At 74.3% G+C, this 56,038-nt stretch carries 53 protein-coding genes and 1 pseudogene (1 of these 54 running past the window's edge); 35 read left to right on the top strand and 19 right to left on the bottom strand.

The genetic code is table 11. The features are described from left to right. A protein-coding gene (locus ABZ783_RS09780; protein ID WP_357435817.1) for a S8 family serine peptidase crosses the window boundary here: on the bottom strand, positions 1-1,212 show its 5' portion. Its footprint begins 315 nt before the window's first position; 1,212 of the gene's 1,527 nt are visible here — the first part of the coding sequence; the start codon lies at positions 1,210-1,212; its stop codon lies beyond the left edge, outside the window. A gap of 336 nt (positions 1,213-1,548) precedes the next feature. On the opposite strand from ABZ783_RS09780, the pseudogene ABZ783_RS09775 reads away from it, so the two are divergent. Beyond that, positions 1,549-2,259: pseudogene (locus ABZ783_RS09775) on the top strand (BTAD domain-containing putative transcriptional regulator); the annotation flags it as partial. A gap of 215 nt (positions 2,260-2,474) precedes the next feature. On the opposite strand, the gene ABZ783_RS09770 reads toward ABZ783_RS09775, so the two are convergent. Both ABZ783_RS09770 and ABZ783_RS09765 read right to left on the bottom strand, forming a co-directional pair. Beyond that, a complete protein-coding gene (locus ABZ783_RS09770) occupies positions 2,475-4,163 on the bottom strand; it encodes a vanadium-dependent haloperoxidase (RefSeq protein ID WP_357435815.1) in 1,689 nt (562 codons plus the stop codon). A gap of 180 nt (positions 4,164-4,343) precedes the next feature. Beyond that, positions 4,344-5,099, bottom strand: coding sequence for a histidine phosphatase family protein (locus ABZ783_RS09765; protein ID WP_357435813.1), 756 nt, complete (start codon positions 5,097-5,099; stop codon positions 4,344-4,346). 135 nt (positions 5,100-5,234) lie between these two features. On the opposite strand from ABZ783_RS09765, the gene ABZ783_RS09760 reads away from it, so the two are divergent. The 3 genes from ABZ783_RS09760 to ABZ783_RS09750 all read left to right on the top strand — a co-directional run bounded on the left by ABZ783_RS09760 (position 5,235) and on the right by ABZ783_RS09750 (position 7,002). Further along, positions 5,235-5,477, top strand: a complete 243-nt coding sequence (locus ABZ783_RS09760) for a hypothetical protein (protein WP_357435812.1) — start codon at positions 5,235-5,237, stop codon at positions 5,475-5,477. A 166-nt stretch (positions 5,478-5,643) separates the two neighbouring features. Continuing rightward, on the top strand, positions 5,644-5,970 hold the full coding sequence (locus tag ABZ783_RS09755; RefSeq protein ID WP_357435811.1) for a hypothetical protein: 327 nt from the start codon (positions 5,644-5,646) through the stop codon (positions 5,968-5,970). Positions 5,971-6,027: 57 nt separating this feature from the next. Next, the gene (locus ABZ783_RS09750) at positions 6,028-7,002 is read left to right on the top strand and encodes a DNA primase small subunit domain-containing protein (RefSeq protein ID WP_357435810.1); all 975 of its coding nucleotides are present in this window, start codon (positions 6,028-6,030) and stop codon (positions 7,000-7,002) included. Between the two features lie 3 nt (positions 7,003-7,005). Here the strand turns inward: ABZ783_RS09750 and ABZ783_RS09745 are convergent, their stop codons facing one another. Next, positions 7,006-7,512, bottom strand: coding sequence for an Lrp/AsnC family transcriptional regulator (locus tag ABZ783_RS09745; RefSeq protein ID WP_357435808.1), 507 nt, complete (start codon positions 7,510-7,512; stop codon positions 7,006-7,008). Positions 7,513-7,584: 72 nt separating this feature from the next. Between ABZ783_RS09745 and pdhA the strand changes: the two genes are divergently transcribed. The 5 genes from pdhA to ABZ783_RS09720 all read left to right on the top strand — a co-directional run bounded on the left by pdhA (position 7,585) and on the right by ABZ783_RS09720 (position 14,432). After that, positions 7,585-8,790, top strand: coding sequence for a pyruvate dehydrogenase (acetyl-transferring) E1 component subunit alpha (gene pdhA, locus ABZ783_RS09740; protein WP_357435977.1), 1,206 nt, complete (start codon positions 7,585-7,587; stop codon positions 8,788-8,790). Next, the gene (locus ABZ783_RS09735; protein ID WP_357435807.1) at positions 8,790-9,794 is read left to right on the top strand and encodes an alpha-ketoacid dehydrogenase subunit beta; all 1,005 of its coding nucleotides are present in this window, start codon (positions 8,790-8,792) and stop codon (positions 9,792-9,794) included. The genes pdhA and ABZ783_RS09735 overlap by 1 nt, the downstream gene beginning before the upstream one ends. A 73-nt stretch (positions 9,795-9,867) precedes the next feature. Then, positions 9,868-11,244, top strand: a complete 1,377-nt coding sequence (locus tag ABZ783_RS09730; protein WP_357435805.1) for a dihydrolipoamide acetyltransferase family protein — start codon at positions 9,868-9,870, stop codon at positions 11,242-11,244. A gap of 108 nt (positions 11,245-11,352) precedes the next feature. Next, complete coding sequence (locus ABZ783_RS09725; protein ID WP_357435804.1) at positions 11,353-13,032, top strand: right-handed parallel beta-helix repeat-containing protein; 1,680 nt, start codon at positions 11,353-11,355, stop codon at positions 13,030-13,032. Between the two features lie 137 nt (positions 13,033-13,169). Then, positions 13,170-14,432, top strand: a complete 1,263-nt coding sequence (locus ABZ783_RS09720; RefSeq protein WP_357435802.1) for an Ig-like domain-containing protein — start codon at positions 13,170-13,172, stop codon at positions 14,430-14,432. A gap of 72 nt (positions 14,433-14,504) precedes the next feature. On the opposite strand, the gene ABZ783_RS09715 is transcribed toward ABZ783_RS09720, so the two are convergent. Further along, positions 14,505-15,521 carry an SMP-30/gluconolactonase/LRE family protein gene (locus tag ABZ783_RS09715; protein WP_357435801.1) on the bottom strand — a complete coding sequence of 339 codons (1,017 nt, stop codon included), beginning with the start codon at positions 15,519-15,521 and terminating at the stop codon, positions 14,505-14,507. A 231-nt stretch (positions 15,522-15,752) separates the two neighbouring features. Between ABZ783_RS09715 and ABZ783_RS09710 the strand changes: the two genes are divergently transcribed. Further along, the gene (locus ABZ783_RS09710; protein WP_357435799.1) at positions 15,753-16,103 is read left to right on the top strand and encodes an STAS domain-containing protein; all 351 of its coding nucleotides are present in this window, start codon (positions 15,753-15,755) and stop codon (positions 16,101-16,103) included. A 90-nt stretch (positions 16,104-16,193) separates the two neighbouring features. On the opposite strand, the gene ABZ783_RS09705 is transcribed toward ABZ783_RS09710, so the two are convergent. Further along, positions 16,194-16,562, bottom strand: coding sequence for an FKBP-type peptidyl-prolyl cis-trans isomerase (locus tag ABZ783_RS09705; RefSeq protein WP_357435798.1), 369 nt, complete (start codon positions 16,560-16,562; stop codon positions 16,194-16,196). Between the two features lie 142 nt (positions 16,563-16,704). Further along, complete coding sequence (locus tag ABZ783_RS09700) at positions 16,705-17,289, bottom strand: DoxX family protein (protein ID WP_357435796.1); 585 nt, start codon at positions 17,287-17,289, stop codon at positions 16,705-16,707. A gap of 218 nt (positions 17,290-17,507) precedes the next feature. Here ABZ783_RS09700 and ABZ783_RS09695 point away from each other — a divergent pair, with 218 nt between their 5' ends. Together ABZ783_RS09695 and ABZ783_RS09690 are read left to right on the top strand one after the other, a co-directional pair. Then, complete coding sequence (locus ABZ783_RS09695) at positions 17,508-17,852, top strand: CBS domain-containing protein (protein ID WP_357435795.1); 345 nt, start codon at positions 17,508-17,510, stop codon at positions 17,850-17,852. Continuing rightward, positions 17,842-18,204: a BON domain-containing protein gene (locus tag ABZ783_RS09690; RefSeq protein WP_357435793.1), complete on the top strand. Its 363-nt coding sequence runs from the start codon at positions 17,842-17,844 to the stop codon at positions 18,202-18,204. Before ABZ783_RS09695 ends, ABZ783_RS09690 begins: the two co-directional genes overlap by 11 nt. Before the next feature lie 47 nt (positions 18,205-18,251). On the opposite strand, the gene ABZ783_RS09685 is transcribed toward ABZ783_RS09690, so the two are convergent. From ABZ783_RS09685 to ABZ783_RS09665, 5 genes are all read right to left on the bottom strand, one after another. After that, positions 18,252-18,968, bottom strand: a complete 717-nt coding sequence (locus ABZ783_RS09685) for a helical backbone metal receptor (RefSeq protein WP_357435792.1) — start codon at positions 18,966-18,968, stop codon at positions 18,252-18,254. A gap of 114 nt (positions 18,969-19,082) precedes the next feature. Next, the gene (locus ABZ783_RS09680; RefSeq protein WP_357435790.1) at positions 19,083-19,634 is read right to left on the bottom strand and encodes a hypothetical protein; all 552 of its coding nucleotides are present in this window, start codon (positions 19,632-19,634) and stop codon (positions 19,083-19,085) included. Continuing rightward, positions 19,631-20,149, bottom strand: a complete 519-nt coding sequence (locus ABZ783_RS09675) for a hypothetical protein (RefSeq protein ID WP_357435789.1) — start codon at positions 20,147-20,149, stop codon at positions 19,631-19,633. The genes ABZ783_RS09680 and ABZ783_RS09675 overlap by 4 nt, the downstream gene beginning before the upstream one ends. A 1-nt stretch (position 20,150) precedes the next feature. Next, entirely contained in the window at positions 20,151-20,534 is a 384-nt protein-coding gene (locus ABZ783_RS09670; protein ID WP_357435787.1) for an Asp23/Gls24 family envelope stress response protein, read from the bottom strand. A 13-nt stretch (positions 20,535-20,547) separates the two neighbouring features. Further along, the gene (locus ABZ783_RS09665; RefSeq protein WP_073833396.1) at positions 20,548-20,736 is read right to left on the bottom strand and encodes a hypothetical protein; all 189 of its coding nucleotides are present in this window, start codon (positions 20,734-20,736) and stop codon (positions 20,548-20,550) included. A gap of 210 nt (positions 20,737-20,946) precedes the next feature. Here ABZ783_RS09665 and ABZ783_RS09660 point away from each other — a divergent pair, with 210 nt between their 5' ends. Next, entirely contained in the window at positions 20,947-21,816 is an 870-nt protein-coding gene (locus ABZ783_RS09660; protein ID WP_357435785.1) for a hypothetical protein, read from the top strand. A gap of 150 nt (positions 21,817-21,966) precedes the next feature. Here the strand turns inward: ABZ783_RS09660 and ABZ783_RS09655 are convergent, their stop codons facing one another. Together ABZ783_RS09655 and ABZ783_RS09650 are read right to left on the bottom strand one after the other, a co-directional pair. Continuing rightward, positions 21,967-23,214, bottom strand: coding sequence for an MFS transporter (locus ABZ783_RS09655; protein ID WP_357435783.1), 1,248 nt, complete (start codon positions 23,212-23,214; stop codon positions 21,967-21,969). Positions 23,215-23,454: 240 nt separating this feature from the next. Next, entirely contained in the window at positions 23,455-23,802 is a 348-nt protein-coding gene (locus tag ABZ783_RS09650) for an Lsr2 family protein (protein WP_357435780.1), read from the bottom strand. A gap of 246 nt (positions 23,803-24,048) precedes the next feature. Here ABZ783_RS09650 and lon point away from each other — a divergent pair, with 246 nt between their 5' ends. Further along, positions 24,049-26,385 (top strand): endopeptidase La, encoded by a 2,337-nt coding sequence (lon, locus tag ABZ783_RS09645; protein WP_357435778.1) that lies wholly within the window; start codon positions 24,049-24,051, stop codon positions 26,383-26,385. 57 nt (positions 26,386-26,442) lie between these two features. Here lon and ABZ783_RS09640 read toward each other — a convergent pair whose 3' ends face one another. Both ABZ783_RS09640 and ABZ783_RS09635 read right to left on the bottom strand, forming a co-directional pair. Next, positions 26,443-28,242, bottom strand: a complete 1,800-nt coding sequence (locus ABZ783_RS09640) for a DEAD/DEAH box helicase (RefSeq protein ID WP_357435776.1) — start codon at positions 28,240-28,242, stop codon at positions 26,443-26,445. Positions 28,243-28,302: 60 nt separating this feature from the next. After that, positions 28,303-29,136 (bottom strand): hypothetical protein, encoded by an 834-nt coding sequence (locus ABZ783_RS09635; protein ID WP_357435774.1) that lies wholly within the window; start codon positions 29,134-29,136, stop codon positions 28,303-28,305. 133 nt (positions 29,137-29,269) lie between these two features. Here ABZ783_RS09635 and ABZ783_RS09630 point away from each other — a divergent pair, with 133 nt between their 5' ends. Further along, positions 29,270-30,412: a histidine kinase gene (locus ABZ783_RS09630; RefSeq protein WP_357435772.1), complete on the top strand. Its 1,143-nt coding sequence runs from the start codon at positions 29,270-29,272 to the stop codon at positions 30,410-30,412. Next, positions 30,409-31,014, top strand: a complete 606-nt coding sequence (locus ABZ783_RS09625; RefSeq protein WP_357435770.1) for a response regulator transcription factor — start codon at positions 30,409-30,411, stop codon at positions 31,012-31,014. The genes ABZ783_RS09630 and ABZ783_RS09625 overlap by 4 nt, the downstream gene beginning before the upstream one ends. 5 nt (positions 31,015-31,019) lie before the next feature. On the opposite strand, the gene ABZ783_RS09620 is transcribed toward ABZ783_RS09625, so the two are convergent. Further along, on the bottom strand, positions 31,020-31,448 hold the full coding sequence (locus ABZ783_RS09620) for a nucleoside deaminase (protein ID WP_357435768.1): 429 nt from the start codon (positions 31,446-31,448) through the stop codon (positions 31,020-31,022). Positions 31,449-31,505: 57 nt separating this feature from the next. Here ABZ783_RS09620 and ABZ783_RS09615 point away from each other — a divergent pair, with 57 nt between their 5' ends. Continuing rightward, positions 31,506-32,039: a 2'-5' RNA ligase family protein gene (locus ABZ783_RS09615; protein WP_357435766.1), complete on the top strand. Its 534-nt coding sequence runs from the start codon at positions 31,506-31,508 to the stop codon at positions 32,037-32,039. Positions 32,040-32,084: 45 nt separating this feature from the next. On the opposite strand, the gene ABZ783_RS09610 is transcribed toward ABZ783_RS09615, so the two are convergent. Further along, positions 32,085-34,292, bottom strand: coding sequence for a family 43 glycosylhydrolase (locus tag ABZ783_RS09610; protein ID WP_357435764.1), 2,208 nt, complete (start codon positions 34,290-34,292; stop codon positions 32,085-32,087). 128 nt (positions 34,293-34,420) lie between these two features. On the opposite strand from ABZ783_RS09610, the gene ABZ783_RS09605 reads away from it, so the two are divergent. The 11 genes from ABZ783_RS09605 (at position 34,421) to ABZ783_RS09555 (ending at position 46,890) form a co-directional block, all read left to right on the top strand. Beyond that, a complete protein-coding gene (locus tag ABZ783_RS09605; RefSeq protein ID WP_357435761.1) occupies positions 34,421-35,167 on the top strand; it encodes a helix-turn-helix domain-containing protein in 747 nt (248 codons plus the stop codon). Between the two features lie 116 nt (positions 35,168-35,283). Further along, positions 35,284-36,069, top strand: coding sequence for an isocitrate lyase/phosphoenolpyruvate mutase family protein (locus tag ABZ783_RS09600; RefSeq protein ID WP_357435759.1), 786 nt, complete (start codon positions 35,284-35,286; stop codon positions 36,067-36,069). A 128-nt stretch (positions 36,070-36,197) separates the two neighbouring features. Further along, the gene (locus ABZ783_RS09595; protein WP_357435757.1) at positions 36,198-37,256 is read left to right on the top strand and encodes a hypothetical protein; all 1,059 of its coding nucleotides are present in this window, start codon (positions 36,198-36,200) and stop codon (positions 37,254-37,256) included. Between the two features lie 7 nt (positions 37,257-37,263). Then, positions 37,264-38,877 (top strand): asparagine synthase-related protein, encoded by a 1,614-nt coding sequence (locus ABZ783_RS09590; RefSeq protein WP_357435755.1) that lies wholly within the window; start codon positions 37,264-37,266, stop codon positions 38,875-38,877. Between the two features lie 97 nt (positions 38,878-38,974). Continuing rightward, positions 38,975-39,445: a DUF1203 domain-containing protein gene (locus ABZ783_RS09585; protein ID WP_357435754.1), complete on the top strand. Its 471-nt coding sequence runs from the start codon at positions 38,975-38,977 to the stop codon at positions 39,443-39,445. 40 nt (positions 39,446-39,485) lie between these two features. Beyond that, positions 39,486-40,418, top strand: a complete 933-nt coding sequence (locus ABZ783_RS09580) for a PfkB family carbohydrate kinase (RefSeq protein ID WP_357435752.1) — start codon at positions 39,486-39,488, stop codon at positions 40,416-40,418. Positions 40,419-40,459: 41 nt separating this feature from the next. Next, entirely contained in the window at positions 40,460-41,455 is a 996-nt protein-coding gene (locus ABZ783_RS09575) for a linear amide C-N hydrolase (RefSeq protein ID WP_357435750.1), read from the top strand. Between the two features lie 116 nt (positions 41,456-41,571). After that, positions 41,572-42,813, top strand: coding sequence for a histidine kinase (locus ABZ783_RS09570; RefSeq protein ID WP_357435749.1), 1,242 nt, complete (start codon positions 41,572-41,574; stop codon positions 42,811-42,813). Next, positions 42,810-43,475: a response regulator transcription factor gene (locus ABZ783_RS09565; RefSeq protein ID WP_357435748.1), complete on the top strand. Its 666-nt coding sequence runs from the start codon at positions 42,810-42,812 to the stop codon at positions 43,473-43,475. Before ABZ783_RS09570 ends, ABZ783_RS09565 begins: the two co-directional genes overlap by 4 nt. A gap of 149 nt (positions 43,476-43,624) precedes the next feature. After that, a complete protein-coding gene (locus ABZ783_RS09560; protein ID WP_357435746.1) occupies positions 43,625-44,401 on the top strand; it encodes an ABC transporter ATP-binding protein in 777 nt (258 codons plus the stop codon). 5 nt (positions 44,402-44,406) lie between these two features. Then, on the top strand, positions 44,407-46,890 hold the full coding sequence (locus ABZ783_RS09555) for an ABC transporter permease (RefSeq protein ID WP_357435974.1): 2,484 nt from the start codon (positions 44,407-44,409) through the stop codon (positions 46,888-46,890). A 94-nt stretch (positions 46,891-46,984) separates the two neighbouring features. On the opposite strand, the gene ABZ783_RS09550 is transcribed toward ABZ783_RS09555, so the two are convergent. Then, entirely contained in the window at positions 46,985-48,361 is a 1,377-nt protein-coding gene (locus ABZ783_RS09550; protein ID WP_357435744.1) for a protein kinase, read from the bottom strand. A gap of 551 nt (positions 48,362-48,912) precedes the next feature. Here ABZ783_RS09550 and ABZ783_RS09545 point away from each other — a divergent pair. From ABZ783_RS09545 to ABZ783_RS09515, 7 genes are all read left to right on the top strand, one after another. Continuing rightward, positions 48,913-49,554: an RNA polymerase sigma factor gene (locus tag ABZ783_RS09545; RefSeq protein WP_357435742.1), complete on the top strand. Its 642-nt coding sequence runs from the start codon at positions 48,913-48,915 to the stop codon at positions 49,552-49,554. Positions 49,555-49,570: 16 nt separating this feature from the next. Next, on the top strand, positions 49,571-50,500 hold the full coding sequence (locus ABZ783_RS09540) for a hypothetical protein (protein WP_357435740.1): 930 nt from the start codon (positions 49,571-49,573) through the stop codon (positions 50,498-50,500). Positions 50,501-50,671: 171 nt separating this feature from the next. Beyond that, positions 50,672-51,907, top strand: a complete 1,236-nt coding sequence (egtA, locus tag ABZ783_RS09535; RefSeq protein ID WP_357435738.1) for an ergothioneine biosynthesis glutamate--cysteine ligase EgtA — start codon at positions 50,672-50,674, stop codon at positions 51,905-51,907. Further along, positions 51,904-53,241 (top strand): ergothioneine biosynthesis protein EgtB, encoded by a 1,338-nt coding sequence (gene egtB, locus ABZ783_RS09530; protein ID WP_357435736.1) that lies wholly within the window; start codon positions 51,904-51,906, stop codon positions 53,239-53,241. The genes egtA and egtB overlap by 4 nt, the downstream gene beginning before the upstream one ends. A gap of 39 nt (positions 53,242-53,280) precedes the next feature. Continuing rightward, positions 53,281-54,027, top strand: coding sequence for an ergothioneine biosynthesis protein EgtC (gene egtC / locus ABZ783_RS09525; protein WP_357435734.1), 747 nt, complete (start codon positions 53,281-53,283; stop codon positions 54,025-54,027). A gap of 53 nt (positions 54,028-54,080) precedes the next feature. Further along, positions 54,081-55,046, top strand: a complete 966-nt coding sequence (gene egtD, locus ABZ783_RS09520; protein ID WP_357435733.1) for an L-histidine N(alpha)-methyltransferase — start codon at positions 54,081-54,083, stop codon at positions 55,044-55,046. Between the two features lie 237 nt (positions 55,047-55,283). Continuing rightward, positions 55,284-55,871, top strand: a complete 588-nt coding sequence (locus tag ABZ783_RS09515; RefSeq protein WP_357435732.1) for a TMEM165/GDT1 family protein — start codon at positions 55,284-55,286, stop codon at positions 55,869-55,871. The last annotated feature ends 167 nt before the right edge of the window (positions 55,872-56,038 follow it).

The following is a 56,038-nucleotide window of genomic DNA, read 5'->3' as shown; positions in this document are numbered from 1 at the left end:
GTTCAGTCGTCCAACGGTCGACAGAATGGTATCGGTGGAGGTGGAGCGGGCACCCTGGGTGCGGAACCGGCTGTCACCACCCGGGGCCGTCACATCGACCACGCCCTGGCCGTACGACGAGTAGTAGCTCTTCTGCCCGGTCGGGCCCACCGCCGAGACGGTGACCACGCCGGGCGCCTCGGCCGGCAGGTCAAGGCAGGCGCTGTTGAGATCCACGCGAGGCGTGGGATCCTGCCCCTCCGGCAGGTTGTTCGGGCTGTCGTAGTCGGTGTTCTTGTGGGCCAGGTCGTAGTTCGAGTTGCCCGCGGACGCGATGTTGAGCACGCCCTTGGACTGCGAGTAGCGGATGGCCCGCTGCACGGCCTGCCATACCGGGCGCTGGCGTGCGTCGTTGCGGCAGTTCAGCTCCCACGGGTCGATGAAGTAGCTGTTGTTGGTCAGCTGCATCCCGTGGTCGGCGGCCCACATGAACCCGCAGACCGCAGCCTCGGGGAAGATGGAGCCGCCGTTGTCGACGACCTTGACCGCCGCCACCTTCACCCCCGGCGCGATGCCGGTCACGCCGACGCCGTTGACGGCGGCGGCGATGGTGCCGGCCACGTGCGTGCCGTGGTCGGAGTTGGTCGGGTTCCAGGCCGCCTCGGTGGTGTCGGTGACACCGCCGATGCAGGACACGCTCTTGTCCTTGGCGATCTGGCTGGCCAGGTCGGGGTGGCTGCTGGAGATACCGCTGTCCAGCACGCCCACCACGACGTTGGAGTTGCCGCTGTTGACGGCGTGGGCCTGCGGGACGTGGATCATGTCCATGTCCCACTGCTGGCCGTACATCGGCTCCTTGGTCGGGTCGCCGGTGGCGTTGGCGACCTCTTCCGCGGAGACCTCGATGGTCTCGCCCTCGTCGAGGGCGGTGCCCAGGCCGGCGGTGGACGCGACCGACTCGACGCCCGCGCCCGCCACCTGGGTGGCGAAGTCGGGGTTGGTCGAGCGGACGACGAGCACGCCGATCTGGTCGTAGCTGGCCACGACGGTGCCCTTGGCGGCCGCCACGCGGGCGGCGGCCTTGTCGGTCTTGCCGCCCTGTGGGGCGAGGACCAGGAACGTGGTGTCCGGTCCGGCTGCGGCCGCCGGTGCCAGCCCGCCGGTGGTGGCGAGGCCGACGCCGAGCGCCACGACGGACGCTGCGGCCAGTGTCTTGCGACGAAGGTTCTTCACACAGACTCCCAGAGGGCCGATCCAGCCGAGCCCCACTGCCTGGCGGACAGGGGGTCGGCGGAAAACGAGCAGGCTGCTCGCTTTCGAGGGATCAGCGTAGGGAGTTGCTGTGGTGTTACACACAGCCGAACGGACGAACAACAACCGTCAGACGGTGACCCATGAGTGGGACTCGATCGCCGCGTCAACCCTGGTGAGCTGCGCCCTTGCCCACGCATCCAAGAACTCCTACAGTTACGGCCGCGAATTGCTGATGTTGCTAAGCGTGACGGGGGACGCCATGCTCGAGCTGCACACTCTCCTGCCAACTCACCTTCCTGCCCGATTCCACCGCTCATGAGGTTCCGGCTTCTGGGACCGCTCACCGTAGGCTCAGAGGACAGCCCGCTCGACATCCGCGGCAACCGGTTGCGTGCGGTGCTTGCGCTGCTGCTGATCAACAGCGGCGCGGTGGTTCCGATGGACGACATCATCAAGGCGGTCTGGGGCGAGGCTCCGCCACGGACCGTGCGGACCCAGGTGCAGGTGCAGATCTCGGCGCTGCGGGCCCTGTTCCAGAGCATCGAGGGTGTCAAGATAAGCACCCATCCGGCCGGCTACTCGCTGCACGCGTCGCCTGGCGAGATCGACGTTCTGGTCTTCGACCAGCTCGTGCAGCGCGGTCGGGCGTTGAGCGCGGGCCGCCAGCTCGACGCGGCCGCGGCACTGTTCCGCGAAGCGCTCAAGCTGTACCACGGGCCGCCGTTGTGCAACGTCGATGCGCCGTTCGCTCAGCTCGCCGGGGTCCGCCTGCAGGAGCGGCGGCTGGACGTGCTCGGTGAGTTGTTCGGGCTGGAGCTGCGCCTCGGGCGGCACCAGGAAATCGTTCCGACGTTGACCGAGCTGGTCGCTGAGCATCCGTTGCGGGAGACGTTCTGGCGGCATCTGGTGGTGGCACTGCACGGTGCGGGCCGCCGGGGCGAGGCGATCGCCACCTACCACCAGGTTCGCCGGCTCCTTCGCGAGGAGCTCGGTTTGGACCCGGGCCGGGAACTGGTGGCGGCCTACCGCGACCTGCTGGAGGAAGAGCCGACCGCGCCGTCAACGGTCGACGGGGAAGCGCTGGCGGCGACGCTGGAGTGTCTGCGGCTGACCGAACAGTTGTTGCGGGACGTACGTCGCCAGCTTGAGGCGCTGAGCCTCTCGCTGGCCGGACCGGCTGATGGCTGGCGTGGACCCGAAAGCCGGGCCCACGCCAGCATGACCGCGGTGGCCGATGAAGATCAGACGACGTTGCAGTCGACAGTTATGGAGTGGGTCGAGCCGTCCCGGAGCAGGACCGAGAAGAGCTGCGGTCCAGAACAGTTCCGGTTGGCCAGGGTGCTGACCTCGATCCGCCCGGTGGTCGGGTTGTAGATCGGCGCCGAATTCACGGCGCCCCCGGGGTGGCCGTTCCATGACGTGCCGGTCACGGCGCCGGAGTCGGTCACGGGGGTACCGGCGGAGTCCTTGATGGCGAATCCGAAGGTGAAGCTCCGCGGCGGGGCGGCGTCGATGTAGTCGCCGATCTTGCTGCCGTTGAGGTAGAACCCGTCGAAGGTGTATGACGTGGTCGGGCGGAGGAAGTTTGCGGTGACGTAGTTCGCCATCGCGGTGCCCGACGACATCCCCGCGTCGGCGTCCCACTGGTAGTGCACGCCGAGGTAGACCCGGCTGCGGGCATTTTCCGTGGCAGCGGAGCTGAAGGTGGCGAAGGTTCGGGTAACTCCTGCCGCGTGTGGATCCTGCGTGGTGGCGGTGAACCTGAACGCGTCAGTGTTGAAGAAGCCCGTCATCGCGCTCGCCCACGCTCCGGCGAACGTGGCGTGCCCGGAGGTGTAGGCCGGGAACGGCGGGGAGAAGTTCACCCCCTTGTCGTCGGCCGAGAGTGGCTTCCAGTTGGCGTCGGACTTGGTCGCGGGGTTGCCGTCGGTGTCCGCGAGCTGGATCGCGCTCTCCGGCCGCCACAGGGCGATCGGGGTCTGGTACTTCGCGTCCCACGCCACGATCCCCGCGTCGGCCAGCGCGATCGCCACCAGGGCGAAGAGCCGAGCGTTCCCGGCCTGGGTCAGCTTCGCCGACTTCGCCACGATCTGGGTGTGGGCGAAGAGTTGGCCTGGCGGCTTGTACGTGAGCTTGTCGAGATCATTGGCCCAGAACCAGGCGGCCTGCGTCTGGTCGGCGGTGCGGGACGTGCTGTTGTACCGCCCGAGGTCCTTCACCTCGTTGACCTGCGTCGCGTACTCGGGGCTGGCGAGCAGTTTGGCCAAGTCCGAGTAGCCGGCCGGCAAGCCCGGACGGAACTGGGCGCCGGAGGTCATCGCGAACGGCTTGACCAGGCCCCAACTGGGCGTGGCGGCGGCGCCGGAGCCGGTCGGCCGCCACACTCCCGGGGTGTCGCTGAACGGGAACGTCGAGTTGTCCGGCGACCCGTCGTTGGTCCGGAAACTGATCATCGCCTGTGCGCTCGCCGAGCCGATCCGCTGACCGTCGGTCCGGGCCGGCGAGCTGGCCGTCCCCTCCTGCGCGGTGGACAGGTCGGCGTCGAAGTTGACGCCCGGGAACACGCTGCGCAGCGTGTCGTAGGCGGCATAGTCGATGGCGGTGGCGAGGTCCGGCACGATGCCGGGCGTGGGCGAGACCTTGACCCGGTACGGCTGACCGATGCACTGGGCGTCGCCGGCCGCGCAGAGAGCCGAGTTGGCCGCGTCGTAGATGGCGCCGTGCAGCATGGCGCCGGCGCGGGCCAGCGGCCCCGGCGCTCCGCCGAGCTGGCGGTACGTGCGCACCAGGACATCGTTCCAGTAGAGGACGTGATCATTGGGTGCGGCGGCGTGCGCCGCAGTGGTCGGGAGCACGACGGCACCGGTGCTGAGGGCTGCGGTGGTCAGCGCCGCGGCACCCCACCGTCTCGTTGAGCTGAGCCTGCCCATGGAACTCCTTGGCGAGAGACCCGGAACGGGCGGCGGGGATGTCCCGCGCCCGCCGCGAGCCTGGGCCAGCTCGCTATCGCCTGGCTACGGTCCCGCTACGGGCCGGCCACGTAGGACCGGCCCCGGTACGGAGCCCGGTCGCGGCCGGCAGCTGCGGTCCACCGGGCAGGGGAGGAGCCATCAAGCCCGTCCGCTGTCAGGCCCGTAGCTGGTCCTTGGGTCGGCAGACCCACGTTCCGGCTGCTTGGCTCGGGGGTGCAGGTGGGTGACGTCGTTGAACATCTCCGGGGCGAGCCGCCCCGCGGCGTCGACGGACCAGCCGGTGACCGAGCAGTTGCCGATCGAGTAGTCCCGGGTCAGCCCCCTCAGCTCGTCCTCGGTGAGCCCCTCCAGCAGGTAGCGGAGCACGAAGACCAGGGCGTCGTGGCCGAAGAGCAGCACCCGCCGACCCTCGTGGTCGCGGCGCAGGTCACCGAGGAGAGCGCGCAGCCGAAGCGCCACGTCGGGCCAGGACTCGCCGCCGGGGGGCCGGTAGTAGAACGTGCCGAGGCGGGCCCGACGTTCCGCCTCCGCCGGATACCGCTGCCGCACCCCGTGTTCGGTCAGGCCGTCGAGGATGCCCTGTTCCCGGTCGCGCAGCCGCTCGTCCCGGCTGACCGGGATGCCCGTGCCGGCCAGCGCCAGCTCGGCCGTCTGCACCGCCCGCAGGTACGGCGACACCACCGCCACGTCGGGCCGGTGCGTCCCCGGCAACTTGGCGAGCCAGCGGCCGGTGGCCCGGGCCTGCTCCTGCCCGGTCGGCGACAGCGGCACATCCGCGTCGCGGTGCTGGGTGAGGCCGGTCAGTTCGGCGCCGGCCGCCTCCGCCCGGCTCGCCGCGACGTTCGCCGTGCTCTCGCCGTGCCGGACGATCCACAGCGCCGCCAGTTCCGCCATGCGGCCACCGGTACCCGGGCGCGGCGGGCGTAACCGTGCGGGCCGTCGGGCGGCCCTCGGCCGGGCGGCGCGTGAACCGGCCGCAGGCGGGTAAGCGCTGGCGCCACCGGAAGCCGAGACAGGGGGAGGTGTGTCGTGGCCACGACCATGACCAAGGAACAGATGAGTCCGGTACGGGACAAGAACTACGACCTGATCCACACGGTGCAGATGTCGTTGGAGAACATCTACCGGATGGACACGTACATCGCCGACGCGGACAAGCGCGGCGACACGGAGCTCGCCAACTGGTTCCGCAAGATCCAGGAGAACAACCGCAAGGCCGGTGACCAGGGCAAGCAGATGCTCATGGCGCGTATGCAGCAGGAAGGGCGCTGAGCACCGGCGTGGCCGGGGCCGGACGGACGCCGCCCGGTCCCGGCTGCCGCGACTCCAGCCCTTCCCGGATGGTGCCGCTCGACTGACCGCTGTCGCGAACGGGGCAGCGGGCAGACCCATCGGTGGAGCAGAATGTCCCGTCCGACACGACGGGATGGAGCCATCGATGACGGTCCTCAAGGGTCTGCGGGAAGCCCTGGTGCTGCTGGCGATCGCGCTGGTGGTGGTCGCGGTCGCCGCCGGCGTCTGGGTGGCGGTGTCCGGCGGCGAGTTTGTCACCCGGTTCGGTATCGCCCTGGTCGTCGTCGGGGCGCTGCTCGGCGTCACCGGCGACCTCACCCTCAGCCGGGTCGGCATGCTCGGCGCCCGGGCCGCCTTCGGGCTCGCACCCGAGCAGGAGACCGGGGGCGGTGGCCGGGTCCTCACCGGTGTCGGGATCTTCCTGTTCGTCGGGCTGCCGCTCGTCGTCGTGGGCATCACGTTGATCTCCTGATCGGCCCGCTGCGCGGCGGGCGACCGCGGCGGCCCGTAGCCCGCTACCGTGTGAGGCGTGGCGACCACGGCGGCCGAGGAGATCCGGGTAGGCGAGCGGGTGGTCCGTGTCTCCAGCCCCGACAAGCCGTACTTCCCGGAGCGCGGGCTGACCAAGCTCGACGTGGTCCGCTACTTCCTCGCCGTCGGCGACGGCATCCTGCGCGCTCTGCGCGACCGGCCCACCATGCTGGAGCGGTGGCCGCGCGGCGTGTTCGAGGGCGCGAAGATCGCCACCCGGCAGGACAATCGCGGCGACGCGTTCTATCAGAAGCGGCTGCCCGCCGGGGCGCCCGATTGGGTGCGCACCGCGCACATCACCTTCCCCAGCGGCCGGACCGCCGACGAGGTGGCCCCGAGCGAGCTGGCCGTGGTGATCTGGGCGGTCAACCTGGGCACTCTGCGCTTCCACCCGTGGCCGGTGTCCGCCGGCGACGTTGAGCATCCCGACCAGCTCCGCATCGACCTCGACCCGATGCCCGGGGTGGACTTCGCCCAGGTGGTCCCGGTCGCCCACGAGGTGCGGGCGTTCCTCGACGAGCTGGGGCTGGTCGGCTACCCGAAGACCACCGGCGGTCGGGGCATCCACGTCTACCTGTCCATCGAGCCGCGGTGGAGCTTCGGCGAGTGCCGGCGGGCGGTGCTGGCGCTGGGCCGGGAGATGCAGCGCCGGCTGCCCGACCTGGTGACCACCACCTGGTGGCGGGAGCAGCGGGACCGGCCGGTCTTCGTGGACTACAACCAGATGGCCCGCGATCACACCGTCACGTCGGCGTACTCGATCCGGCCCACCCCGCGGGCGCTGGTCTCCGCCCCGCTGGACTGGTCGGAGCTGGACGACGCGCGGCCGGAGGACTTCGACGTGGTGAGCCTGCCGGCCCGGTTCGCCGAGCGTGGCGACCCGCACGCCGGCCTGGACGACCGCCGGTTCTCCCTGGAGCCGCTGCTGGAGTTGGCCGACCGGGAGGGCCTGGAGGCGCCGCCGGAACGCTGACGCCTACGGCCAGAGGGTCTGCGTCCCGTCGAACTCCTCGAAGACCAGCCAGGTGCGCGTCGACAGCACCCCGGCGATGCTCTGCACCCGTTCCAGCACCACGTCCCGCAGGGTGGCGTTGTCCGGCGCCCGGACCAGGGCCAGCACGTCGTGCTCGCCGCTGAGCAGCGCCACGTGCTCGACGTAGCGCACCCGGGCCAGTTCCTCGGACACCTCCCGCCAGGTGTTCTGCTCGATGGTCAGCGCGATGTAGGCCGACGTGCCCAGCCCGGCGGGTTCCGGCGCCACCCGGGCCCGGAACCCGGTGATCACCCCGTCCCGGATGAGGCGCTCCACCCGGGCGTACGCGTTGGTGCGCGAGACGTGCACCCGTTCGGCCAGCGTGCGCATGGAGAGTCGGCCGTCGTCGACCAGTTCGCGCAGGATCCGCCGGTCCACCTCGTCGAGCGGCCCGGCCGAACGTCCCGTTCCGCCCGCCACGCCCGGTACCGGGCTGGTCTCCTGGCTCATGAACCGCTCCCAGTCATGCCATTCGTCCCGCGTTCAACGGGCAACTTGAGTCAATCATCCGACGGCGTGAGCATAGGTCCACCACACGTCCAGGAGGTCCCCGCCGTGACGACCACACCCCAGGCGGTCCGCAGGGCATCCCCCCGCACCCGCCGGAAGGCCACCCCCGCCGCCGCCGACCCGTCGGCCGGGCTGCTGCCGCGTACCGAGCCGGTCCGTCTGTTGAACCCGGACGGCACTCCGCTGCCGGCCCGGGACGACTACCCCGAGCCGCCGCTCGACGCGCTCCGCGAGATGTACCGGCGGATGGTCGTCGGCCGCCGCTTCGACGTGCAGGCCACCGCACTGACCAAGCAGGGTCGCCTCGCCGTCTACCCGTCCTCGCGCGGCCAGGAGGCCTGCCAGGTCGGCGGGGTCCTCGCGCTGCACGACACCGACTGGGTCTTCCCCACCTACCGCGAGTCGATGGCGCTGACCGCCCGGGGCATCGACCCGGTCGAGGTGCTCACCCTGCTGCGCGGTGACTGGCACTGCGGGTACGACCCGGCGGCCCGGCATACCGCGCCGCAGTGCACCCCGCTGGCCACCCAGTGCGTGCACGCCGCGGGCCTGGCCTACGGCGAGTCGTACCAGGGGCGGGACACCGTGGCGCTGGCCTTCATCGGCGACGGCGCGACCAGCGAGGGCGACTTCCACGAGGGCGTCAACTTCGCCGCCGTGTTCAAGGCCCCGGTCGTCTACTTCGTGCAGAACAACAAGTACGCGATCAGCGTCCCGCTGTCCCGGCAGACCGCCGCGCCGAGCCTGGCGTACAAGGGCATCGGCTACGGCGTACCCAGCGAGCAGGTCGACGGCAACGACCCGGTGGCCGTGCTCGCGGTGCTCACCCGCGCGGTGGAGCACGCCCGGTCGGGCCAGGGGCCGTTCCTGGTCGAGGCGCACACCTACCGGATGGAACCGCACACCAACGCCGACGACCAGACCCGCTATCGGGACGCCGAGGAGGTCGAGGCGTGGCGGGACCGCGACCCGATCGCCCGGCTGGAGATCTACCTGCGGGCCCGGGGCGTGCTGGACGACGCGGCGGTCGCCGCCATCGCCGACGAGGCGGAGGCGTACGCGGCCGCGCTGCGCGACCGGATGAACGCCCAGCCGGCGGTGGACCCGCTCAGCCTCTTCGACCACGTGTACGCGGAGCCGACCCCGCAGCTGGTCGAGCAGCGTGAGCAGGTCCGCGCCGAACTGGCCGCCGCCCGCGACGAGGAGGGGGACGCCTGATGGCCACCATGACCATGGCGAAGGCGCTCAACGCCGCGCTCGCCGACGCGATGCTGGACGACGAGCGGGTGGTCGTCTTCGGCGAGGACGTCGGGCAGCTGGGCGGCGTCTTCCGGATCACCGACGGCCTGCAGGCCAGGTTCGGCGACAAGCGTTGCTTCGATACCCCGCTCGCCGAGGCCGGCATCGTCGGCTTCGCCGTCGGCCTGGCCATGTCCGGGCTGCGGCCGGTGGTCGAGATGCAGTTCGACGCGTTCGCGTACCCGGCGTTCGAGCAGATCGCCTCGCACGTGGCGAAGCTGCGCAACCGCACCCGGGGCGCGCTCAGCGTGCCGATCGTCATCCGGGTCCCGTACGCCGGCGGCATCGGCGGCGTGGAGCACCACTGCGACTCCTCCGAGGCGTACTACGCGCACACCCCGGGCCTGAAGGTGGTCACCCCGGCCACGGTCGAGGACGCGTACTCGCTGCTGCGCGAGGCGATCGACGACCCGGACCCGGTCGTGTTCATGGAGCCGAAGAAGCTCTACTTCTCCAGCGCCGAGGCCGAGCTGCCGGCGCGTACCGCGCCGTTCGGCAGGGCCGTCGTGCGCCGGGCGGGCACCGACGCCACCCTGGTCGCGTACGGGCCGGCGGTGCCGGTCGCGCTGGAGGCGGCCGAGGCCGCCCGCGAGGAGGGCTGGGACCTGGAGGTCGTCGACGTACGCACGATCGTGCCGTTCGACGACGCCACGGTCACCGCGTCGGTGCGGAAGACCGGCCGGTGCGTGGTGATCCAGGAGGCGCAGGGCTTCGCCGGGGTCGGCGCGGAGATCGCCGCCCGGGTGCAGGAGCGCTGCTTCCACGCCCTGCACGCCCCGGTGCTGCGGGTGTCCGGCCTGGACATCCCGTACCCGGCGCCGATGCTGGAGCATACCCACCTGCCCTCGGTGGATCGGGTGCTGGACACGGTGGCCCGCCTCCAGTGGGACGACCAGCCCGACACCCGGTGGGTGGCGGCATGAGCGAGCGCAGCGAGCGAATCATTCGGCTCCGCCCCGCAGGTCATGACGACGCCGACCGCAGGGAGGTGGCGGCATGACCACCACCCGGCAGACTCGCGACTTCCTCCTGCCGGACCTTGGCGAGGGGCTCAGCGAGGCGGAGATCGTCGAGTGGCGGGTCGCCGTCGGCGACGTGGTCACCGTGGACCAGACCGTGGTCGAGGTGGAGACCGCCAAGGCGGTCGTCGACGTGCCCTGCCCGTACGCCGGCCGGGTCGTGGCCCTGCACGGCGCGGCGGGTGAGGTCCGCCCGGTCGGCCAGCCGCTGATCACCATCGCCCCACTCGACGGTGCGGAAGGGGACGACCCGCACGCCACCTACCGCGAGGAGGAGCGCGCCGGCTCCGGCAACGTGCTGATCGGGTACGGCACGGGGCACGGCGGCTCGGGCCGCCGGCGCCGCCGCCCGCGGCTCGCGCTGGCCGCGGAGCCCCCGTCGGCCGCGCCGGTCGGTGCCGTCGCCGGCCCGGCCCCGACCGCCACCGCCCCGGCCGCTGCCGGCGTGGTCGCGGCCGAGGCCACGCGGCCGAGCGCCCTGGTCATCTCGCCGATCGTGCGGCGGCTGGCGAAGGAGCGCGGGATCGACCTGGCGTCGGTACGCGGCACCGGCCCCGGCGGGGTGATCCGCCGCGCCGACGTGGAGGTCGCCTCGGCCGCCCCGGCCACCCGGCTGGCCGCGGTGCCGGACCCCCATGTCGGGCTCGCCCCCGACGGGGACGGTGACGTGGTCATCCCGCTGACCGGCATCCGCAAGGCCATCGCCGACAAGCTCTCCCGCAGCCGGCGGGAGATCCCCGAGGTGACCATCTGGGTCGACGTGGACGCCACGGGGCTGCTCGCGACCCGGGCCGCGATCAACGCCGCCACCCCGGACGCGCCGGTCAGCATCCTGGCCCTGCTGGCCCGGATCTGCCTGAGCGGTCTGCGGAAGTACCCGCAGCTCAACGCGCACGTGGACACCGAGGGGCAGCGGATCATCCAGTCGGCCGGGGTGCACCTGGGCATCGCCGCGCAGACCGACCGGGGCCTGGTCGTCCCGGTGCTCCGCGACGCCCAGCGGCTGACCACCCGGGAGCTGGCCGCCGCCCTCGCCGAGACCACCGCCGCGGCCCGGGCCGGTAGCCTGCCCCCGGCGCGGCTGACCGGCGGCACCTTCACCCTGAACAACTACGGGGTGTTCGGTGTGGACGGCTCCACCCCGATCATCAACCACCCGGAGGCGGCGCTGCTCGGCGTCGGCCGCATCGTGGACAAGCCCTGGGTGGTCGACGGGCAGCTCGCGGTCCGCAAGGTGACGCAGCTCAGCCTCACCTTCGACCACCGGGTCTGCGACGGCGGCGTGGCCGGCGGCTTCCTGCGGCACGTGGCGGACTGCGTCGAGCAGCCCGCCCTGCTGGTGGCGAACGTCTGACCCACCGACCCGGCCTCGGCCCCGTCCACGCCCGGGGCCGGGGCCGTCCGCCGTTTCTCCGCTGCGGGACCGGGAATGCGAGCCCGGTCGCCGAGGGGGAGGAACGGGATGGAGCACTCGCACGTGCCCTCCGCCGGTGGCGTACGCCCGCACCCGGTCGCCGGCGCGCCGCTGATGTGCGACGCCCGGCAGCACGGGCTGACCGGGGACGGGACGACCAACGACCAGCCCGCGTTCGCCGCGCTGGTGGATCGGCTGGGGGACGCGTACGCCGCCGACCGGCGGGCCCGGGTGATCTACTGCCCGCCCGGGGTGTACTCGATCCGGGACGCCGGCACGGTCTGGCGCAGCGGGGTGTCGCTGCTCGGCGCCGGTCCGGGCGCGACCCGGTTCGTGCTGAGCAACTCGGGCAACCGGGCTGATCCCACCCCGCTGGCCTTCCACACGGCGGCGCTGCACGGTGCCGATCGGGAGCGGCACCTGGCGGACTGCTCCTTCGCCGACTTCGAGATCGACGGCTCCGGGGTGGCGTCGGCCGAGTACAACCCGCTGGCCAAGGGGCTGGGCCTGCAGTACGTCGTGCGGGGCGTGTTCCGCAACCTCTACATCCACCACACCGCGGCCACCGGCCTGGGCTGCGACTTCCTCCAGGACTGCCTGATCGACGGTCTGCTGGTGGCCGGTTGCGGGCGGCTGGACAACGGCACCGAGATGGGCGGGGCCGGCATCGGCATCGGGGTCGGCGGGTGGGGCAGCATCGAGCGGGTCAACATCGTCAACTGCTCGTCGGTCGGCAACGCCACCAGCGGGATCTTTCTGGAGTTGCAGCAGGCCGGGGCGTTGCGGCCGCGGGGGATCCGGATCGTCGGCTGCCACGCCCAGGGCAACCGGTTCGGCATCTCCGACTGGGGCGCCAACGGCCTGATCGTCTCCGCCTGCACGCTGACCGGGAACCTGGAGGCGGGCTTCCACGTCTCGGCCAAGGGCACCACGGGCACCGCCGGTCGGGGCGGCATTCTCAGCGACTGCGTGATCGACGGCAACGTGCGCGACGGGGTCAGCATCGGCAACACCCCCGGCCCGTACACGATCCGGGGCAACCGGATCACGGGAAACGGCCGGTACGGGTATCACCAGCGCAGCCTGGGTGGCGAGGAGCAGGAGTGCGCCCGGGAGGTCGTCATCGAGGGCAACGACTTCTACGGCAACAGCCTGGACGCGATCCGGATCGACCGGCCGATCGTCGACGCGATCATCACCGGCAACCGGATCCGGAGCAACGGGCGGCAGTGTGGCCCGGTCGTCCGGGGCGGCGGCGACTCGGTGCGGTACAGCGAGAAGCTGGTGGTCGACCGGCGGGCCGAGTGGCAGGAGGACGAGCACCGGGGCAAGGTGGTCCGGGTCGACGGCCGGATGGCGCTGGTGGCCGCGAACAATGCCACCGAGCTCACCCTGGCGCCGGTCCGCCCCGACGCGATAACCGCCTGGAGCGCCGACGTCCCGGTGCCCGGCACCGGGTACGAGTTGTCGGCGGCGCCCGAGACGCGGGCGGGCATCACCGTGCACGCCGCACTCGACTCGGCCAGCATCCGGGGCAACCGGATCTGGGACAGTCTGCGCCCGGCCACCCAGACCCATGGCTTCTGGATCACCGAACGGGGCAGCTGCGTGGACTGCCGGGTCGAGGACAACGACCTGGCCGGGAACGCCGAGGGCCCCACCCGGCTGGACACCCCGCCCATCGGTGGCCGGTGGGAACGCAACCACGGCGACGACGAATGGGACTGACTGGGCGAAGAAATGTCATTCCGTACGCGGTCGACAAAACTTAAGTCGCCTCGGTCAAGCAATTGTTCGGAACGGCCTACAGCTTCTCAGATGACCGACAGAATGGGAACGAAGGGACTGGAAATGGGGGTGGGGAAATGGACCTGAGGCGGCGAATGACGCTGTTCGCGGTGACCATCGCAGCCACGCCACTGGCGGTCGGCGCGTGCACCGCCGGACCGAAGTCGGTGGGCGGCAAGGGCGCCGCACCCCCGTCGATCACGGTGACGCCGGCGGACAAGACGAAGGACGTGCCGGTCAGCGCCGAGGTGGGGGCCACCGTCAAGGACGGGAAGATCACCGGCGTGCGGTTGACCGACGACAAGGGCGCGCAGGTGCCGGCCGAGCCGCGCGAGGACGGGTCGGGCTGGGTGCCGACCCGGCCGTTGCAGAATTCGCGGACGTACACGGCGGAGGTGACCGCCACCGGCGACAAGGGGCGGACGAGCACGCAGAAGACGACGTTCACGACGATGGCGAAATCGACCAAACAGGCGATCAAGAGCACTTTGTATTTCAGCGGGGAGCAGACCTACGGGACGGCGATGCCGTTGGTGGTCGCTTTCGAGCCGGGCATTCCGAAGGAGGCCCGGGCGGACGTGCAGCGCCGTTTGTTCGTGAAGACGGACCCGCCGCAGCCGGGCACCTGGTCGTGGGTGGGGGACGGCACGCAGGTCTACTACCGGGCGCCGGACTTCTGGAAGCCGGGCACGAAGATCAGCGTGCGGGCCGGGCTGGAGGGGTTGCCGATCGGCACGGACCGGATCGGCGACGCGGACCGGTCGGCCTCCTCGAAGATCGGCCGGCAGGTCTCGCTGGACATCGACAACGCCACCAAGCAGATGGCGGTCTACCAGGACGGCAAGCTGCTCAAGAAGATCCCGGTCAGCCTCGGCAAGCCGGACACGCCCAGTTCCAGCGGCAACATGGTGATCATGGAGAAGTTCGACCGGACCACCTTCGACACCCGGGGTGAGGCGACCGGCGGCTACGTGGTCGACGTGGACGACGCCCAGCGCCTCACCTGGGGCGGCGAGTTCATCCATGCCGCGCCGTGGTCGGAAGGGGACCAGGGCTACACCAATGTCTCGCACGGCTGCGCCAACGTCTCCAACGCGGCGGCGGACTGGCTGATGGGCATCACCCAGGTCGGTGACCTGGTGACGGTCAAGGGCACCGAGGTGCAGCTGCAGGCCGGCAACGGGTGGACCGCCTGGAACGTCGGCTGGGACGAGTTCGCCAAGGGCAGCGCGCTGCCCGTACCGGCCGGGCTCAAGCCCACGGTCAGTGCCACGCCGCACCCGGGCGCGGTGGCCGGCGGGTCGGCGCCCGCTCCCGCGCCCTCCAGCAGCGGCGGCTGACCACCGGGGAGGAACGACCGAGGCCGGCCCGGCGGTGCCCCTGCGGGAGCCACGGCGGGCCGGCTCTGTCCGTCAGCTCAGGTCCACCCGGGCCACGCCCGCGGCGGTCAGACTGCCCAGCCAGAGCTGCTGCCCGTGCTGCCGCACCCCGGTGATCATCGGGTACGCCCCGCTCGGCCCGTGCAGCGTCCGCAGCACCCGCCCGGCGCCGTCCACCAGCGCGACCAGCCCGTAGCGGCGGGGCTGCGGCTGCACCGCGCCGGGCAGCAGCGCGACGAGTTGGCGCACCCGGGGATGCGGCAGGAGCTTCTCCATGCTCGGTAGCCGGGGGCTGGGCAGCGCGATCCAGTAGGTGCCGTCGCCCACCGCCGACACGTTGTCCGGGTATGCCGGCAGATCGGCCAGCACGGTGGCCCGCCCCTCCGGCAGGTCCACCCGGAGCAGCCGGTGCGTGGCCGTCTCCACCAGCATCAGCGCCGACTCGTCCGGGGCCAACGCCACCCCGTTGGGGAAGTACAGGCCGCTCGTCACCACCTCGGTGCGCCCGGTCCGCCGGTCGTACGCGAGCACCCGCCCGTTGGGGCGGTGCTCCAGCAGGTCCCGCTTCCAGTGGGACAGCGGGAACCGATCGGAGCTGTCGGTGAAGTAGACCGTGCCGTCCCGGGCCACCGTGGCGTTGTCGGCGAGATGCACCTCCCCGCTGCCGGTCAACTCGCGCACCGCCCCGTCCGGCGTGACCCGCAGCAGCCCCCGGTACGCGTCGCAGACCAGCAGCCCGCCGTCGACCGGGTCCACCTCGATGCCGAGCGGCCGGCCGCCGGTCTCGGCGAGCAGGGTGGGCCGGGTGCCGGTTGGGGCGTCCGCTGGCCACCACCAGAGCCGGCCCTGCTCGTCGCCGCTGACCGCCCTGCCCTCCGGGTCGATCAGCACGTCCTCCGGACCGTGCCCGCCGTCAGGCAGCGGCAGCAGGTCGGCCCGGTCGAGGCGGTCGTCGGTGGGGGCCCACGGCCCGTCCAGCGGCGGGGGCACGGTGGCCGGCTCACGGACCGGCCGGATCAGCAGCGGCGGGCGCCGGCGGGGGACGGCCATCCGGTCATTGTTCCCCGCCGATGCCCGGTCGGGCAGTTGCCAGCGGCGTGTCGCGCGACATCGGGCAGCGCGCCGGAGACCAGCGCGGCACCAACCACCACCGCGTCCGCGGTGGCCGGCGTGCGGGTCCGGGGGGATCCCCTGAGGCTCTCGGGGTTGGACCCGGGACGTACCCGGATCCCGGGTTCCGGCAGGCGGGAAGTGTCGGTCCCCCGGGATAGGTTTCTCGGCATGGGGCAGCACAGCGACCGGTTCCACGTCGAGATCAGCGTGGGCGACCACGAGGTGGACATCCGGGCGATCGGCGAGATCGACATCGCCACCGTGGGATCGTTCCGGGCCGCGCTCTGGGCGGCCCCGGCGCGGCCCGTGCTGCGGGTGGACCTCTCCGGGGTGCGGCTGCTCTCCGCGGCCGGGGTGCGCACGCTGGTCGCCGCGCACCTGCGGGTCCGGGCCCGCGGCGGCGAGCTGGTCCTGGTCGATCCCGGCCCGGTGGTCGCCCGGGTGCTGCGGGCCACCGGTCTGCACCGGGTGATGCCGGTCCGGGAGTCGGCCGTCGCGGGGGAGCTGGTCGCGGCCTGACGCCGCCCTCGTGGCGGCCGGGCGGCGCGACCGCCCCGGCGGGACGGACCAGGCCGCCGGCGTGGGTGCCGACGGCCCTGGTCGGCCGGGTCAGCGGACGCCGAGCAGGTCCACCACGAAGACGAGCGTCTCGTTCGGCTTGATGACGCCACCGGCGCCCCGGGCGCCGTAGCCCAGGTGCGGCGGGATGGTCAGCCGGCGCCGGCCGCCGACCTTCATGCCGACCACGCCCTGGTCCCAGCCGGCGATGACCTGGCCCCCGCCGAGCGGGAACTCGAACGGCTCGCCCCGGTTCCACGAGGCGTCGAACTCGCGGCCGGTCGAGTGGGCCACGCCGACGTGGTGCACGGTGGCGAGCTGGCCGGGGTGGGCCTCCGGACCCTCGCCGACCGTGATGTCGTCGATGACGAGATCGGCGGGCGGCGCGCCCTCGATCGGGCCAACCTCGGGCTTCTGCATGAGCGGGTCTCCTCGGTGTTCCGGGTGTGGTCCCCGTCGATCCTGCCGGATCGCGACCGGCCGATACCCGCGGGTCCCGGGAAAGGGTCGGGGTACGCCACGGCGGGCGCCACCTTCGGTGACGCCCGCCCAGGTGATCAGTTCACTTGAGCCAGGGGAGTCGCTGGACGATGGGGAGCCGCGTCCAGGGCCGGCCCAGGCCGAGGGTGTTGCCGGCGCCGACGAGAGCCAGGACGGCCAGCAGACCGGCGTAGATCAGGTGGTCGTCCAGGAACGGGTTGTTCGCGGGGGGCAGCACGGCCGTCCACATCATGACCAGCAGGAGCCCGCCGGTGACCGCCGCGATCCGGGTGCCGATGCCGAGCAGCAGGGCCACGCCGATGCCGAGCAGGCCGAGCATGAACAGCCAGTCCGCCCAGGCCGCGCCGGCGATGCCCTGGTAGAAACCCTGGAACGGGCCGGCCGCCCCGAAGGTCAGGAAGCCCTTGGTGGGGCTGCCGCCGTTGATCCAGGCGTTCTTCGCGGCGGTCTCGTGCCCGAGGCCGAACAGCTTGTCCAGGAAGGCCCACAGGAAGGTCCAGCCCAGCGCGATCCGCAGTCCGGCGAGGACGTAGCGGGCCGCCCGCTGGCGGGTGGTCTCGACGTTGCGGGTGGTGGCGGCCGCCGGAACCCTGGTGTTGGCCGGAACCCTGTTGTTGGCGGTGACCCGCTCGATCGTCGCGGTCATGGTCTCCACGTCCCTTCTGGTGGCTGCACCGCGCTTTCCGGTGGCAACTCCATTCCAGCTCCGCGGAGGCGGGGCGGGCAGGGCCGACCGGGCCGTGCCCGCCCGGGACCTTGGACCTGTTCCGGCCCGGTCCGGTCGGCCTGCCCAGGCCGGTCCACCGCCTCTGACCAGGGCCACCGTGACGGTCCTAGCGTCGTGGGTGGACCGAGGAGGTTGTGATGCGAACCTGGCAGGTGGGCGACGTGATGACCACGGACGTGGCGACGGTGGAGGCGGCGAGCCCGTACCGCCGGATCGTCGACGTGCTGATCCGGCGGGGCGTCAGCGCCGTGCCGGTGGTGGACTCCTTCCGGCGGGTGCTGGGGGTGGTCTCCGAGGCGGACCTGCTGCACAAGGTGGAGCGGGCCGGCCAACCCGACGAGCGGCGCATCTTCGCCGGACGGCGCCGGCGCGCCGCCCGGGAGAAGGCGGACGCGCAGCTTGCCGAGGAGCTGATGACCGCACCGGCGGTGACCACCTACCCGCACGCGACTGGCGGCGGCGGCCCGGCTGATGGACCGTGAGGCGGTCAAGCGGCTGCCCGTGCTGGACGACCTCGGCCGGCTGGTCGGCATCGTCACCCGCAGCGACCTGCTCCGGGTGCACCTGCGCAGCGACGCGGAGATCCGCGAGGACGTGGTGCAGGAGGTGCTGCGCCGGGTGCTCGCGGTCCGGGACGGCCTGGTCACCGTCCGGGTCCGTGACGGTGAGGTCACCCTGGACGGGCGGTTGGACCGGCGCAGCGCCGTCGACCTCGCCGGCCGGCTCGCCGGCCAGGTCGGTGGCGTCGTCGTGGTCCACAACGCCATCGGGTACGACGTGGACGACACCACGTTCATGGAGCTCGACCCGGTGCACGCCACCCCGGTCGCCTGACCGGCCCGTCCGTGGGCCCACCCCGATCGGGTGGGCCCATGCCGGGCTCAGACGAGACGGGCGAGCTGGGCGGCGAGCAGCGCGGGGGCCTCGGCGAGGGAGGGCCCGTACCAGGTCAGGTGGCGGCCCGAGACTAGCGTGGCCGGTACGCTGGGGAACGCCTCCGGCCCGTCGCCGGCCGTGAACCGATACGGTTCGTCCGGCAGCACCACCAGGTCGGGCCGTCGTCCGCGCAGCTCGTCCAGGCTCGGGCGGGGATACCGCTCCGCGTGGCCGGCCCACCGGTTCGCCACGCCCAGCCGGTGTAGCACGTCACCGGCGAAGGTGTCCCGGCCGAGCACCACCCACGGCCGCCGCCACACCGGCACCACCGCGGCCCGCCAGCTGGTTGGCGTGGGCAGGTCGGTCCAGGCCCGCCGGGCGGCTCGCAACCAGTCCGGCTCGTCCGTCACGTCGAGCGCGGCGACCAGCTCGCCGAGCTGGGTCAGCGCCTCCGGCACCGTGCGGGGAAAGGTGACCCGCACCGGTACGCCGGCCGCGCGCAGGGCGTCCGCGTCGGCGAGCCGGTTCTCCTCCTCGTTGAGCAGCACGAGGTCGGGCCGGAGTGCGAGCACCCGGTCCAGGTCCGGATACTTGCTCCCGCCGACCCGGGCGACGTCCAGCCCGGCCGGATGGGTGCACCAGTCGGTCGCCCCGACCAGCACCTCGGGCCGGGTCAACGCCACCGCCTCGGTCAACGACGGCACCAGCGACACCACCCGCACGTCGGGCCCCCTCTCAGTCCCGCACATGCTGCCCCAGCCGGTCGACCAGCCGGGAAGCGGCGGCGGTTCCAGGTCGCGTCGCGGGGCCGGACGCGTCGGGCTGGCGTTGCCGATTCAGGGCCGGGCTTCGTCCACCAGGGCGGTCACGTCCAGGTGCGCCGGCTGGCAGCCGACCGTCGCGGCGAACCGGCGGACCGCCGCGTCGACGTGCGCGCGGGCCGCGCCGAGACCGGCGCAAGGGTCGACCCTCAGCTCCACCCAGACGTCCGGCCCACTGACCGGTCCGGTGAGCACCACCCGGGCCCGGCGTACCCCGGGCGCCCGGCACAGGTCCCGCTCCAGCGCGGCGGTCAGCACCTCGCTTGCCACCCGGGTACGCCCGCCCCCGTCACCGGGATGCGCCAGCGTGCCGGCGAGCCGGCCCGGCACGCGCAGCCCGGCGGCCAGCAACCGCTGCCCGAGCAGGGCCGCCAGCACCCCGCCGACCGCCACCGCGAGACCGCTCCACGGCGTACCCGCCCGCCACCAGTTGGCCGGGCCGGCCCCCAGCAACGGGGCGCCACCGCCCGGCAGCCAGCCCAGCCCGACCGCCAGCGCGGTCCCGCCGGCGGCCACGAGCACCAGGGCGAGCACCGTCCACAGCAGCCGGTGCGCGGCGTTGCTCACGTGGCCCGCCGGGCCGGTAGGAGCCGGATGTCGATCCGGCCCCGGCGTGGCGCGGCCAGCCGGTCGAGTTCCCGGCGCAGGGCGAACTCGACGTCGGCGCGGGCCGCCGGGTCGGCGGTGGCGGTCACCCGGGGTCGCCAGGCGTCTCCCCGCCGGCGCAGGCGTACCCGGGCCCGCCGGACGCTGGGCACGGCGTAGACCGCCCGGGCCAGCCGTCGTTCCATCGACCGGCGGTGCAGGTGCCAGCGGTCGTCCTCGGCGAGCCGCAGCCGGGCCGGGTGCCACCGGCGCAGCTCGGCGACGAGGACCACCAGCCCGAGCAGGGTCACGCCGCCGGCGACCGCCCGGGCCGGGGCGTCCTGCCAGCGGGTGGTGGTCAGCGTCGCGTACCAGCGGTGGACCAGCGGACCGGGACCGCCCAGCGCGGCGAGCAGTCCCTCGGCGACGGCGAGCGCCCCACCGGCGAGCAGGGCGACGGCGAGCAGCAGGGTGGCGACCCGGTTGACCGTCCGCACGTCAACCTCCGGCCGCCGGGATCCCGCCGCCCCGGGCGCGGTCGCCTCCGGCTTGCGACGGGGCGGCCGGCAGGGGCAGGTCCACCACCGTGACGGTGACGGACTCCACGGCCAGGCCGGTGTGCGCCTCGATCCGGGCGGTGACCCGGCGGCGGACCGCGGCCGCGACCGTGGGCAGGTGCGCGCCGTAGCTGACGGCGAGGTCGAGGTCTATCCGGGCGGCCTGCCCGGCCACCCGGACGGCCGCCGTCGGGCCGGACACGGCCGGGGTCAGCCGCGCCGCGTCCGCGGCGAGCCGGGCGAGCCACTCCTCGGTCCAGGGCCGGGCCGGCGCGACCGGGCGATCATGGGCGGACGTGCCGCGCCGCGGCAGGGTGCCGGTCATCGGACGCCTCCGTTCAGCGGTGCCGGTCGGCGGGGGCCCGATCGGCGAGCCCGGGCAGGGTGACGTCCCCGTCGAGGACCCGGACCAGGAGCCAGCCCACCAGCCCGGCCAGCGTGGCGCCTGCCGCAGCGCCGGCCCCGCCGAGCGCCCAGACCGCGACCAGGAGGAACCCGGCGAGGAACCCGAACTGATGGCGTGTCATGTCCACCTCCGCTGCGCGGTGACCGACCGGACGGGCGGGGCGTACCCGTTTCCCCGCCGCGCACTCATGGCGGACGAGGACCACGGAACCGGGGCTCCGGCGAAGGTGACGAACGGGTATGACCCGCCCGATCGCGCACCGGCGACACGACGAACATGATCGAACGCATACACTCGGGCGTCGATCGACCGACGGATGGATCTGGCGAAGATGACGAGCACCGGCAGCGTGGCGGCGTCCTGGCTGCGTCCGATCACCGGCGGGGCGGCCCCGCTGCTCAGCCGGGCCGGCCAGGTCGGGTACGCGGCGCGGCGGCTGAGCGAGCTGGTGCAGGGGCGCCCGCCGGGAATCACCGGGCACCAGTGGAGCACCGCCAGCAAGGAGGGCTTCGACCTGGTGGTGTGCGCGGCCGACACCGGCTGGCCGCTGTTCGCCCTGCAGATCGCCGCGCCCGTGCCCGCCGGTTCCGCCCAGCGCGCCGAGCGGATGACGAGTGCGGTCTGCGCGGCCGTCGGTCTGCCGATGCTGCGGGTGGAGTCGCCGACGCTGCGTGGCTCCGAGCACGGCCGCCGCCTCGTCGAGTACGTCATCGACGCGCGCAGCTACGCGGCCGGCACCCAATCCGGCCCGGAGGGCGGGGACGTGGTCGGGTTCCGGGACATTCTCGGCCGGCTTCCCGACGGCCGCCGCGGGCCGGTCAACGACCTCGGGGCGCTGACCCGGGCCGCCGCTGTCGAGGCGTTCGTCGAGCGGCGCCTCGCCGACCCGATCGTCCGCGGGCTGCACGTGCAATGGGCGGACGGCCCGGCCGAGGGGTGGAGCTGGGTCGAGGTGCGGCCCGGCCGGTGCCTGGTCGAGCGGGTCCAACTCTTCGCGCAGCGTTTCTCCTGTGGGGTGGACCCGGGCCGGCTCGCCGAGGACCTGGCCGCGGTGGCGGTCGGGGAGCGGTTGCGCGACCTCGAGGTCGGCGAGCCGCCACTGGTGGACCGGGACGAGCTGCGGCAGCAGATCCGGCGGCTCGCCGCCCGGCGGGACGAGTTCGCCGGCGGCTTCGCCTTCGACCATCTCTGGGTCGACTGATCGACCACCCGGTTGCGGCGGAACGGCGCCGTGAATTCTCCCGATCCACCGTTGCACCGTCACCGCGGTACCTCAGCGGGAATGACGCGGATCTTCCGAGCTGGGCGGCGGACCGAACCGTGGAAAGGCCGCGGCACCGACCGTTCCCGGTCAGACCGGCGCGGGTTCCGGTCGGGCTGGCGCCGGGGCGGGTATGCGCAGCGCCGCGATGCGCCGGGTCCGGGCCGGCCCGGCGAGCAGGTTGCCCAGCGCCACCAGCAGCGCCAGGCCGGCCAGCCCCAGCCAGAGCTCGGTGTCGCCGAACCGGCCGGTGATCAGGCCGCCCACGGTTGGCCCGGCGGAGCTGGCGAAGGCGTAGCCGAGCGAGTAGACGCCCTGGTAGCGGCCGCGCTGCGCGGTGGGGGAGAGGTCGGCGGTGAGCGCCGAATTGGCGGGCGTCATGAGCATTTCGCCGAGCGTCCAGACCATGACGGTGCCGGCGTAGAACCAGACGGTGTCGGCCAGCGCGGTGAGGGCGAACCCGGCGCCGATCACCACCGCTGCCAGCGCGATGGTGCGGGAGCGGTCGAAGCGGGCGATCAGCCGTGGCACGAAGAGTTGCCCCACCACGATCATCAGTCCGTTCACCGCGATGACCGGCCCGTACGCCGATGCCGGCAGCCCGTCGGCCTGCAAGGCCACCGGCAGCATCACGTCCGCTTCGATGCACAGCCAGATGAGCCCGGTCAGCGCCGTGAAGGTGAGGAAGACCCGGTCGCGCAGTACCGTGCCGAGGCCGCCCCGGTCAGCCGGGGCGCGCGGTGCGACGACCTCCGGGGCTGGGCGGGACTCGGGCACCTTGACCGCGATCAGGGCGGCGGTGCCCAGCAGCACGGCCGCGTTGATCACGAACAGCAGCACCGGGTCGGCCCGGATCAGCACGCCGGCCAGGGTGGCGGCCACCGAGAAGCCGATGTTGATGGCCCAGTAGTTGAGGGTCAGTGCGCGTAGCCGGTCGCGGTCGCCGACCACGTCGATGATGGTGGCGGTGAAGGCCGGCCGGGCCACGCCGAGGCAGAGCCCGAGCGACAGGGTGAGCGCCGCGATCGCGACGGGGTGGCCGGTGAGGCCCAGGGCGGCCGCGGTGACTGCGGCGCTGAGGTTGCCGGCCAGCATCGCCGGTCGCCGCCCCCACCGGTCCGCGATGATGCCGCCGAGCAGCGTGCCGAGGGCGCTGCCGGCCCCGTGCAACCCGATCACCACGCCGGCGTACGAGGGGTCGAAGTGCCGTACGGAGACCAGGTAGACGCCGAGGTAGATGGCGACGAACCCGCCCAACCGGTTGATCAGTGTGGCGGTCCAGAGATACCAGAAGGTGCGGGGCAACCCGCCCCCGGTCTGCCTCCACCAGGTCGCCATGCGTCCACCCCCGTGCGTCGTGCTCGTAATGACCTCAGGCGTCGTCGGTCATTACAGTCGAGGGGTGCGACAGGATGCCGGTCAGGTGCCGGCCATGGTGGTGTCGGTCACGGCGTGGGGGTGGAGTTCCCTACCGGCTCTCCTCCCGGGTATGAAAATTGTTAACGCGGGGAAAAGCCGACCGGGGTCATGCCGATTTCTCAGCGTGACCCCGGTGTGCCCGACGGTGAACCAGGAGGTTCAGCGGTTCTTGTAGGCCTCCACCACCGAGACGGGGATGCGGCCCCGCTCGGAAATCTCGTAGCCGTTCTTCGCGGCCCATTCCCGGATGGCGCGGTTCTGCTCGCGGTCCATTCCCGAGGTGGCCGGACGGGCGGCCCGACGTGCCGCGCGACCCGCCTCGACCGGCCCGCGCCCGATCCGCCGGCCAGCGGTGATGAACGGGTCCAGGGCCTTACGCAGGACGCCCGCGTTCTCGTCGGAGACGTCGATCGTGTACGCCACGCCGTCCAGGCTGAACTCGACGGTCCGATCGGCCTTTCCGCCGTCAAGGTCGTCGGTCAGAACGGTGATTACTTTCCTTGCCATCGCCATTGCTCCCTGTGTCGGGCGGGGTGTGGCTAAGAGTTTGACCTATGGCGCGGCAATTTCGCAACAATAACCGACCTTCGCCATTCGGCGGGTCGGCTAATCCGCCGGCGGAATGGCTCTCTCGGGCCCTGTGTACGGCAGTGGGCGGATGCGAATGAGTGGCGTGGGTCACATCCCGGAACAAGGGGCACGGTTTGTAACTTGAGTCAGACACGCTCAACTCAACGTGATAGCAGGTGTTCGATGGCAACTCTTCCGGTACTTCCCCTCACCGACGCCGTCCTGCTGCCGGGCATGGTCATCCCGGTGACCCTCGACCCGACCACCCAGGCCGCGGTCGACGCGGCCCGCGCCAGCGGCGACAAGAAGCTGCTCGCCGTGCCCCGCATCGACGGCGAGTACGGCTCCGTCGGCGTGATCGCCACCATCGAGAAGGTGGGCCGGCTGCCCAGCGGCGAGCCCGCCGCCGTGGTCCGTGGCCTCGCCCGGGCCCGGATCGGCTCCGGCGTGCCCGGACCGGGCGCCGCCCTCTGGGTCGAGGCGACCGAACTCGACGAACCCGCACCGGCCGGCCGCGCCCGGGAACTCGCCCGCGAGTACCGCGCGCTGATGACCTCGGTCCTCCAGCAGCGTGGCGCCTGGCAGGTCATCGACGCCATGGAGCGGATGACCGACCTCTCCGAGCTGGCCGACGCGGCCGGCTACGCGCCCTGGCTCAGCCTGGCGCAGAAGACCGAGCTGCTCGCCGCCCCGGACGTCACCGCCCGGCTCGAGCTGCTGGTCGGCTGGGTGCGGGACCACCTGGCCGAGCAGGAGGTCACCGAGCAGATCAACAGCGACGTCCGGGAGGGCCTGGAGAAGTCCCAGCGGGAGTTCCTGCTCCGCCAGCAGCTCGCCGCGATCCGCAAGGAACTCGGTGAGGACGAGCCGGACGGCTCCGCCGACTACCGCTCGCGGGTCGAGTCCGCCGACCTGCCCGACAAGGTACGCGAGGCGGCCCTGCGTGAGGTCGGCAAGCTGGAGCGGGCCAGCGACGCCTCGCCGGAGGCCGGCTGGATCCGCACCTGGCTCGACACGGTGCTGGAGATGCCGTGGAGCACGCGTACCGAGGACAACACCGACCTCGGCGCGGCCCGCGCGGTGCTCGACGCCGACCACGCCGGCCTGGCCGACGTGAAGGATCGCATCCTGGAATACCTGGCGGTGCGCAACCGGCGCGCCGAGCGCAACCTCGGCGTGGTCGGCGGGCGTGGCTCCGGCGCGGTGCTCGCCCTGGCCGGCCCGCCCGGCGTCGGCAAGACCAGCCTCGGCGAGTCGATCGCCCGGGCGCTCGGGCGCAACTTCGTCCGGGTCTCCCTCGGTGGCGTCCGGGACGAGGCGGAGATTCGCGGTCACCGCCGCACCTACATCGGCGCGCTGCCCGGCCGGATCGTCCGTGCCCTGCGCGAGGCCGGCTCGATGAACCCGGTCGTGCTCCTCGACGAGGTCGACAAGCTGGCCGTCGGCTACGCCGGCGATCCGGCGGCGGCCCTGCTGGAGGTGCTCGACCCGGCGCAGAACCACACCTTCCGGGACCACTACCTCGAGGTCGACCTCGACCTGTCCGACGTGCTCTTCCTGGCCACCGCCAACGTGGTGGAGACCGTCCCCGGCCCGCTGCTGGACCGGATGGAGCTGGTCACGCTGGACGGCTACACCGAGGACGAGAAGGTGGCCATCGCCCGGGACCACCTGCTGCCCCGGCAGCGGGAGCGGGCCGGGCTGACCGCCGACGAGGTGACCATCGCCGACCAGGCCCTGGCCCTCATCGCCGGCGAGTACACCCGGGAGGCCGGCGTCCGGCAGCTCGAACGCGCCCTGGCCAAGATCCTGCGCAAGGTGGCGGTCGCGCTGGCCGCCGACCCGGCCCCGGTGCGGGTGGACACCGACAACCTGGCCCGCTACCTGGGCCGGCCGAAGTTCACCCCGGAGTCGGCGGAGCGGACGGCGGTGCCCGGCGTGGCCACCGGACTGGCGGTCACCGGTGCCGGCGGCGACGTGCTGTTCATCGAGGCGACCAGCATGGAGGGCGAGCCGGGGCTGACCCTGACCGGCCAGCTCGGCGACGTGATGAAGGAATCCGCGCACATCGCCCTGTCGTACCTGCGGTCGAACGGGCGGCGGCTCGGGCTGGACCCGAACGCCCTGGCCGGGCGGCGGATCCACCTGCACGTCCCGGCGGGCGCGGTGCCCAAGGACGGCCCCAGCGCCGGCATCACCATGGTCACCGCGCTGGCCTCACTGGCCAGCGGCCGACCGGTCCGCCCCGAGTTCGGGATGACCGGTGAGGTGACCCTCTCCGGCCGGGTGCTGCCCATCGGCGGCGTGAAGCAGAAGCTGCTCGCCGCCCACCGGGCCGGCCTGACCGAGGTGATCATCCCGAAACGCAACGAGCCGGACCTCGACGACCTCCCGACCGAGGTACGCGAGGCGCTGACCATCCACACCCTCGCCGATGTCGCCGACGTGCTCGCCCTGGCGCTGCGCCCGGCCGACGTCGACGCGGAGACCCTGGGCGGCCAGCCGCTCGCCGCGGCCTGACCCGTTCGCCCGGCACAACGAGGCCCCCGGTCGTTCGACCGGGGGCCTCCGCCGTGCTCACCAGCGGTCCCGGCGCTCCCGCCGCGCACCGCCGTCGAGATCCGGGCCGCGCCGCTCCCGCCGCTCGCCGTCGAAGCGGCGCTCGCCGCCGTCGGTGTCCCGGTCCCGACGCACGGTGGCCTTGCGGCCCTTGATGGTGCTGCCGCGCAGCCCCCGGATCACCTCGTCGGCGACCGCGTACGGGACCTCCACCAGGGAGAACCGGTCGGCGATCTCGATCGAGCCGATGTCCCGGCCACTGACCCGGGTCTCCCCGGTGATCGCCCCGACCAGGTCCTGCGGCCGGACCCCGGCACGCCGGCCGAGCCCGATGAAGACCTGCGTCGTACCGCCGGCACTCGGCCGGCCGCCGCCGCGCCGCTCCCGGCCCTCGTACCCCGGTCGGCCCTCTCGGGACGGCCGGACCGCGACCTGCGGGATCTCCTCCTCCTCGTCGGTAGTGCCCGGCAGGGTGGCCTCGTGGGCCAGCTTCACCGCGGCGAGCGCCACCTCCATCAGGTCGAACTCGTCGGTCAGCGACTCGACGATCGCCCGGAACGGCTCCAGGTCGTCCTCCAGCAGCGACTCCCGCAGCGCCGCCTGGGTCAGCTCCAGCCGCCGGGTACGCAGGTCCGCCACCGTGGGGATCTTGTCGACGGCGATCCGCTGGCCGGTGACCCGCTCGATGGTCTTGAGCATCCGGTGCTCGCGCGGCTCGGCGAGGGTGATCGCCACGCCCTCCCGGCCGGCCCGACCCACCCGGCCGATCCGGTGCACGTACGACTCGGGCGCCGACGGCACGTCGTAGTTCACCACGTGGGTGAGCTGCTCGACGTCCAGGCCGCGGGCCGCCACGTCGGTGGCCACCAGCAGGTCGGCGGTGCCCGCCCGCAGCCGGCCCATCACCCGGTCCCGCTGCTCCTGGCTCATCCCGCCGTGCAGCGCCTCGGCCCGGTAGCCCCGGCCGTTCATCGTCTCGGTGAGCCGGTCCACCTCCTCCCGGCTGCGGCAGAACACGATCGCCGCGGTGGGCGACTCCACGTCCAGCACCCGGCCCAGCGCCGCCGGCTTGTGCGCCCGCGCCACCAGGTACGCGCTCTGCCGCACCCGGGGCGCCTCGCCGGCCACCGGCCGCTCCCGCTCGATCTGGATGCGGACCGGGTCGGTCAGGTGCTGGCGGGCCAGCCCGTCGATGCGCGCGGGCATGGTCGCCGAGAACAGCACCGTCTGCCGGTCGGCCGGGGCGTGCTCCAGGATCGCCTCGATGTCCTCGGCGAAGCCCATGTCGAGCATCTCGTCCGCCTCGTCCAGCACCACCGTGGCCAGCGAATCCAGCCGCAGAGTGCCCCGGGCGATGTGGTCCAGCGCCCGGCCCGGCGTCGCCACCACCACGTCCACGCCCAGGTCGAGCGCCCGCAGCTGCCGGCCGATCGGCTGGCCGCCGTAGATCGGCAGGACCCGGGTGCCCAGGTCCTTGCCGTACCGGTGGAACGCCTCGGAGACCTGCACGGCCAGCTCCCGGGTGGGCACCAGCACCAGCGACACCGGTTCGCCGCCGGGCCGCTCGTCCGGCATCCGCTGCAACAGCGGCAGGGCGAACGCCGCCGTCTTGCCCGTACCGGTCGCCGCCTGGCCCAGCAGGTCCCGGCCGGCGTGCAGCGGCGGGATCGCCTCCCGCTGGATCGGGGTCGGTTCCTCGTAGCCGAGCGCGGCCAGCGCGTTCAGCAGCTCGGTGCGCAGCCCGAGGTCTGCGAAGGTGGTGGCCGGGTCGTCGGCGGCAGGGCTGGTGGGGTTGGTCGGCGTTGGTGCGGAACTCATGCGGCAAGCCTTTCATCACCGCCGACCGGGCCGCGCGGCGACCGGCACACCGAGTCGCGCTCATCCGCCCAGCAGGGCCAGCGCCATGGTGATCCCCACCGCCGCGTCCAGCACCGCGCACCACTCGGCGTACGCCCGCGGGACCACCCGGCCGCTGCGGTGGTGCGCCAGGTCCCACGCGGCGTGCGTCAGCCAGCCGGCGGCCACCAGCGCGCCGCCGACGCCGTCCGGCACGAATAGGGCGACCGCGGCCAGCCCGCCCCAGCCGGCCAGCCCGGCGAGTTGGAGCGCGAGGGCCCGTCGGTCGCGCCACTGCCGGCGCCCGGTGCCGAGCAGCAGGTAACCGGCCGGCAGCACGAGCAACGTCCACGGGGCGAGCACGGCCGGCGCGATCCAGAGGTCCAGGGTCATCAGCAGGGCGAGCGCGGTGGGCCACCGGCGCGCCAGCGCCGCGGCGGCCGGGTGCCGGCGGGGCGGTGCCGCAGGCGCGTGGCGGTGCCGCAGCGCCACCAGCACCATCGCGGGCAGCATCAGCAGGTGGCCGCCGAGCGTCAGCCCGTGGTCCCCGACCAGCCCGGCCCACCAGGGCGGGAGGAGCAGCAGGAACGGGACGTACATGGCGGCCACCATCTCGACGACGGCGACCCGTCGGTGACCGCGGTGCCACATCCAGGCGGCCATCCCGAGTGCCATGTCCGTCGCCATCACCAGCGCCGCCACGTCCGTCCGGGCGAGGACGTCCGCGCCGCCCAGCACCGCGGCACCCGCCCGCCACACCGGGTCGAGCAGCAGCATGCCCGCCAGCATCGCGGCGACCATCTCGGCGAGGTGCCGCGCCAGCCGGCGGCCGTCGTGGGCCGATTTCCGGGGTACGCGTGCCGTCGTCTCCGTCATGCCCCGACCCTGCCCCGACCGGCCGCCCGGCCGGCCCGCGCACAACTCACCGGGATCCGTGCGGGACGCACGGTGCGGCGATGACACTCCGCAGGGGTGAACCGGACGGGCAACTTACCTAGGATCGGCGGGCATGACGGTCGAGGCGGCGGACCGCCGGCTGCGCCGGGCCCGGCATCTGACCCTGGCGTCGCTGGCCACCAACCTCGGTGCCACCCTGCTGCTGCCGGGTGTCGGGTTGGCCCGCGAGCCGGACCCGGTCCGCGGGGCCCTCGGCGCGGTCGGGCTCCTCGCGTTCGTCGCCGCCCAGGCGGGTGTGGTCCACGCGGCGGTCACCCCCTGGCTCGCCGGCGACCGGCGGCGCCGACGGCACGCCGCGCTGGCCGTGGCCACCCTGCTGAGCGTGCCGCTCGTCGGCCCGGTCGCCGCCGGCACCTGGCCGACCTGGGCCTGGTTGGGCGCGTCGCTGGTCGGCATGCTGCCGCTGCTGTTCCGGCCGGCGACCGCCACCGTCGCGATGGCCGCGATGCTCGTGGTCTCCGTCGTGGTGGCCGGGTGGGCCGGCGTGCCGGTACGCCACGCGCTGCTCGTCACCGGCGGCGTCGGCCTGGGGGTCGCCGCGGTCACCTGGGTGCAGGTGTGGTTCTGGGACCTGCTCGTCGAGGCGCGGCAGGGCCAGGCCGCCCGCGCCCGGCTGGCCGCCGCCGAGGAGCGGCTGCGTTTCGCCCGGGACGTGCACGACCTGCTCGGCCACGACCTGACGGTGATCGCGCTGAAGGCCGAACTGGCCGCCCGCGTCGCGCCCGTCGACGCCGGCCGCGCCGGCCGGGAGGCCGCCGAGGTGCAGCGCCTCGCCGGGTCCGCCCTGCACCGGGTACGCGCGGCCGTGCACGGCTACCGGACCGTCGACCTCGCCGAGCAGGTGGCCGCGGTGGGTGAGGTGCTGCGTACCAGCGGGGTGCGCTGCACGGTCGTGCCGCCCGACGGTGACCTGCCCGCCGCGGTCGCCGCCGACCTGGCCGCGGTGCTGCGGGAGGCCGGGACGAACGTGCTGCGGCACAGCCGGGCCGACTGGTGCCGGATCGAGATCACCCGGGAGGACGGCCTGGTGACGATGACCGTACGCAACGACGGCGCCCGCGGCGACGGACCGGACGAGCACAGCGGCGGCCTGCGCGGGCTGGCCGACCGGCTCGGCCCGGCCGGCGGCACCGTGCGCACCCGCACCGAGGACGGGGTGTTCAGCCTCGTGGCCACCCTGCCGGTGCCGTCGTGATCCGGGTGCTGCTCGCCGACGACGAGGAGCTGATCCGGCTCGCCCTCGCGGCCCTGCTGGGCCTGGAGCCGGACATCGAGGTGGTCGCGCACGCCGCCGACGGCCGGGCCGCCGTGACGGCCGCGCTGGCGCACCGCCCGGACGTGGCCGTGCTGGACCTTCAGATGCCGCCGCCCGGCGGGATCCAGGCCGCCGCCGAACTGGCCCGCGTGCTGCCCGCCTGCGCCGTGGTGATCCTGACCGGCCACGGTCGCCCCGCTCAGCTGCGCCCCGCGCTGGCCGCCGGAGCCCGGGGGTTCCTGCCCAAGGGCGCGCCCGGTGGAGCACTCGCCGACGTGATCCGCCGGGTCCACTCCGGGGCCCGGTACGTCGACCCGGCGCTCGCCGCCGACGCGCTGACCCTGCCCGACTGCCCGTTGACCGCCCGGGAGCTGGAGACCCTGCGCCTGGCCGAGTACGGCACACCGGTCGCCGTGATCGCCCGGCGTACCCACCTGGCGGCCGGAACCGTACGCAACCACCTCGCCGCCTGCGTGCAGAAGCTCGGTGCCGCCGACCGGGCCGAGGCGGTCCGGGTCGCCCGCGAGGCCGGCTGGCTCTGACCGGCTCAGCCCGTCTCGAACGGCACCCGCGCCTCGGCGAGCAGCGCCGGGCCGGCGTAGGCCACCGGGGCGGGCGGGGGCGCCGGGAGCAGTTGGGCCAACTGCTCGGCGCTGAGCGCGTACACGACCCGGCCCAGGCCCGAGCGTTCGATGGCGGTGGCGCACATGCCGCAGGGCTGGCAACTCGTGTACATCGTCGCGACGGCCGCCGCGTCGGCGGCCAGGTGCCGGGCCGCCCAGCGGGCCAGCTTCAGCTCCGGATGCGCGGTGATGTCGTCGTCGGTGCGCTCGGTGTTCACCTCCTCGGCCAGCACCCGCCCGTCGGTGTCGACCAGCAACGAGCCGAACGGGCCATCCCCGGCCTCCCGGGCGGCGGCGGCCAGTGCGATGGCCCGGCGCAGGTGGCGTTCGTCGGTCTCGGTCAGCACGCTCATCCGGCGAGCATTCCCCACGGGGCGTCCCGACACACCGTTGGCGACTAGCCTGACGGCGTGCGTACGGTCGAACTGCTCTGCTCGCCGGAGCTGGAGGAGGCGGTACGGGCGGCCTGGCGACGGCTGGCCGAGGCCGGTCTGCCCAGCCTGGCGCGCAACATCCACCCCACCAACCGCCCGCACCTGACCCTCGCCTCGGTCGACGAGTTCCCACCCGGGGCCGAGCAGCGCCTCGCCGACCTCTGCGACGCGGCGCTGCCCCTGCCCGCCCGCCTCGACCGGGTGGCGGTGCTCGACGGGAGCGCCCCGCTGGTCTGGCTGGTCCGGCCCGCGCCGCAGTTGCTCGCCCTGCACGGTGCCGTCTGGGACGTGCTCGCCGGGGCGCCCGGCCCGCGCCCGTGGCACCTGCCGGGGCGCTGGATCCCGCACCTGAGCCTGGCGCTGCGGTTCCGGGACGCCGACCGCCGCCGGGCCCGGGCGTTGGCCGGCCTCGACCGCCCCGCCGGGGAGTTCGTCGCCGCGCGCAGCTACGACAGCGACACCCGTACCGTCAGCGAGCTGGTCTCCGTGCATCCGCGCCCGGCCTGCTGAGCCGTCCGGGGCCGCCCGGCTGCGGACGGCCCCGGACTTCCGGGCTCAGCGGTGGAACCGCAGGTAGTCGAACTCGGCGGTGACCGCCGGCTGGGCGCCGCCCTGCGCGACCAGTCCGATCCGGGGCGTGGTGTCGGCCGGGAAGGTCCACACCGCGCCCCAGGTCCAGTGCTGCCCGTCCCGGCTGGAGCCGGCCCGGAACTCGTGTTCGCCGGTGGCCGGGTCGACGTGGTGGGCCAGCCGCAGCCAGGTGGTGGTGGCCGGGGTGCCGAGGATGGAGCCGCCGTACACCGGCTGGCCGGCGAAGGGCAGCTCGTAGCCGTACTCGACCTGGCGGGTGTTCCAGATGGCCACCTGGGCCAGCCGGGCGAACCGGTCGTCGTCCACGTACGCGATCATGCCGGCCTGCTGGTAGTTGCGGACGGCGTCCGTACCGAGGTCGAGGGTCACCTTCGTCTCCGCCACGTAGTCCCCGGTCGGCGCGTCGCGGAGCAGCACGCCGGCCGTGTTGCCGGTGCCGACCAGGTCGGTCGACTCCACCGGCCAGCGCAGCGCGCCGTCGGTGACGCTGGCCGTCGGGTTGCGCCGGATCCAGCGCCAGGCGGGATCGAGGCCGTCGGTGAACTCGTCCGAGTACCCGGGCAGCAGTGGGCCGACCGCCGGCGGGGCGACGGTGTGCCGCACCGGCCGGTACAGCCGGGCCAGGCTGACGTTGTCGAAACCGGCGGCCCCGGCGGCCAGCAGCGCCAGCGGGCCGGCCGCCGGCCGGGCCAGCTCCAGCGCCACCACGGCGAGCTGGTCACCCAGCCGGGCCGGGCTCAGCTGCGCGACGAGTTGCCGGCCGCGTACCTCGACGGCCAGGTTGTGCCGGTCGGTGAGGTCGAGCCCGGCGGGCAGGGGTGCCTCGGCCGCCGTCCCGCCGGCCTCCCGGGCCGTCAAGCGGCCGCCGCCGACCCGCACCTCCACCGCGCCGAGCCGCAGCCCGGCCGACTCCCCGCCGGCCAACCGCAGGTCGGCCTCGGCCCGCACGTCGCCGCCCACGGCGGTACGGCTGGTCAGCGCGCCGGTGCCGGTGACCTGCCCGTCGGCCACCCGCCAGGCGCCCGCGGCCCGCCAACCCGTGAGGTCCGCCGAGTCGAAGCGGGCGTCTAGGCGGCCGGTGGTGACCGGCGCGGGCCGGTGACCGTCGGAGGGGCCGGCGCCCGCGTTCACCGTCGGCCAGCCGGCCACCCAGTCGAGGCGGTCCAGCAGCATCGGCCGCTCGTTGATGCCGAACGGCTCGTCCAGGTACGGGTCGGCCCGGTCGATCGCGTGGTAGACGATCCAGTCCTGTCCGGACAGGTCGGTGAGGACACCGTTGTGCCCGGTGCCGATCCAGCGGTTGCCGTTCTGGGTGAGCACCGGGGTGCCCCCGGCCCGGGAGACGTCCAGCCGCTGCCCGTCCTGGTCCACGAACGGGCCGCGTGGGCTGCGCGCGCGTCCCACCTGGACGGAGTAGCCGGTGGCCGGCCCGGCGCAGCAGTTGGCCGTGGAGGCGAAGAGGTAGTACCAGCCGTCGCGGCGCAGCACGTAGCTGCCCTCGAACTTGTTGTCGATGGCGACCAGGGTCGGCGTGCCCACGGCGGTCAGCCCGTCCGGGGAGAGCTCGGTGACCGAGAGCCCGCCGTAGTAGCTGCCGTAGTACAGGTAGTTCCGGCCGTCGACGTCGGTGAACTGGCTGGGGTCGATGGTCCAGAGGTAGCCGCCCCCGCCGCCGGGGCGCGGCGCGACCACCGGTGCGTCGGCGAACGTCCACGGGCCGGCCGGGGTGGGCGCGGTGGCCGCTCCGATGGCGGTGTCGAAGGTGTCGCCGGAGACCGTGGTGTCGGTGACGGTCACGTACATGACCCAGCGGCCGGCGACCCGACGGACGTCGGGGGCCCAGAACATCGCGCCGGGGGCGGCCCAGGACGGCCGCTGGTCGGGGGCGAAGGCGTCGCCGACGTAGGTCCAGTCGACGAGGTCGGCGGAGCGGGCGATGGGCACCCGGTGTGCCCGCCGCTCGCCCTCGCGCAGCGGGTCGGAGGTGCCGAAGCCGTACCAGAGGCCGTCGTCACCACGGACCACGACCGGGTCGGCGAAGGTGTCGGCGTAGCCGGCGGAGATCGGGTTGCGGTAGCGGTCGGGTGCGGCGGCGGCCGGCGCGGGGGCCGCCGTGGTCAGCACCAGTGCGAGTACGGCGGCGAACGCGCCGCCCCGGTGGAGGTGTCCCATCAGGCCTGCCTCGAGGGTTGACGGAGGTCACTGCGGTGCACCCGTTTCTACAACGTTGGATACAACGTTGTAAAGAGCGGCCGGACGGGTCGGCCGGCGCCGAACCGTGCCCGTGCCAGCATGGGTGGATGACCACCACCAGCACCGACGGCCGCTCGTTGGCCGGGCTCGCCGCGCTGCTCGCCGACCGCACTCGGGCCAGCTTCTGCCTGGCCCTGCTCGACGGGCGTGCCTGGACGGCGGGGGAGTTGGCCCGCGCCGCCGGGGTGGCCCCCTCCACGGCGAGCGATCACCTCACCCGGTTGGTGCACGGCGGGCTCCTCGTGGAGGAGCGGCAGGGGCGGCACCGGTACGTCCGCCTCGCCGGGCCGTCGGTGGCTCAGCTCATCGAGGACCTCGCCGGGCACGTGCCCGCCCCGCCGGTCCCGGCCCGTACGCTGCGCGCCGCGTCGGCCGGCGCCGCCCTGGCGTACGCCCGGACCTGCTACGACCACCTGGCCGGCCGGCTCGGCGTGCTGGTGCACGACGCGCTGCTGGACCGTGGGGTGCTGGACCGGACGGGCGGCCTGGCGCTCACCCCGGCCGGCGTGGCCTGGCTGGCCGGGATCGGCGTGCCGGTCGAGCCGCTGCGCACCGGCCGGCGGCCCCTGGTCCGCGACTGCCTGGACTGGACCGAACGCCGCCCGCACCTGGCCGGCGCGCTCGGTGCGGCCCTGTGCGCCCGCTTCCTCGACCTCGGCTGGACGGTCCGCGGCACCGGCCGCGCGATCCGCCTCACCCCGGCCGGCGGCCCCGCCCTGGCCGCTGCCCTCGGCCTCGCCCCGGCCGCCCTCGCCCCACCCCCCTCCCGCGACACCGGCCCCGCCCGCGCCTGACCACCCACCCCGCTTCCGATGATCATGAGGTTGGCGGCGATGTAGATCTCCGCGACTGCCGCCAACCTCATGATCAACCCGGGGGGTGCCGCTGATGATGATTGAGGTGATCTTTGGTGAGTGAGCGGGGCGCCGCCTTTCGCGCGCTGCATCGGCCGGGGCGGCCGGTGCTGCTGCCCAACGCGTGGGACCACGCCTCCGCCGCCGCCCTGGCCGCCGCAGGGCATCCGGCGATCGGCACCACCAGCCTCGGGGTCGCCGCGGCGGGCGGCAAGCCGGACGGGGCCGGCGCCACCGGGGGCGACAACCTCGACCTCGCCCGGCGGCTGCGCGACCTGCCGGTGCTGCTCACCGTCGACGTCGAGGGCGGCTTCAGCGACGACCCGGCGGCGGTGGCCGACTACGTCGCCGAGCTGGCGGCGCTCGGGGTGGTCGGGGTGAACCTGGAGGACGGCCGCCCCGACGGCACGCTCGCGCCGCCGGAGTTGACCGCCGCCAAGGTCGCCGCGGTGAAGACCGCCGTGCCGGGGCTCTTCGTCAACGCCCGCACCGACGCCTGGTGGCTCGGGGTGCCCGAGCCGCTGGACGAGGCCCTGCATCGGGCGCGGGCGTACCGGGAGGCGGGCGCCGACGGGTTCTTCGTTCCCGCCGCGCCAGACGACACCGTCGGGCTGCTGGCGGCGGAGGTCGGCCGGCCGTTGAACGTGCTGCACCGGCCCGGTGGGCCGGGCCTGGCCGCGCTGGGTCGGCTCGGGGTGGCCCGGGTCAGCACCGGCTCCCTGCTGTTCCGGGCCGCGCTGGGTGCGGCGCTGCACCTCGCCGACGCCGTCCGCGCCGGCCGGGACGCCGACCTGCCCGCCGTGCCCTCGTACGGGTGGGTGCAGGGGTTGACGGGAAGTTAGGGCCGGGCCGCCCCGAATGAGGGCTATTCGGGGGAGATAGGAGGATTGTTCGGAAGCTTCCCGATCCGGGTGCTTACGGTGGATCCAGGTGCAATCACGCCGTGTCCGCCCGGAGAGGGGACCCGATCATGCGAGTGCCCAGCCGAAGCCCCGGCCAGCAGCCCGGGCAAGCCGTCGCGCGCACCGCCCCCGCGGTCGCGCCCACCGCCCCTGCTCCCACTGCCCCTGCGCCCACCGCCGCCGCGCCCACCACCTCCGCTCCCACTGCCCCTGCGCCCACCGCCGCCCGTCGAGCGCCCACCGCCGTCGGCCGGTGCCCCGTGCCCGGGCAGCCGGACCTCACCGCGTACCGGGCGGCGGTGGCGGAACTGCTGGTCGAGGTCGCCGCCCTGGCCGACGCCTCCTCGACCAACGCCCGCCAGGTGCTGCTGGATCAGCGACTGCGGGAGCCGGCCATCGCCGCGGTCCTCAACGCCACCCCACAGGGATTCGTCGGCGCCCGGGAGACCCTGCTGCTGGAGATGACCCGCTACCAGCCCAACGTCCGCAGTTCGGCGCACGACCTCACCGCGCTGGTCCGGATCTACCTGCTCTCCCGCATCGACGTCATGTGGTGGCGGGACACCCCGGCCTTCCTCACCGACAGCCAGGTCGACACGACCACCGACCTCGTCGACCTGGAGTGGCTGCGCCGGCGCGGACTGCTCGCCTTCCGCTACCAGGAACAGCCCGCCACCGTCCTCGGCCGCGGGCTGCGGGCGGTACGCCGTCGGCTGCTGCCCGACTCCACCCCGTACACCGCGGGGCTGATGTTCCGCCGGGCCCGCCGCGAGGTGATCGCCCTGCTCAACGACGTCGCCCGGGAGTTCGCCGCGGCCAGCCCGCCGGCCACCCCGCCGCTCTGGGTCACCAGCCTCGCCCGCAGCGCCGAGCACCAGTACCGGCTGCGCCGTCTCGGATACGCCGCCATGGTGCCCAGCGGGCACTGCCTCGGCTGGGCGGCCGACGTGGAGATGGCCTGGTTCGCCCGGTTCGGCGTCCGGGACGCGCTGGCCGACCTGCTGCTGGCCCGCCAGGAGGCCGGCGAGATCAACGTGGTCGACGAGGGCCAGGCCTGGCACCTCTGTCTCGCGCCCACCGCCCGGCTCCGGTTCCGCCGGGCGTACGAGGCCGAGATGGGCGGGTGAGCGGAGCGTGTGCGGGATCGCGTTGAGCATCGGCCCGGAGGCCGATCCGGCGACCTTCCGGCGGATGCTCGCCGCCCTCGCCCCACGCGGCGAGGTCACCGAGACCCGGCAGGAGGCCGGCCTGCTGGCCGGCGTACGGCGGCTGCGGATCGTGGACCGCGAGCGGGCGGTGCAGCCCTGGGTCACGCCCGACAAACGCCACCTGCTCTGCTACAACGGCGAGGTCTTCAACCACCATGAGCTGCGCGCCGAGTTGACCCGGCTCGGGTACACCTTCGACAGCGTCAGCGACACCGAGGTGGTGCTCGCCGCGTTCCGGCAGTGGGGCGAGGAGGCGGTGCACCGGCTGCGCGGCGAGTACGCCTTCGTGGTGGTGGAGCGGGCCAGTGGCCGGGCCTACCTGGCCCGTGACCCCCTCGGCGTGAAATCCCTCTACTGGTCCCGCAGCCCGGGCTGCCTGCACCTGGCGTCCGAGGTGAAGGCGCTGGTCGGGCACGGCGCCCCAATCAGCGAGGTCCCGCCCGGGCACCACGGCTGGGCCGAGCCCGACGGGGCGGTCCGGCTGCGCCCGTACGTGGACCTGCACAGCCTCGGCGCCGGGCGGCCGGTGATCGACGACCCGGACGAGGCCGCCCTGCTCGTCCGGGTCGCGCTCACCGACAGCATCCGGGTGCGGCTCGACACCGACCTCACCGTCGGGGTGGTCCTCTCCGGCGGTCTGGACAGCTCGCTCGCGCTGCTGCACACCCGGCAGCTGCACCCGGACTGCCTCGCGATCACCATCGGCGTGCCGGGCAGCCCGGACGTGGCGTACGCGCGGCGACTCGCCGCCGACCTCGGCGTGCCGCACGAGGTGATCGAGTTGCGCCCACGCGACATCCGGCTGGCCGACATCCGGGAGGCGATCCGGATCTCCGAGCTGACCGAGTACGGCGACATCATCAACGCGGTCGTCTCGGTGCCGATCTTCCGCCGGCTGCACGAGCTGGGGATCAAGGTGGTGCTCACCGGCGACGGGTCGGACGAACTCTTCGGCGGCTACCCGATGTATCACCAGGTCGGCCCGGAACGGTCCCGCCGGCTCTTCCTCCACAAGATCCGCAACCTCGGCCGGACCGAGTTGCAGCGGGTGGACCGGGCCAGCATGGGCCACGGCGTGGAAGCCCGGGTGCCTTTCCTCGACCTGAACCTGGTGGAGCTGGCGATGCGGCTGCCGCTCGAGCTCAAGCTGCGCGACGGGCAGGAGAAGTGGATCCTTCGGCAGGCCTTCGCCGACCTGCTGCCCGACTACGTCCGGCGGCGGCCGAAGCACCCGATGTCGTACTCGTCCGGGCTGCACGAGCGGGCCCGGCTCTACAAGCCGTTCTTCGCCCGCCTGCACCGCTCCTACGGCTACCACCTGCTCGACCCGGTCCGTCGCGACTTCGACGGCGTGCTCAGCCGGTGCGGCAACGACCTGGACCGGGCGATCGCCGACGGGCTGGCCCGGCCCGACTACACCGTGTTCGAGCACGTCCGGGACCTGGTGGGCGCGGCGCGGTGGAACACCGCGCCGGTGGTCCGCCGTATGGTCAACCCGCGCCGCGCCCGGGGTGGGGACGAGGCGCCGCTGCCGGGGTAGCCGCCGGCCGCCCCGGCGGGACCGGGCGGCTCACGGCGCGAAACGCGAGGTCCGATCGCCGCCAGCACCGACCGCCGGACCGCGCCAGGCTGGGCGCATGACGACGTCCACCGGGTACCTGATCCAGCCGATGCCGGGCGAGGTGCTGGCCGAGGTGCGGCGCACCGACCGGGACGCGTCCGGCCAGCCGCCGCAGCGCCGCACCGCCGAGGGCGGCGAACCGCTGCGTTGCTGCCTGCGCGACGCCGGCGCGGGCGAGCCGCTGCTGCTGTTCGGGTACGCCCCACCGCTGCCGGCCGGCCCGTACCGTGAGGTCGGGCCGGTCTTCGCGCACGACGGTGACTGCCCCGGACCCGACCACGGGCCGGGTTACCCGCCCGGCTGGCGGGGCCGGCCCCAGGTGCTGCGGGCCTACGACCGCCGGGGCCGGATCGTGGGCGGCCGGCTCCACGACGGCGACGAGCCCGAGGCCGTTATCACCGAACTGCTCGCCGACCCGGCGGTGGACCGGCTGCACAGCCGCAATGTGGTGTACGGCTGCTTCATGTTCGCCGCCACGCGCCGGTAGCCCGGGGGCGTGACCGGCGGCGGCCGGGGTATCACCGGGCATGGCCGGACTGGACGCGCTGGTGGTGGGGCAGGTGTGCCGGGACCTCGTCCTCGTGGTGGACGAGGTGCCCGGTCCGTCCCGTACGGCTCCGGTGCGCCGCCGCCGGGAACTGCTCGGCGGCAAGGGGGCCAACCAGGCCGTCGGGCTGGCCCAGCTCGGCGTCCGGCCCGGGCTGCTCGGCGTGGTCGGCGAGGACGAGGTCGGCGACCGGCTGCTGGGCCAGGCCCGCAGCGACGGCATCGACGTGGCCCCCGTGCTGCGCCGGGCGGGCACCCCCAGCGCGCTGATCGTCGACGTGGTGGACGCCGACGCCCACTGGCGCTACCTGGAGGACATCCCCGAGGCGACCCTGCTGACCGAGGCCGACGTGACCGGCGCGGCCGAGGTGCTTTCGGCGGCCCGCGCCGTGCTCGTGCAACTCCAGCAGCCGCTGCCGGCGGCGCTCGCGGCGGCCCGGTGCGCCCGCGAGGCCGACCGGCTGGTGGTGCTGGACGGCGCGCCGGCGGACCCGGCGGGCGCGACGGAGTTGCTCGCCCTGGCCGACGTGCTGCGGGCCGACGCGCGGGAGGTCGAGCTGATCGTGGGCGACCCGCCGAAGGACGCCGGGACGGGGCTGCGGGCGGGCCGGGAGCTGCTCGCCCGGGGGCCGTCGCTGGTTGCGGTCGAGGTGGCGGGGGAGGGGAACGCCTTCGTCTGGCCGGACGGGGAACGCTTCGTGCCGATCAGCGACACGCCCACGGTGGACACCACCGGCGCCGGGGACGCCTTCGTCGCGGCGCTCACCGTCAGCCTGCTCCGCGGCGAGCCGTACGAGCAGGTGGCCCGGCACGCGGTCGCCGCGGCCGGCGCGACGGTGGGCCACCCCGGCGGTCGCCCCGCCCTCACCCCCGCGGCGATCGACGAGCAGCTGGCCCGGATCCCCGCCCGCTGACCCGATGGACAACTGTCGCTGCCTTCTCTAGCGTCGTCGGCATGCGGAGGACGTTGCTCGCCACCGGTCTCGCCCTGCTGCTCGCCGGCACCGGCTGCGCCGCCAGCCAACGGACCCCGGCGGCGTCCCCGGCCGGCACCCCGACCGCCTCCCGGCAGGACGCCGGCCAGGTCGAGCGGACCCTGGCCAGCCTGCGCCGGGTGGACGACCTGCCGCTGTACGAGATGACCTACGTCGGGGACTACGACCCGACGGTCGGCATCTCCGGCACCCCCGAGGCGAGCCCGTTCGGCTGCTCGCTGTTCGCCGCGCTCGGCGACCGGACCCGGCCGCTGTTCGCCCGCAACTTCGACTGGGACTCGAACCCGGCCCTGGTGCTGCGGACCGACCCGCCGGACGGGTACGCCTCGATCTCCGTGGTGGACATCTCGTACCTCGGTGTCGGCGCCGACCCGGCGGGGGACCGGCGGCTGCTCAACGCGCCGCTGCTGCCCTTCGACGGGATGAACGAGCGCGGCCTGGCCGTGGGGCTGGCCGCCGACGACGGCGCGACCGCGCGCCCGGTGCCGGGCCGGCCGACCGTGGGCTCCGTACGCATCCTGCGGCTGGTGCTCGACGGGGCCGCCACGGTGGACGAGGCGATCGCCGTGTTCGGCCGCTACAACCTGGACTTCGACGGCGGCCCGCCGCTGCACTACCTGCTCGCCGACGCCACCGGGGCGTCCGCCGTGGTCGAGTTCGTCGACGGTGAGATGCGGGCCGAGAAGGGCCGGGGCGCGTGGCAGGCGCTGACCAACGTGCCGGCCGTCGGGGTGGCCGACCGGGACCTGCGGCGCGATCATCGGTACGGCGTGCTGGCCGAGGCGCTGGACCGGGCCGGCGGGACCGTGGACGCCCCGAGCGCGCTCCGGCTGCTCGGCTCGGTCCGGCAGGCACACACCCGCTGGTCCGTGGTATACGGCCTGAAGTCGGGCGAGGTGCGGCTGGTCACCGCCGCGGGCGGCGGCGAGCGCAGCTACCGGCTGCCGATGAGCTGACGGCCGGGCCCGACCGGCGTGGGTCCGGGCGCGGTGAACCCGGGGCGGGCGGCACGTGGTGAGCGTCGCCGCGCAGTAGCGGTGAGCATCGATGGTCGACCTACCCCGTACGCTGGGTGACCGTGGACCGCATCATCTTCGGGCGCCCGCTACGCAGCGTCGCCTTCGACGCCGCCGTCTCCGGGCTGGTGGCGCTCTTCGCCGTCGCCGGGGGCGTCGCCCAGCCGGGTGGCTGGAAGGCCACCTGCGTCGGGATCGTGATGGCGCTGGTCCTGCTGTTCCGGCGTACCCACCCGTCGGCGGTGGCCGCGGTGGTGGCCGCGCTCGCGCTCACCCAGGTGATCGTCGGCTGGGGGCCGCTGGGCTACGACGTCGGCGTGCTGATCGCCCTCTACAGCGTGGTCAAGTACGCCGACCGGCTCCGTGACGGGGTGCTCGCCGGGGTGGTCGCCGCGGCCGGCGTGGTGCTGGCCGCGCTCCAGGTGCGCGGCCCGGCCGCCTGGTGGGCCAGCGCGATCTACTTCGGGCTGGTCACCGGTGCGGTGTGGCTGATGGGGCTGAACGTGCGGACCCGGCGGCTCTACGTGCTGAGCCTGGAGGAGCGGGCCACCACCCTGGAACGGGAGCGGGAGGCCGAGGCCCGGGCAGCGGTGGCCGAGGAGCGCACCCGGATCGCCCGGGAACTGCACGACGTGGTGGCGCACAGCATGGCGGTGATGATCGTGCAGGCGGACGGGGTGCGGTTCACCATCGACCGGGATCCGGCGACGGCCCGGGAGGCGGCCAAGGTGGTGGCGGACACCGGCCGGCAGGCGCTGGAGGAGATGCGCCGGCTGGTGGGCGTGCTGCGGGAGCCGAGCCGGCCGGAGCCGGCGGCCGTGCCGGACGCGGCGGCCGCGCCCGGCGGCGAGTTGTCCGCCGAGCCGGCGCACCGCCGGCCGGCGCTGGTCGAACTGCCCCACCTGCTGGACCGCTTCCGCGCCGCCGGCCTGCGGGTGAGCTGCGCCGCCACCGGCGCGGCGGTCCCCCTGCCGCCGGGCCTGGAGCTGACCGTCTACCGGGTGGTGCAGGAGTCGCTGACCAACGCGCTCAAGCATGCCGGGGTGGGTGCGTCCGTCGAGCTGAGCCTGGACTGGTCCGCGGACACCGTGGTGGTCCGGGCGGTCGACGACGGGCGCGGCCGGCCGGTGGTCCGGCCGGCGCCGTCCGGCGGGCACGGCCTGGTCGGCATGCGCGAGCGCGTCGGGGTGTACGACGGCAGCCTCACCGCCGGTCCCGCGCTGGCCGGGGGATGGCGGGTCGAAGCGCGGCTGCCGCTACCGTCGACACCCGGTGCGGAGGAAGGGAAGGCGGCATGACCGTCCGGGTGGTGATCGTCGACGACCAGGCGCTGGTGCGCGCGGGGTTCCGGATGGTGCTGGACTCCCAGCCCGACCTGGCGGTGGTCGGCGAGGCGATCGACGGCGCGGACGCGCTGCGCGTGCTGGACCGGGTCGAGGCCGACGTGGTCGTCATGGACCTGCGGATGCCGACCATGGACGGGGTGGAGGCGACCCGGCGGATCTGCGCCCGGCCGCCCGCCGGGCGGCCGCGGGTGCTGGTGCTCACCACCTTCGACACCGAGGCCGACGCGTTCGCCGCGCTCCAGGCGGGGGCCAGCGGGTTCCTGCTCAAGAACGTCCCGCCGGAGGACCTGCTCGCCGCGATCCGGGTGGTCGCCGAGGGCGACTCGGTGGTCGCCCCGTCGATCACCCGGCGGCTGCTCGACCGGTTCGCCGGCCAGCTCGGCCCGGCCCCCACCGAGGACCCGCGGCTCGCGCAGCTCACCGAACGGGAGCGGGAGATCCTGCTGCTGGTGGCGCAGGGGCTGTCCAACGCCGAGATCGCCGGCCGGGTGCACGTCGCGGAGGCGACGGTGAAGACCCACGTCGGCCGGATCCTGGCGAAGCTCCAGCTTCGCGACCGGGTGCAGGCGGTGGTGCTGGCGTACGAGAGTGGGCTGGTCACGCCGGGCGGCTGACCCGGCGTACGACCTGGGTCGTACGGGTCCACCCGGTCCGGGGCGACCGCCGGCGTACCAGGATCGAGCGCGCAGGTGGAGATCGACAGGGCGGTGTCGCGCATAGCGTCGGAGGCGTCAGATGAACGTCTCCACACGGGGAGCAACACGTGTCCGTCGCACCCACGACCACCGGCGTCGCCGTCGCCGCCCGAGGCCTGCGCAAGGAGTACGGCTCCGCGCAGTCCCGCGTCGTCGCCCTCGACGGCGTCGACCTCGACCTCGCCGCCGGCCGCTTCACCGCCGTGATGGGCCCCTCCGGCTCCGGCAAGTCCACCCTCATGCACTGCCTCGCCGGCCTCGACCGGCCCTCCGCCGGCACGGTCCGGATCGGCGACGCCGACCTGGCCCGGCTCGACGATCGCCGGCTGACCCTGCTGCGCCGGGAGCGGATCGGCTTCGTCTTCCAGAAGTTCAACCTGCTGCCGACCCTCACCGCCGAGGAGAACATCGTGCTGCCGCTGGCCATCGCCGGCCGTCGGCCCGATTCGGCCTGGCTGCGGCAGGTGGTGGCCGCGGTCGGCCTGGCCGACCGTCTCGGGCACCGGCCGGCCGAGCTCTCCGGCGGCCAGCAGCAGCGGGTGGCGGTGGCCCGCGCGCTGATCACCCGCCCCTGGGTGCTGTTCGCCGACGAGCCCACCGGCAACCTCGACTCCCGCTCCGGTGCGGAGGTGCTGCGCCTGCTCCGCGAGGCGGTCGACACCCTCGGCCAGACCGTGGTCATGGTGACCCACGATCCGGTGGCCGCCGGCTACGCCGACCGGGTGGTCTTCCTCGCCGACGGCCGGGTGGTGGACGAACTGGTCCGGCCCACCGTCGGGCAGGTGCGCGAGGCGCTCACCCGCCTCGACCCGGCCGGCGCCCTCGCGCCGTCGGTGGGGCGGTGAGCGGGATGCTGCGCCTGACCCTGCGCCAGGTCCGTGCCGACTGGCTGCGCCTGCTGCTCTCCTCGCTGGCGATCGTCCTCGGGGTCGCCTTCGTGGCCGGCACCCTGATCTTCACCGACGGCATCCGCGCCGGGGCGTATGCCCGCGCCGGCACCTTCGACCGGCACACCGATCTCGGCGTGTACGGCCAGGACGACAAGCCGCTGCCAGCCGCCCTGGTGGACCGGGTGCGGGCCGTCGACGAGGTGGCCGCCGCCGGTGGCGAACTGCTCGGCTCGGGCGGGGTCGTCGGTGCCGACGGCCGCCCGGTGCTCGGCTACGCCGTCCTCGCCGCCGTCCCCACCGACCCGGCCGTGCAGTCGTACGACGTGGTCGCCGGCCGGTTGCCGCAGCGCCCGGGCGAACTGGTCCTCGACGCGCCGACCGTCGCCGAGCAGGGCTTCCGGCTCGGCTCGCCGGTCCGCGTGGGCGGCGCCACCGGGGCGGCCCGGCCGTACACCCTGGTCGGCACCGTCGACGTCGACGGCACCTCGCGGGACGTCGGCGGGCCGTACATCGGGCTGGCCGGCGTCGACGCTCTCGCCGTCAGCGGCCAGCGCGGGTACGACCGGATCCTCGTCGCCGCCCGGCCCGGGGTGGACCGCGCCGCGCTCGTCGAGCGGGTCCGGGCGGCGGTCGGGCCCGGCGTGGTGGTCAAGGACCGGCAGCGGATCCTCGACGAGGCCGTGGAGGACAGCGTCCGGAACCTGCGGCAGTTCAGCGCCTTCCTGCTCACCTTCGCCGCGGTGGCCGTGGTGGTCTCCGGCTTCGTCATCGCCAACACCTTCGCCATCGTGCTGGCCCAGCGCACCCGGCGGACCGCGCTGCTCCGGCTGGTCGGCGCCACCCGCGGCCAGGTGTTCCGGGCCACCCTGCTGGAGGCGGCGGTGACCGGGCTGGTCGCGTCGGCCGTCGGGGTGCTGGCCGGGGTCGGTCTGGCCGTCGGGCTGGACGCCCTGATGTCGGCCCAGAACGCGCCGGCGGGCGGTCCGCTCACCATGCGCCCCGCGACGGTGCTGCTCTGCCTCCTCCTCGGCACCCTGATGACGGTCGGTGCCGCCGCGGTGCCGAGCTGGCAGGGCACCCGGATCGCTCCGGTGGCGGCGCTGACCGACGCGGCGGTGCAGCCGGCCCGGCGGGCGGGACGGATCCGGCTCGCGGCCGGTGCGCTGGCGCTCGCCGCCGGTGTGGCCGCCCTGCTCGGCGCCGGCGCGGCAGGCCAGGTGGCGCTGGTCGCGCTCGGCGGGATGCTGGCCTTCTTCGGGATCGTGCTGTTCGGGCCGGTGCTGGTGCCGGCGCTGGTCCGCCTGCTCGGCCGGCCGGTGCGCCCGCTGCTCGGCGCGACCGCCGGGCTGGCCGTCGCCAACGCCGTCCGCAACCCGCGCCGGATCGCCGCCACCGCCACCGCGCTGGTGATCGGGATCGGGCTGGTCACCGCCTTCGTGGTCGGCGCGGCCAGCGCCAAGCGGGGCATCGAGGACGCGGTCGACGCCGAGGTCGGGGTGGACTTCGTGGTGACCGGCATCGGGGGCGACCTGCCGGCCCCGCTGGCCGGCGCGCTGGCCGCCCGCCCCGAGCTGGGCGTGGTGCACGAACAGCGCAGCCGGGTGGCCGACGGGGTGCAGCTGCGCGCGGCGCACCCGGCGCTGGTGCGCCGGACGCTGACCGGCGTCGACGCCGGGGACGCGGGCGGGCTCGGGCCCGGTGCGGTGCTGGTGCACCGGGAGCTGGCCGCGGCGCGCGGCTGGACGGTCGGGCAGACCGTCACCCTCGCCGGCCGGCAGTTCCGGATCGCCGCGGTGGTGCGCGCCGACGACGCCCCGCTGGCCGGCAGCCCGGTCCCGGCCGGGTACGTGGTCGAGGTGGTGGACTCGGACTTCACCCGGCTCTTCCCGGCGCAGCGCGGCTACCTCGCCGAGGTGGACCCGGCGCCGGGGGTCGCCCCGGCGACCGCGAAGGCGGCGCTCACCCAGGTGCTGGCCGACTACCCGACGGTCAACCTGATGGACCAGGCGGCGTACAAGAAGATGCTCACCGGCACGGTGGACATGGTGCTGGGTTTCGTCACCGCGTTGCTCGGCCTGGCGGTGGTCATCGCCCTGGTCGGGGTGGCCAACACGCTCACCCTGTCCGTGGTGGAACGCACCCGCGAGAACGCGGTGCTGCGGGCAGTGGGGCTGACCCGGCGCGGCATGCGGGCCGCGCTGGCCGTCGAGGCGGTGCTCATCGCGCTGGTCGGCGCGGTGCTCGGCGTCGCCCTCGGCACCGCGGTCGCCGCCGGCGCGATGGCCGTGGTGGCCCGGGTGGGCGGCAGCTTCATCCTGGTGTTGCCGCCGGCGCGGATCGCCCTGATCCTCGGCGTGGCGGTGCTGGCCGCGCTGGCCGCCTCCGTCCTCCCGGCCCGGCGCGCGCTGTCCCGGCCGGTGGTGGAGGCGTTGGGCGCGGAGTGACCGGCAACGGACCCGGAACGCCGAGCCGGTCCCGCAGCGGATGCGGGGCCGGCCCGGCCGGGTTGCCCCGGTGTGCTCGCCTGCTTTCGGCGGATCAGCCGCCCGCGCGGGGCTGTTGATCCACCTTGACGTTGGTCTGCGCGCTGGCGCTGTCGCCCGGTGACGGCTGGCCGTCCGACGGCGAGCCTGCCGGGCTGGGCTCCATCGACGGCGATGTCGAGGCGCTCGGCGGCGCTTCGGACGCCGACGGCTCCACGGACGCGGTCAAGGACGGGGTGGGGGTCGGGCTCGCCGAGGCCGAGGGGCTGTTGTCCGGCCGGGCCGGCCGGCGCGGCCGCGTCACCTCGTCGGGGCTGGTCTCGGTCGCCGCCGGCGACTCCGCGACGTCGCTGGGCGCGACGGCCGGCGGGGTGCTCTCGATGGTGATGCCCGGCTCGCCCGTGTTCCGCGCCGCGCCGAGCGCCGCGCCCAGGGCGGCCAGCGCGACCAGCACCGCGGCCAGCGCGCCGACCAGGGTCCCGCGCCGGGCCCGGCGGCCGGCGGGCGCCACCGTGGCCAGGGGCGCCGCGACGGTCAGGTCGTCGCGGCCGGGGGCCGGCCCGACCGCCCCGCGCAGCGTCACCGGCACCGTCGCGGTCGGTGCCCCGGCCATGGCCGCCCGGGCCGCCGCGGCCATCGCCGCACCGTCCGGGAAGCGGTCGGCCGGGTCCTTGGCGAGAGCCCGGGCGACCAGGTCGCGGACCGGCTGCGGGATGTCCGCCGGCAGCTCCGGCGGCTCGTCGTCCAGGTGCCGGACCGCCACCTGCAGCGGGTTGTCGCCGGTGAACGGCGGGCTGCCGGTGAGGCAGCAGTGGGCGACGGCGCCGAGCGCGTAGATGTCGGTGGCGCCGGAGACCGGCCGGCCGGCCGCCTGCTCGGGTGCCATGTAGAGCGCGGTGCCGGGCACGGCGTTGGCGCTGGTGATGCTGGTGACGTTGGTCGACCGGGCCACGCCGAAGTCGACCAGCACGACCGTGCCGTCCTGCTGCACCAGCAGGTTGCTCGGCTTCACGTCCCGGTGGACGATGCCCCGGGTGTGCGCCCCGTGCAGGGCCTGGGCCACCTGGGCCACGATGGACATCGTCTCGGCGACCTCGAGCTGGCCGGCCTCCTGGATCCGCCGGGAGAGCGGCTCGCCGTCGACGAACTCCATGACCAGGTAGTCGGCCCGGCCGCCGTCGGGCAGCTCGTCCTCGCCGCAGTCGAAGACCTGGACGACGCCCGGGTGACGCAGGGACGCCATGATCCGCGCCTCGGCGCGGAAGCGGGCGATGAAATCGGGGTCGGAAACCAGCGCGGGAAGCAGGACCTTCACCGCGACCCGACGGCCCAGCACCAGGTCGGTGGCACGCCAGACGTCACCCATGCCGCCGGTGGCGACACGGTCATCCAGGCGGTACCGACCGCTGAGCACGACCTCCGAAGACAACACCTCCATACCGTACCCAGTGGTGCCCGGAAGTATTTCCCGCGATCTCTCCCGTCGGGGCGCGTGGGCGGTCCGACCGTCCTGCGCCGAACGGCCGGCGGCCCCGGGTGTCGATTGGCGGACCGTGACGGCTCGGGTACGATCGGCCAGGAATCGCCGCTCCACGCTTGGTTTGTCCGCGTTGACCGGCCTGACTCGCGCACCGGCGGGCCCGCAGCGTTCCGGCGGCGCTCTTCGTTACATCGACCCGCCGTGGCCGCCCGTAGAGAATTCTCACTCTTTCCCGGTTGAGTGGCGGCTTGTCCGCCGGTGCCGCCGCTCCTAGCGTTAGCCCGGCTCTGGGCCGCCCCATGACGCGGGTACGGTATGTCCGCCGACGGACCGTACTTCGCGGCACGTGTGTCCATGCGCGCGCCCGCACGTTTCCGCGCGGAGCGCCGATCAGGTCAGCGGGGGGCTGATGGTGCGGGTGGGGTCCGGTCACCGGGACCGGAACGGGCATTGGGCACGCCGCACCGGCACGCGTCGGTCCCGAGAACGGAAATGGCGAATCCATGACCGGTGAGCTGAGCGAGGCGGTCGCCGCAGCGCAGGCGGGCGACGAGGAGGCCTTCCGCTTCCTCTACCGCAGCCTGCAGCCCGGCCTGCTGCGCTACCTCACCGCCCTGGTCGGCGCGGACGCCGAGGACGTCGCCTCCGAGGCCTGGCTGCAGATCTCCCGCGACCTGCCCGGCTTCGCCGGTGGGGAGTTCCGCGCCTGGACCGTCACCATCGCCCGCAACCGCGCCATGGACCACCTCCGCCGGCAGCGCCGGCGGCCGTCGCTGCCGGTGCCGGTGCAGGCGCTCAGCGAGCTGGCCGGGGACGCCGACACCGCCGAGCGCGCCGGGGAGACCATCGGCACCGAGAGCGCGCTCGCGCTGATCGCCACCCTGCCGCAGCGGGAGGCGGAGGCGGTGCTGCTGCGCGCCGTGATCGGGCTCGACGCGGAGACCGCCGGGCGGGTGCTGGGCCGGCGGGCGGGCGCCGTCCGTACCGCCGCGCACCGGGGGCTCCGGCGCCTCGCCGCGCTCCTGGAACGCTCCGACGTCCACCAGGCGTCCAACCGGACCGAGCAGGCCACCCCACCCCGCCCCCGTACCGGCCGGGGACGAGCGGCGCCGAACGCGCCCAAGGCCGAGCCGGCGGACGGATGACGTGAGGGGAATCTGGATGAGGTTTCACCGATCCGTCGGACCCGCCGACCGGGCGGAGTCCGACCGTCTTCTCGACGCGTCCCGTGCCGGCCGCCAGCCGGCCGCCGATCCGCTCGCCCACCTGCTCGTCGCGGCGGCAGCGCCCGCCGAGCCGGGCGAGCTGTCCGGCGAGGAACAGGCGCTCGCCGCGTTCCGGGCGGCCCGCGCGGCACCCGTACCGGCGCCGGCGCTCGCGCCCCGTCGGCCGGGACGCCTCCGCGTCGGCGCGGCGGCCTGGCTCGCCGGGCTCGCCACCACCGCCACCGCCGGGGTCGCGTTCGCCGCGGTGAGCCTCGACCGGCCCGACCAACCGGCACCGCCACCGGCCCCGAGCACGTCGGGCAGCACCGGCGGGGAGAGCGCGGCGGCGCCGACGGGATCCCAGGGCGGGAGCCCGACCGGCACCGGAATTCCCGGCCAATCCCCGACCACCGGTGCCGCCCCGACCCCGTCCGATGGGCCGGGCCAGCCGGCCGGCGCCGGCAAGCTGGCCGGCCACTGCAAGGCCTACCTGGCCAAGTCGCCACCGCAGCGGGCCAAGGCGCTGGAGTCTCCGGGCTTCGCCGACCTGGTCGCCGCAGCGGGCGGCGCGGACCAGGTGGAGGACTTCTGCCTCCGGCTCGTCCCGGAACGGGCCCCGAAGCCGTCCCCTGCTGCCTCCGCCCCGTCGTCCGGCGCCCCCGCCCCGTCGTCCGGTGCGCCCGCCACGTCGTCCGGTGCGCCTGCCAAATTCGGGTCCGCCGGCGCGTCGTCCGGGGCCGACGGCGCGACCACCTCCGCCGGGGGCCCGGACGAGCCGAACAGCGCCAAGTCGAACAGCGGCAAGTCGAACAGCGCCAAATCGGGTAGCGGCAAGTCCGGTGTGGGCAACCCGGCCGCGGTGCAGGGGCCAGGCATCGACGGCTGATCCCACCGGCTTCGTCCGCAACCCGATTCGGACAAAAATTCATCTCCCTCGGCGGGCGGGATCCGTCTGCTAGACAGAAGATGGGTGGGACCGCGGACGCCCGACCCGCGACGGTGGGGGCGCCCGTCGACACCGTGGTCGCCCACCCCGCACGGGGAGAGGAGCCTTCTCTTGGTGATGTCACCGGAGCTGGACCGGACGACCGTCCTGCCGGACGAGGCCGCCGCCGCCCGGTACATCGCCAGGATCTGCTTCAAGACCGGTCCGCCCACGCTCACCGGCGTCGAGCTGGAATGGACGGTGCACGACGCCGCGGACCCGGCCCGCCCGGTCGACCGCGCGCGGTTGCACCGGGCGCTGGGGCGGCACAGCCCCGTCACCATCGATCCCACCAGCCCGGCCGAGAGGCTCCGGCACGGCGGCGCCGTGACCGTGGAGCCGGGCGGGCAGGTGGAAATCTCCTCCGCGCCGCGACCGTCGATCGCCGCGCTCATCCTGGCCACCGAGGCCGACGTCGCCGAGCTGACCGCCGCGCTGGACGCCGCCGGCCTCGCCCTCGGCCGCGCCGGCCTGGATCCCTGGCGGATCCCGCGCTCCGTCGTGGAAACTCCCCGCTACCAGGCCATGCGCTGCGTCTTCGACCGGCACGGCCCGGCCGGTCGGGTCATGATGTACAGCACGGCCAGCCTGCAGGTCTGCCTTGACGCGGGCGAGCCGGAACAGCTGGCGCAGCGGTGGGCGACGGCGCACGCCGTCGGTCCGCCGTTGCTGGCCGCGTTCGCCACCGCGGACCGGTACGCCGGCCGGCGTACCGGTTGGGCCTCGGCCCGGATGGCCGCCTGGCTGGCCATCGACCCGGCCCGGACCCGGCCGGTCTGGTCGCCCGTTTCGCCCGACCGTGACCCGCTCGCCGCGTGGACCGAGTACGCGCTCGCCGCGCCGCTGCTGTGCATCCGCGGTGACGGTCCGGACTGGACCCCGCCGCCGGGGGTCACCTTCGCCGACTGGCTGGCCGGGGCGCTGCCCCGCCCGCCGACCACCGAGGACCTGGAGTATCACGTCAGCACGCTCTTCCCGCCGGTACGCCCGCGCGGCTACCTGGAGGTGCGCTACCTGGACGCCCAGCCGCGGCGGGAGTGGACGGTGCCGCTGGCCGTGCTGGCCGCGCTGTTCGCCGAGCCGGCCACCACCCGGGACGCGCTGGCCGTCGCCACCCCGGTCGCCGACCGCTGGCAGGCCGCAGCCCGGCACGGGCTCGACGACGGCCCGCTGGCTGCCGCCGCGGCGGCACTGTTCGACCTGGCCCTGGCGGCCCTGCCCGAGCTGGACCTGCCGGCCGGGATCCACGAGGAGACGAGTCGAGGAATCGTGCGGCGCCGCGCCGCCGCGGAGAGGGGACACCGGTGACCACGACCGAGCGGCCGGGTACGGACAGCGAGCAGCTGCGCAGCCGGATCGCGGCGGAGCTGGACCGCACCCGGGGCCGCACCGCGCTGCTGACCGACGCGGTGGACGACGACGACCTGATCCGGCAGCACTCCACCCTGATGTCCCCGCTGGTCTGGGACCTGGCCCACGTCGGCAACCAGGAGGAGCTCTGGTTGGTGCGCGACGTCGGCGGTCGCGATCCGGTACGCCGCGACATCGACGACCTGTACGACGCGTTCAAACAGCCCCGCAAGGACCGCCCCGCGCTGCCCCTGCTGCCCCCGGCCGAGGCCCGCGCCTACCTGCGCACCGTCCGGGACAAGGTGTACGACCTGCTCGACGGGATCCGGTTCACCGATCGGAAGCTGGTGGCGGACGGCTTCGCGTTCGGGATGATCGTGCAGCACGAGCAGCAGCACGACGAGACCATGCTGGCCACCCACCAGCTGCGCGCCGGGGTGCCGGTGCTGGACGCGCCACCACCGCCCGAGCCGCGAAGCCGGGTCGGCGGCGAGGTGCTGGTGCCGGCCGGGCCGTTCACCATGGGCACCTCGACCGACCCGTGGGCGCTGGACAACGAGCGCCCCGCACACACCGTGGACCTGCCCGCGTACGTCATCGACGCCGTGCCGGTCACCAACGGCCAGTACCGCGCCTTCATCGCCGACGGCGGGTACGACGAGCCGCGCTGGTGGAGTGTGGCGGGCTGGCGACACCGCGTCGACGCGGAGCTGAGCGCGCCGATGCACTGGCGGCGGGACGGCGACGGCTGGGCGTACCGCCGGTTCGGCCGCTGGTCGCTGGTGCGCGACGACGAGCCGGTGGTGCACGTCTGCTGGTACGAGGCGGAGGCGTACGCGGCCTGGGCCGGCAAGCGCCTACCCACCGAGGCGGAGTGGGAGAAGGCGGCCCGCTGGGATCCCGCGGCCGGGCGCTCCCGTCGCTACCCGTGGGGCGATGAGGACCCGACGGTCGGGCACGCGAACCTGGGGCAGCGGCACCTGTGGCCGGCGCCGGTGGGCGCGTATCCGGCGGGTGCCTCGCCGCTCGGCGTGCACCAGCTCATCGGGGACGTCTGGGAGTGGACCTCGTCCACCTTCCGGGGGCATCCCGGCTTCGTCGCGTTTCCGTACCGCGAGTACTCCGAGGTCTTCTTCGGCGACGACTACCGGGTGCTGCGTGGCGGCTCGTTCGGCACCGACCGGGCGGCCTGCCGGGGCACCTTCCGCAACTGGGACTACCCGATCCGGCGGCAGATCTTCAGCGGTTTCCGCTGCGCCCGGGACGCCCGGCCGGAGGAGGCGGCGGCGTGAGCGACCGGAGGGGTCCGGCGTGAGCGGCGGTTCCGCCTGATGTGCCGCCACCTGGCGTACCTCGGTCCGCCGGTCAGCCTGCGTAGCCTGCTGTACGACCCGCCGTACGGGCTGCTGCGGCAGTCCTGGGCGCCGCGCGACATGCGCGGCGGCGGCACGATCAACGCCGACGGCTTCGGCGTCGGGTGGTACCCGGGCACCGGCGACCCGGTCCGTTACCGGCGGGCGCAGCCGCTGTGGAGCGACACCACCCTGCCCGGGCTCGCGGCGGTCACGGTCGCCGGTGCGGTGCTGGCCGCCGTCCGGTCCGCGACGGTCGGCATGCCGGTGCAGGAGACGGCCGCCGCCCCGTTCGCCGAGGGGCGCTGGCTGTTCAGCCACAACGGCGTGGTCCGGGGCTGGCCGGACACGGTGGTGCCGCTCGCCGCCGAGCTGCCGGTCCGCGACCTGCTGACGCTGGACGCGCCGACCGACGCCGCGCTGCTGTGGGCGCTGGTCCGGCACCGGCTGCGGGCCGGGCAGGATCCGGCGCGGGCGGTGGCCGACACCGTCGCGGCCGTCGTGGCGGCCGCGCCCGGGTCGCGGGTGAACCTGCTGCTCACCGACGGTACGACGGCGGTGGCCAGCGTGGCCGGGCACGCGTTGTCGGTGCGTCGTACCCCCGAGTCGGTGCTGTTGGCCTCGGAACCTCTCGACGACGACCCCGGCTGGCAGGCGGTGCCGGACGGGCGGCTGGTGGTGGCGACCGCGACCGGGGTGCGAACCCGGGACCTGGTGGCCGCCTGAACCAACGTTTCCACGGGTAGGGCAGGACGTTCGGGCAACGGAAGGGGCACCTCATGAGCGCGGAGCCACTGGAGATCTACCTGGCGGAGCAGGACCTCGACCGCAGCCTGCGGGAGGATGTACGGGTCGGGCTGACCGCGCAGCCGAAGTGGCTGCCACCGAAATGGTTCTACGACGCCCGGGGCAGTGAACTCTTCGGCGAGATCACCCGGCTGCCGGAGTACTACCCGACCCGGGCCGAACGGGCGGTGCTGACCGAGCACGCCGACGAGATCGCCGAGGTGACCGGGGCGAAGACGCTGATCGAGCTGGGGTCCGGCTCGTCGGAGAAGACCCGGCTGCTGCTCGACGCGTTCACCCGCCACGGCGGCCTGGGCACCTTCGCGCCGCTGGACGTGTCGGTCAGCGCGCTGCGGGAGTCCACCGAGCGGATCGCCGCCGAATACCCCGGGCTGCGGGTCCGCGGCATCGTCGGCGACTTCACCCGGCAGCTCGACCGGCTGCCCACCGGCGGCCGGCGGCTGGTGGTGTTCCTCGGCGGCACCGTCGGCAACCTGCTGCCGGTGGAGCGGGCCGAGTTCCTCACCGCCATGCGTGCCGCGCTGGAGGCCGGCGACTGGCTGCTGATCGGCACCGACCTGGTCAAGGACCCGAAGGTGATCGTGCCCGCCTACGACGACGCGGCCGGGGTGACCGCCGACTTCAACCGCAACGTGCTCCGTGTGATCAACCGGGAGCTGGGGGCGGACTTCGACCCGGAGGCGTTCACCCACGTGGCGGTCTGGGATCCCGAGCACGAGTGGATCGAGATGCGGCTGCGCGCCGAACGCCCGATGCGGGTGCACGTGCTGGACCTGGACGTCGGGTTCGCCGCCGGTGAGGAGCTGCGGACGGAGATCTCGGCGAAGTTCCACCCGGAGGGGATCGCGGCCGAGCTGACCGACGCCGGCTTCGCCACGCAGGCGTTCTGGACCGACCCGGACGGACTGTTCGGCGTCACCCTCGCCCGGGCCGACTGAGCGTCCGGGGCCGCCGCGGTGAGCCTGTTCACCCGCGGCGACCCCGCCGGCCGGGGTGGGCTAGGCTGGGCGGCGCGAAGGGGAGTAGCCCCCAATGTCGTGGTCGACATACTGGTGCGTTCCGCATCCGGCCACGCGGCCCCGGTCCCCGGGGCGGGCGAGACCTTCGACTCAGGCTGTCGCAGCCGGGTCGAGGGCGCCCCCGTACCTCCTCCCGGCTTGATCGGGAAGGTTCACATGGACGGTTTCCTCGTCGCGCTGGTGATCAGCTTCGGCGTCATCTTCGTCGCCGAGCTGGGCGACAAGTCCCAGCTCATGGCCCTCACGTTCGCCACGCGGTTCAAGCCCGTGCCGGTGCTCATCGGCATCACCGTCGCCACCGCCATCGTGCACCTGGCCTCGGTGGCGATCGGGTACGGGCTGCACGCGGCGCTGCCCACCACCTGGATCTCGCTCATCGCCGGTGTGGCGTTCCTGGGTTTCGGTGCGTGGACCCTGCGCGGCGACAAGCTCACCGAGGAGGAGAAGCGCAAGGCCGAGAAGAGCAGCAAGTCCGCGATCATCACCGTCGGCGTCGCCTTCTTCCTGGCCGAGCTGGGTGACAAGACCATGCTGGCCACCATCACCCTGGCCACCAAGTACGGCTGGTTCGGGACCTGGCTCGGTTCCACGATCGGCATGGTGGCCGCCGACGCCCTGGCGATCATGGTCGGCCGGCTGCTCGGCAAGCACCTGCCGGAGAAGACCATCCGGTACGGCGCGGCGATCCTCTTTGCCATCTCCGGCCTGTGGCTGATCCTGGAGGCGGTCCACGAGCTGACCTGAGTCGTCCGCGGGGTGTCGCCGCCGCGACCGCGTGGGTCGCGGCGGCGGCGCACGCCCGAGGGGATCGTCGAGGCCGGCCCCCGGTTACGAAGATCTGTGCCGCCCTGCGGCGGCGACGCCGGACGCCTAGCGTGGGCGGCAGGAGAGGCGAACCTTCGGACGACCGG

It is taken from the genome of Micromonospora sp. NPDC047738 (genome assembly GCF_040642675.1).
Lineage (GTDB): Bacteria > Actinomycetota > Actinomycetes > Mycobacteriales > Micromonosporaceae > Micromonospora.
The sequence above is the reverse complement of the archived record's forward strand: the minus strand, read 5'-3'. Positions and strand labels throughout refer to the sequence as shown.

Coding starts and splice junctions, on each gene's coding strand:
- ABZ783_RS09770 (WP_357435815.1), bottom strand. CDS start 4,163: ATGGGCAGGCTCAGCTCAACGAGACGGTGGGGTGCCGCGGCGCTGACC.
- ABZ783_RS09765 (WP_357435813.1), bottom strand. CDS start 5,099: ATGGCGGAACTGGCGGCGCTGTGGATCGTCCGGCACGGCGAGAGCACG.
- ABZ783_RS09755 (WP_357435811.1), top strand. CDS start 5,644: ATGACGGTCCTCAAGGGTCTGCGGGAAGCCCTGGTGCTGCTGGCGATC.
- ABZ783_RS09745 (WP_357435808.1), bottom strand. CDS start 7,512: ATGAGCCAGGAGACCAGCCCGGTACCGGGCGTGGCGGGCGGAACGGGA.
- ABZ783_RS09735 (WP_357435807.1), top strand. CDS start 8,790: ATGGCCACCATGACCATGGCGAAGGCGCTCAACGCCGCGCTCGCCGAC.
- ABZ783_RS09730 (WP_357435805.1), top strand. CDS start 9,868: ATGACCACCACCCGGCAGACTCGCGACTTCCTCCTGCCGGACCTTGGC.
- ABZ783_RS09725 (WP_357435804.1), top strand. CDS start 11,353: ATGGAGCACTCGCACGTGCCCTCCGCCGGTGGCGTACGCCCGCACCCG.
- ABZ783_RS09720 (WP_357435802.1), top strand. CDS start 13,170: ATGGACCTGAGGCGGCGAATGACGCTGTTCGCGGTGACCATCGCAGCC.
- ABZ783_RS09715 (WP_357435801.1), bottom strand. CDS start 15,521: ATGGCCGTCCCCCGCCGGCGCCCGCCGCTGCTGATCCGGCCGGTCCGT.
- ABZ783_RS09710 (WP_357435799.1), top strand. CDS start 15,753: ATGGGGCAGCACAGCGACCGGTTCCACGTCGAGATCAGCGTGGGCGAC.
- ABZ783_RS09705 (WP_357435798.1), bottom strand. CDS start 16,562: ATGCAGAAGCCCGAGGTTGGCCCGATCGAGGGCGCGCCGCCCGCCGAT.
- ABZ783_RS09700 (WP_357435796.1), bottom strand. CDS start 17,289: ATGACCGCGACGATCGAGCGGGTCACCGCCAACAACAGGGTTCCGGCC.
- ABZ783_RS09695 (WP_357435795.1), top strand. CDS start 17,508: ATGCGAACCTGGCAGGTGGGCGACGTGATGACCACGGACGTGGCGACG.
- ABZ783_RS09690 (WP_357435793.1), top strand. CDS start 17,842: ATGGACCGTGAGGCGGTCAAGCGGCTGCCCGTGCTGGACGACCTCGGC.
- ABZ783_RS09670 (WP_357435787.1), bottom strand. CDS start 20,534: ATGACCGGCACCCTGCCGCGGCGCGGCACGTCCGCCCATGATCGCCCG.
- ABZ783_RS09665 (WP_073833396.1), bottom strand. CDS start 20,736: ATGACACGCCATCAGTTCGGGTTCCTCGCCGGGTTCCTCCTGGTCGCG.
- ABZ783_RS09660 (WP_357435785.1), top strand. CDS start 20,947: ATGACGAGCACCGGCAGCGTGGCGGCGTCCTGGCTGCGTCCGATCACC.
- ABZ783_RS09655 (WP_357435783.1), bottom strand. CDS start 23,214: ATGGCGACCTGGTGGAGGCAGACCGGGGGCGGGTTGCCCCGCACCTTC.
- ABZ783_RS09650 (WP_357435780.1), bottom strand. CDS start 23,802: ATGGCAAGGAAAGTAATCACCGTTCTGACCGACGACCTTGACGGCGGA.
- lon (WP_357435778.1), top strand. CDS start 24,049: ATGGCAACTCTTCCGGTACTTCCCCTCACCGACGCCGTCCTGCTGCCG.
- ABZ783_RS09640 (WP_357435776.1), bottom strand. CDS start 28,242: ATGAGTTCCGCACCAACGCCGACCAACCCCACCAGCCCTGCCGCCGAC.
- ABZ783_RS09635 (WP_357435774.1), bottom strand. CDS start 29,136: ATGACGGAGACGACGGCACGCGTACCCCGGAAATCGGCCCACGACGGC.
- ABZ783_RS09630 (WP_357435772.1), top strand. CDS start 29,270: ATGACGGTCGAGGCGGCGGACCGCCGGCTGCGCCGGGCCCGGCATCTG.
- ABZ783_RS09620 (WP_357435768.1), bottom strand. CDS start 31,448: ATGAGCGTGCTGACCGAGACCGACGAACGCCACCTGCGCCGGGCCATC.
- ABZ783_RS09610 (WP_357435764.1), bottom strand. CDS start 34,292: ATGGGACACCTCCACCGGGGCGGCGCGTTCGCCGCCGTACTCGCACTG.
- ABZ783_RS09605 (WP_357435761.1), top strand. CDS start 34,421: ATGACCACCACCAGCACCGACGGCCGCTCGTTGGCCGGGCTCGCCGCG.
- ABZ783_RS09595 (WP_357435757.1), top strand. CDS start 36,198: ATGCGAGTGCCCAGCCGAAGCCCCGGCCAGCAGCCCGGGCAAGCCGTC.
- ABZ783_RS09585 (WP_357435754.1), top strand. CDS start 38,975: ATGACGACGTCCACCGGGTACCTGATCCAGCCGATGCCGGGCGAGGTG.
- ABZ783_RS09580 (WP_357435752.1), top strand. CDS start 39,486: ATGGCCGGACTGGACGCGCTGGTGGTGGGGCAGGTGTGCCGGGACCTC.
- ABZ783_RS09575 (WP_357435750.1), top strand. CDS start 40,460: ATGCGGAGGACGTTGCTCGCCACCGGTCTCGCCCTGCTGCTCGCCGGC.
- ABZ783_RS09565 (WP_357435748.1), top strand. CDS start 42,810: ATGACCGTCCGGGTGGTGATCGTCGACGACCAGGCGCTGGTGCGCGCG.
- ABZ783_RS09555 (WP_357435974.1), top strand. CDS start 44,407: ATGCTGCGCCTGACCCTGCGCCAGGTCCGTGCCGACTGGCTGCGCCTG.
- ABZ783_RS09545 (WP_357435742.1), top strand. CDS start 48,913: ATGACCGGTGAGCTGAGCGAGGCGGTCGCCGCAGCGCAGGCGGGCGAC.
- ABZ783_RS09540 (WP_357435740.1), top strand. CDS start 49,571: ATGAGGTTTCACCGATCCGTCGGACCCGCCGACCGGGCGGAGTCCGAC.
- egtC (WP_357435734.1), top strand. CDS start 53,281: ATGTGCCGCCACCTGGCGTACCTCGGTCCGCCGGTCAGCCTGCGTAGC.
- egtD (WP_357435733.1), top strand. CDS start 54,081: ATGAGCGCGGAGCCACTGGAGATCTACCTGGCGGAGCAGGACCTCGAC.
- ABZ783_RS09515 (WP_357435732.1), top strand. CDS start 55,284: ATGGACGGTTTCCTCGTCGCGCTGGTGATCAGCTTCGGCGTCATCTTC.